Origin of the sequence: Ammoniphilus sp. CFH 90114 (genome assembly GCF_004123195.1) — a bacterium.
Lineage (GTDB): Bacteria > Bacillota > Bacilli > Aneurinibacillales > RAOX-1 > YIM-78166.
In genome coordinates this window covers 1-57,671 of record NZ_SDLI01000002.1, presented here as the reverse complement: position 1 = coordinate 57,671, position 57,671 = coordinate 1, and the positions used below count along the sequence as shown (strand labels likewise).

The 57,671-nt window shown below is 42.4% G+C and carries 57 protein-coding genes, 4 tRNA genes, 1 pseudogene and 1 other annotated feature (1 of these 63 running past the window's edge); of the genes and pseudogenes, 13 read left to right on the top strand and 49 right to left on the bottom strand.

What is annotated here, in order from left to right:
• Positions 1-543: the beginning of a tyrosine--tRNA ligase gene (gene tyrS, locus EIZ39_RS04945; protein ID WP_129198086.1), read on the bottom strand. 720 nt of this gene lie to the left of the window's left edge; the window shows 543 of its 1,263 coding nt (coding positions 1-543); the start codon lies at positions 541-543; its stop codon lies beyond the left edge, outside the window.
• Positions 544-593: 50 nt separating this feature from the next.
• Positions 594-775, bottom strand: a binding site (T-box leader).
• Positions 776-896: 121 nt separating this feature from the next.
• Here tyrS and EIZ39_RS04940 point away from each other — a divergent pair.
• Positions 897-3,818 carry a transglycosylase domain-containing protein gene (locus tag EIZ39_RS04940; protein WP_129198084.1) on the top strand — a complete coding sequence of 974 codons (2,922 nt, stop codon included), beginning with the start codon at positions 897-899 and terminating at the stop codon, positions 3,816-3,818.
• 277 nt (positions 3,819-4,095) lie between these two features.
• Here the strand turns inward: EIZ39_RS04940 and acsA are convergent, their stop codons facing one another.
• Entirely contained in the window at positions 4,096-5,811 is a 1,716-nt protein-coding gene (gene acsA / locus EIZ39_RS04935; protein WP_129198082.1) for an acetate--CoA ligase, read from the bottom strand.
• Between the two features lie 236 nt (positions 5,812-6,047).
• Here acsA and EIZ39_RS04930 point away from each other — a divergent pair, with 236 nt between their 5' ends.
• Together EIZ39_RS04930 and EIZ39_RS04925 are read left to right on the top strand one after the other, a co-directional pair.
• A complete protein-coding gene (locus tag EIZ39_RS04930; protein ID WP_129198080.1) occupies positions 6,048-6,692 on the top strand; it encodes an acetoin utilization AcuB family protein in 645 nt (214 codons plus the stop codon).
• Positions 6,689-7,846 carry an acetoin utilization protein AcuC gene (locus EIZ39_RS04925; protein ID WP_129198078.1) on the top strand — a complete coding sequence of 386 codons (1,158 nt, stop codon included), beginning with the start codon at positions 6,689-6,691 and terminating at the stop codon, positions 7,844-7,846. Before EIZ39_RS04930 ends, EIZ39_RS04925 begins: the two co-directional genes overlap by 4 nt.
• 103 nt (positions 7,847-7,949) lie before the next feature.
• Here EIZ39_RS04925 and EIZ39_RS04920 read toward each other — a convergent pair whose 3' ends face one another.
• The 8 genes from EIZ39_RS04920 to EIZ39_RS04885 form a co-directional block, all read right to left on the bottom strand.
• Complete coding sequence (locus EIZ39_RS04920; RefSeq protein WP_129198076.1) at positions 7,950-8,648, bottom strand: 5'-methylthioadenosine/adenosylhomocysteine nucleosidase; 699 nt, start codon at positions 8,646-8,648, stop codon at positions 7,950-7,952.
• A gap of 17 nt (positions 8,649-8,665) precedes the next feature.
• Positions 8,666-9,673, bottom strand: a complete 1,008-nt coding sequence (gene ccpA, locus EIZ39_RS04915; RefSeq protein WP_129198074.1) for a catabolite control protein A — start codon at positions 9,671-9,673, stop codon at positions 8,666-8,668.
• A gap of 272 nt (positions 9,674-9,945) precedes the next feature.
• Positions 9,946-10,947 (bottom strand): aldolase catalytic domain-containing protein, encoded by a 1,002-nt coding sequence (locus tag EIZ39_RS04910; protein ID WP_129198072.1) that lies wholly within the window; start codon positions 10,945-10,947, stop codon positions 9,946-9,948.
• A 135-nt stretch (positions 10,948-11,082) separates the two neighbouring features.
• Complete coding sequence (gene opp4C / locus EIZ39_RS04905; RefSeq protein ID WP_240675729.1) at positions 11,083-11,922, bottom strand: oligopeptide ABC transporter permease; 840 nt, start codon at positions 11,920-11,922, stop codon at positions 11,083-11,085.
• Positions 11,923-12,004: 82 nt separating this feature from the next.
• Positions 12,005-12,958 (bottom strand): ABC transporter permease, encoded by a 954-nt coding sequence (locus tag EIZ39_RS04900; RefSeq protein WP_129199106.1) that lies wholly within the window; start codon positions 12,956-12,958, stop codon positions 12,005-12,007.
• Positions 12,959-13,055: 97 nt separating this feature from the next.
• Complete coding sequence (locus EIZ39_RS04895) at positions 13,056-14,663, bottom strand: peptide-binding protein (RefSeq protein WP_129198068.1); 1,608 nt, start codon at positions 14,661-14,663, stop codon at positions 13,056-13,058.
• Between the two features lie 329 nt (positions 14,664-14,992).
• On the bottom strand, positions 14,993-15,364 hold the full coding sequence (locus tag EIZ39_RS04890) for a VanZ family protein (RefSeq protein ID WP_129198066.1): 372 nt from the start codon (positions 15,362-15,364) through the stop codon (positions 14,993-14,995).
• A gap of 64 nt (positions 15,365-15,428) precedes the next feature.
• A complete protein-coding gene (locus EIZ39_RS04885; protein WP_129198064.1) occupies positions 15,429-15,662 on the bottom strand; it encodes a hypothetical protein in 234 nt (77 codons plus the stop codon).
• Between the two features lie 195 nt (positions 15,663-15,857).
• Here EIZ39_RS04885 and EIZ39_RS04880 point away from each other — a divergent pair, with 195 nt between their 5' ends.
• Positions 15,858-16,970, top strand: a complete 1,113-nt coding sequence (locus EIZ39_RS04880) for an aminopeptidase (RefSeq protein ID WP_129198062.1) — start codon at positions 15,858-15,860, stop codon at positions 16,968-16,970.
• Between the two features lie 31 nt (positions 16,971-17,001).
• Here EIZ39_RS04880 and EIZ39_RS04875 read toward each other — a convergent pair whose 3' ends face one another.
• Both EIZ39_RS04875 and EIZ39_RS04870 read right to left on the bottom strand, forming a co-directional pair.
• A complete protein-coding gene (locus EIZ39_RS04875) occupies positions 17,002-17,757 on the bottom strand; it encodes an arylamine N-acetyltransferase family protein (protein WP_129198060.1) in 756 nt (251 codons plus the stop codon).
• Between the two features lie 91 nt (positions 17,758-17,848).
• Positions 17,849-18,469 (bottom strand): TetR/AcrR family transcriptional regulator, encoded by a 621-nt coding sequence (locus tag EIZ39_RS04870; RefSeq protein WP_129199104.1) that lies wholly within the window; start codon positions 18,467-18,469, stop codon positions 17,849-17,851.
• A gap of 152 nt (positions 18,470-18,621) precedes the next feature.
• Between EIZ39_RS04870 and kynU the strand changes: the two genes are divergently transcribed.
• Genes kynU through kynB form a run of 3 tightly spaced genes read left to right on the top strand, consistent with a single transcriptional unit; the run spans position 18,622 to position 21,943 of the window.
• The gene (gene kynU / locus EIZ39_RS04865) at positions 18,622-19,908 is read left to right on the top strand and encodes a kynureninase (RefSeq protein WP_129198058.1); all 1,287 of its coding nucleotides are present in this window, start codon (positions 18,622-18,624) and stop codon (positions 19,906-19,908) included.
• 12 nt (positions 19,909-19,920) lie between these two features.
• Positions 19,921-21,336, top strand: a complete 1,416-nt coding sequence (locus EIZ39_RS04860) for an amino acid permease (RefSeq protein WP_129198055.1) — start codon at positions 19,921-19,923, stop codon at positions 21,334-21,336.
• Positions 21,323-21,943, top strand: a complete 621-nt coding sequence (gene kynB, locus EIZ39_RS04855; RefSeq protein WP_129198053.1) for an arylformamidase — start codon at positions 21,323-21,325, stop codon at positions 21,941-21,943. Before EIZ39_RS04860 ends, kynB begins: the two co-directional genes overlap by 14 nt.
• Positions 21,944-21,985: 42 nt before the next feature.
• On the opposite strand, the gene EIZ39_RS04850 is transcribed toward kynB, so the two are convergent.
• Genes EIZ39_RS04850 through EIZ39_RS04835 form a run of 4 tightly spaced genes read right to left on the bottom strand, consistent with a single transcriptional unit; the run spans position 21,986 to position 25,018 of the window.
• Complete coding sequence (locus EIZ39_RS04850) at positions 21,986-22,180, bottom strand: 4-oxalocrotonate tautomerase (RefSeq protein WP_129198051.1); 195 nt, start codon at positions 22,178-22,180, stop codon at positions 21,986-21,988.
• 20 nt (positions 22,181-22,200) lie between these two features.
• On the bottom strand, positions 22,201-23,481 hold the full coding sequence (locus tag EIZ39_RS04845) for a TRAP transporter large permease (RefSeq protein ID WP_129198049.1): 1,281 nt from the start codon (positions 23,479-23,481) through the stop codon (positions 22,201-22,203).
• On the bottom strand, positions 23,478-23,957 hold the full coding sequence (locus EIZ39_RS04840) for a TRAP transporter small permease (protein ID WP_129198047.1): 480 nt from the start codon (positions 23,955-23,957) through the stop codon (positions 23,478-23,480). Before EIZ39_RS04840 ends, EIZ39_RS04845 begins: the two co-directional genes overlap by 4 nt.
• Before the next feature lie 20 nt (positions 23,958-23,977).
• Entirely contained in the window at positions 23,978-25,018 is a 1,041-nt protein-coding gene (locus EIZ39_RS04835) for a TRAP transporter substrate-binding protein (RefSeq protein ID WP_129198045.1), read from the bottom strand.
• Positions 25,019-25,282: 264 nt separating this feature from the next.
• On the opposite strand from EIZ39_RS04835, the gene EIZ39_RS04830 reads away from it, so the two are divergent.
• Positions 25,283-26,137, top strand: coding sequence for a PaaX family transcriptional regulator (locus EIZ39_RS04830; protein WP_164984900.1), 855 nt, complete (start codon positions 25,283-25,285; stop codon positions 26,135-26,137).
• 80 nt (positions 26,138-26,217) lie between these two features.
• Here the strand turns inward: EIZ39_RS04830 and EIZ39_RS04825 are convergent, their stop codons facing one another.
• The 11 genes and pseudogenes from EIZ39_RS04825 to EIZ39_RS04775 form a co-directional block, all read right to left on the bottom strand.
• Complete coding sequence (locus EIZ39_RS04825; protein WP_129199102.1) at positions 26,218-27,006, bottom strand: 2-keto-4-pentenoate hydratase; 789 nt, start codon at positions 27,004-27,006, stop codon at positions 26,218-26,220.
• A gap of 2 nt (positions 27,007-27,008) precedes the next feature.
• Positions 27,009-28,037, bottom strand: coding sequence for a 4-hydroxy-2-oxovalerate aldolase (gene dmpG / locus EIZ39_RS04820; protein ID WP_129198041.1), 1,029 nt, complete (start codon positions 28,035-28,037; stop codon positions 27,009-27,011).
• Between the two features lie 21 nt (positions 28,038-28,058).
• The gene (locus EIZ39_RS04815) at positions 28,059-28,946 is read right to left on the bottom strand and encodes an acetaldehyde dehydrogenase (acetylating) (RefSeq protein ID WP_129198039.1); all 888 of its coding nucleotides are present in this window, start codon (positions 28,944-28,946) and stop codon (positions 28,059-28,061) included.
• An 18-nt stretch (positions 28,947-28,964) separates the two neighbouring features.
• Positions 28,965-29,744 carry a 2-keto-4-pentenoate hydratase gene (locus EIZ39_RS04810; protein ID WP_129198037.1) on the bottom strand — a complete coding sequence of 260 codons (780 nt, stop codon included), beginning with the start codon at positions 29,742-29,744 and terminating at the stop codon, positions 28,965-28,967.
• An 88-nt stretch (positions 29,745-29,832) separates the two neighbouring features.
• A complete protein-coding gene (locus EIZ39_RS04805) occupies positions 29,833-31,299 on the bottom strand; it encodes an aldehyde dehydrogenase (RefSeq protein WP_129198035.1) in 1,467 nt (488 codons plus the stop codon).
• Positions 31,300-31,313: 14 nt separating this feature from the next.
• Positions 31,314-31,775, bottom strand: a complete 462-nt coding sequence (locus EIZ39_RS04800; RefSeq protein WP_129198033.1) for a RidA family protein — start codon at positions 31,773-31,775, stop codon at positions 31,314-31,316.
• Positions 31,772-32,788 (bottom strand): amidohydrolase family protein, encoded by a 1,017-nt coding sequence (locus EIZ39_RS04795; protein ID WP_205668512.1) that lies wholly within the window; start codon positions 32,786-32,788, stop codon positions 31,772-31,774. The genes EIZ39_RS04800 and EIZ39_RS04795 overlap by 4 nt, the downstream gene beginning before the upstream one ends.
• On the bottom strand, positions 32,773-33,327 hold the full coding sequence (locus tag EIZ39_RS04790) for a 3-hydroxyanthranilate 3,4-dioxygenase (protein WP_129198031.1): 555 nt from the start codon (positions 33,325-33,327) through the stop codon (positions 32,773-32,775). Before EIZ39_RS04790 ends, EIZ39_RS04795 begins: the two co-directional genes overlap by 16 nt.
• A 26-nt stretch (positions 33,328-33,353) precedes the next feature.
• Positions 33,354-33,665: pseudogene (locus tag EIZ39_RS27215) on the bottom strand (hypothetical protein).
• Positions 33,662-34,219 carry an FAD synthetase gene (locus EIZ39_RS04780; protein WP_129198029.1) on the bottom strand — a complete coding sequence of 186 codons (558 nt, stop codon included), beginning with the start codon at positions 34,217-34,219 and terminating at the stop codon, positions 33,662-33,664. The pseudogene EIZ39_RS27215 and the gene EIZ39_RS04780 overlap by 4 nt, the downstream one beginning before the upstream one ends.
• A gap of 27 nt (positions 34,220-34,246) precedes the next feature.
• Positions 34,247-35,725, bottom strand: a complete 1,479-nt coding sequence (locus EIZ39_RS04775) for a 4-hydroxyphenylacetate 3-hydroxylase family protein (protein ID WP_129198027.1) — start codon at positions 35,723-35,725, stop codon at positions 34,247-34,249.
• Positions 35,726-35,973: 248 nt separating this feature from the next.
• On the opposite strand from EIZ39_RS04775, the gene EIZ39_RS04770 reads away from it, so the two are divergent.
• On the top strand, positions 35,974-36,615 hold the full coding sequence (locus EIZ39_RS04770; protein ID WP_129198025.1) for a Crp/Fnr family transcriptional regulator: 642 nt from the start codon (positions 35,974-35,976) through the stop codon (positions 36,613-36,615).
• 46 nt (positions 36,616-36,661) lie between these two features.
• Here the strand turns inward: EIZ39_RS04770 and EIZ39_RS04765 are convergent, their stop codons facing one another.
• The 3 genes from EIZ39_RS04765 to EIZ39_RS04755 form a co-directional block, all read right to left on the bottom strand.
• On the bottom strand, positions 36,662-37,285 hold the full coding sequence (locus tag EIZ39_RS04765; RefSeq protein ID WP_129198023.1) for a Crp/Fnr family transcriptional regulator: 624 nt from the start codon (positions 37,283-37,285) through the stop codon (positions 36,662-36,664).
• A 123-nt stretch (positions 37,286-37,408) separates the two neighbouring features.
• Positions 37,409-38,689 (bottom strand): isocitrate lyase, encoded by a 1,281-nt coding sequence (gene aceA, locus EIZ39_RS04760; protein WP_129199098.1) that lies wholly within the window; start codon positions 38,687-38,689, stop codon positions 37,409-37,411.
• A 108-nt stretch (positions 38,690-38,797) separates the two neighbouring features.
• Positions 38,798-39,091, bottom strand: coding sequence for a hypothetical protein (locus tag EIZ39_RS04755; protein ID WP_129198021.1), 294 nt, complete (start codon positions 39,089-39,091; stop codon positions 38,798-38,800).
• Positions 39,092-39,375: 284 nt separating this feature from the next.
• Between EIZ39_RS04755 and EIZ39_RS04750 the strand changes: the two genes are divergently transcribed.
• Positions 39,376-40,092, top strand: a complete 717-nt coding sequence (locus tag EIZ39_RS04750; RefSeq protein WP_129198019.1) for a S1C family serine protease — start codon at positions 39,376-39,378, stop codon at positions 40,090-40,092.
• A 46-nt stretch (positions 40,093-40,138) separates the two neighbouring features.
• Here EIZ39_RS04750 and EIZ39_RS04745 read toward each other — a convergent pair whose 3' ends face one another.
• The 4 genes from EIZ39_RS04745 to EIZ39_RS26420 all read right to left on the bottom strand — a co-directional run bounded on the left by EIZ39_RS04745 (position 40,139) and on the right by EIZ39_RS26420 (position 43,448).
• On the bottom strand, positions 40,139-42,463 hold the full coding sequence (locus EIZ39_RS04745; protein ID WP_129198017.1) for an S-layer homology domain-containing protein: 2,325 nt from the start codon (positions 42,461-42,463) through the stop codon (positions 40,139-40,141).
• A 153-nt stretch (positions 42,464-42,616) separates the two neighbouring features.
• Positions 42,617-42,748 carry a hypothetical protein gene (locus EIZ39_RS27485; RefSeq protein ID WP_255433864.1) on the bottom strand — a complete coding sequence of 44 codons (132 nt, stop codon included), beginning with the start codon at positions 42,746-42,748 and terminating at the stop codon, positions 42,617-42,619.
• 127 nt (positions 42,749-42,875) lie between these two features.
• Positions 42,876-43,184: a winged helix-turn-helix transcriptional regulator gene (locus EIZ39_RS04740; protein WP_129198015.1), complete on the bottom strand. Its 309-nt coding sequence runs from the start codon at positions 43,182-43,184 to the stop codon at positions 42,876-42,878.
• A gap of 123 nt (positions 43,185-43,307) precedes the next feature.
• The gene (locus EIZ39_RS26420) at positions 43,308-43,448 is read right to left on the bottom strand and encodes a hypothetical protein (protein WP_164984899.1); all 141 of its coding nucleotides are present in this window, start codon (positions 43,446-43,448) and stop codon (positions 43,308-43,310) included.
• A 175-nt stretch (positions 43,449-43,623) separates the two neighbouring features.
• On the opposite strand from EIZ39_RS26420, the gene EIZ39_RS04735 reads away from it, so the two are divergent.
• On the top strand, positions 43,624-44,163 hold the full coding sequence (locus EIZ39_RS04735) for an IMEF encapsulin system ferritin-like cargo protein (RefSeq protein WP_129198013.1): 540 nt from the start codon (positions 43,624-43,626) through the stop codon (positions 44,161-44,163).
• Between the two features lie 15 nt (positions 44,164-44,178).
• Positions 44,179-45,024, top strand: a complete 846-nt coding sequence (locus EIZ39_RS04730; RefSeq protein ID WP_129198011.1) for a family 1 encapsulin nanocompartment shell protein — start codon at positions 44,179-44,181, stop codon at positions 45,022-45,024.
• Between the two features lie 106 nt (positions 45,025-45,130).
• Here EIZ39_RS04730 and EIZ39_RS04725 read toward each other — a convergent pair whose 3' ends face one another.
• From EIZ39_RS04725 to EIZ39_RS04680, 10 genes are all read right to left on the bottom strand, one after another.
• Positions 45,131-45,604 carry a hypothetical protein gene (locus EIZ39_RS04725; protein WP_129198009.1) on the bottom strand — a complete coding sequence of 158 codons (474 nt, stop codon included), beginning with the start codon at positions 45,602-45,604 and terminating at the stop codon, positions 45,131-45,133.
• A 225-nt stretch (positions 45,605-45,829) separates the two neighbouring features.
• Positions 45,830-46,516 (bottom strand): LutC/YkgG family protein, encoded by a 687-nt coding sequence (locus tag EIZ39_RS04720; RefSeq protein WP_129198007.1) that lies wholly within the window; start codon positions 46,514-46,516, stop codon positions 45,830-45,832.
• Entirely contained in the window at positions 46,516-47,931 is a 1,416-nt protein-coding gene (locus tag EIZ39_RS04715; RefSeq protein WP_129198005.1) for a LutB/LldF family L-lactate oxidation iron-sulfur protein, read from the bottom strand. Before EIZ39_RS04715 ends, EIZ39_RS04720 begins: the two co-directional genes overlap by 1 nt.
• Positions 47,928-48,659, bottom strand: coding sequence for a (Fe-S)-binding protein (locus EIZ39_RS04710; protein WP_129198003.1), 732 nt, complete (start codon positions 48,657-48,659; stop codon positions 47,928-47,930). The genes EIZ39_RS04715 and EIZ39_RS04710 overlap by 4 nt, the downstream gene beginning before the upstream one ends.
• A gap of 29 nt (positions 48,660-48,688) precedes the next feature.
• Entirely contained in the window at positions 48,689-49,057 is a 369-nt protein-coding gene (locus tag EIZ39_RS04705) for a molybdopterin-binding protein (RefSeq protein WP_129198001.1), read from the bottom strand.
• A gap of 26 nt (positions 49,058-49,083) precedes the next feature.
• Positions 49,084-49,569 carry a MogA/MoaB family molybdenum cofactor biosynthesis protein gene (locus EIZ39_RS04700; RefSeq protein ID WP_129197999.1) on the bottom strand — a complete coding sequence of 162 codons (486 nt, stop codon included), beginning with the start codon at positions 49,567-49,569 and terminating at the stop codon, positions 49,084-49,086.
• A gap of 17 nt (positions 49,570-49,586) precedes the next feature.
• A complete protein-coding gene (gene moaC, locus EIZ39_RS04695) occupies positions 49,587-50,063 on the bottom strand; it encodes a cyclic pyranopterin monophosphate synthase MoaC (RefSeq protein WP_129197997.1) in 477 nt (158 codons plus the stop codon).
• 108 nt (positions 50,064-50,171) lie between these two features.
• Positions 50,172-52,127, bottom strand: a complete 1,956-nt coding sequence (locus EIZ39_RS04690; RefSeq protein WP_240675709.1) for a TRAP transporter permease — start codon at positions 52,125-52,127, stop codon at positions 50,172-50,174.
• Positions 52,117-52,635 (bottom strand): DUF1850 domain-containing protein, encoded by a 519-nt coding sequence (locus tag EIZ39_RS04685; protein ID WP_129197995.1) that lies wholly within the window; start codon positions 52,633-52,635, stop codon positions 52,117-52,119. Before EIZ39_RS04685 ends, EIZ39_RS04690 begins: the two co-directional genes overlap by 11 nt.
• Positions 52,636-52,687: 52 nt before the next feature.
• A complete protein-coding gene (locus tag EIZ39_RS04680) occupies positions 52,688-53,740 on the bottom strand; it encodes a TAXI family TRAP transporter solute-binding subunit (protein ID WP_129197993.1) in 1,053 nt (350 codons plus the stop codon).
• A gap of 81 nt (positions 53,741-53,821) precedes the next feature.
• Between EIZ39_RS04680 and EIZ39_RS04675 the strand changes: the two genes are divergently transcribed.
• Entirely contained in the window at positions 53,822-54,280 is a 459-nt protein-coding gene (locus tag EIZ39_RS04675; protein WP_240675708.1) for a L,D-transpeptidase, read from the top strand.
• 3 nt (positions 54,281-54,283) lie between these two features.
• On the opposite strand, the gene EIZ39_RS04670 is transcribed toward EIZ39_RS04675, so the two are convergent.
• The 5 genes from EIZ39_RS04670 to EIZ39_RS04650 all read right to left on the bottom strand — a co-directional run bounded on the left by EIZ39_RS04670 (position 54,284) and on the right by EIZ39_RS04650 (position 57,622).
• The gene (locus EIZ39_RS04670; protein ID WP_129197989.1) at positions 54,284-56,656 is read right to left on the bottom strand and encodes a DNA translocase FtsK; all 2,373 of its coding nucleotides are present in this window, start codon (positions 56,654-56,656) and stop codon (positions 54,284-54,286) included.
• A 579-nt stretch (positions 56,657-57,235) separates the two neighbouring features.
• Positions 57,236-57,309: transfer RNA gene (locus EIZ39_RS04665), tRNA-Trp, on the bottom strand.
• A gap of 6 nt (positions 57,310-57,315) precedes the next feature.
• Positions 57,316-57,392: transfer RNA gene (locus EIZ39_RS04660), tRNA-Met, on the bottom strand.
• Between the two features lie 58 nt (positions 57,393-57,450).
• Positions 57,451-57,526, bottom strand: a tRNA-Thr gene (locus tag EIZ39_RS04655).
• 5 nt (positions 57,527-57,531) lie between these two features.
• A tRNA-Ser gene (locus EIZ39_RS04650) sits at positions 57,532-57,622 on the bottom strand.
• Positions 57,623-57,671: the final 49 nt, after the last annotated feature.

Genomic DNA, 57,671 nt, shown 5'->3' with positions numbered 1-57,671 from the left:
AATACTGATAGGCAACCCTGTCTGATAACGTTTGGAGAAATCATCTCTTTCTAACATCCGTGCGACAGTTACATTCGCTGCTAAACGAACAACATCAGCAAAATCCATCGGAGACAGCCAAGTGCTGTTATAATAGACCTCTAACTTACTTACATCCATCACTTTGGCAAACTGCTCTACGTAAGTTTGCGCATTGCGCTTTACATCTTCTTCTGTAAGCTGTTTTCGAGTTTCTGATTTTCCAGAAGGATCGCCAATTCTACCTGTAAAATCACCAATTAATAACTGAATCGTGTGACCCAATTCTTGAAATTGACGCAATTTATGGAGCACAACAGTATGACCTACGTGAAGATCAGGTGCAGTAGGATCTAGACCTAGTTTGATTTTTAGAGGAGTGCCGGTCACAATAGATTTCTCTAGTTTTTTCACCAGTTCATCCTGCGGGACGATTTCAGCTACCCCTCTTTGAATAATAGACAGCTGTCGTTCTACTTCCTTTTTTTGCTCCTCGTTTAATATCCACTTTTTCTCTTCCGTCATTTAAGCTCACCCTTTCCAAAAAATAAACATAAAAAAACACCTCATCCCCACTTAGGGACGAGATGTCTGCTCGCGGTACCACCCTAATTGAAGAACCCTGCGGTTCTTCCACTCTTCGGTTAGGTAACTCCAGGGTGTAATTCTTCTCTATCCGTGGATCGGTTCGCACCAAACACCGACTCTCTGTTGCCAGCAAAATAGAAAATACTAAAAAACCTTTCTTCGTTACCACATATAAGTTTATATTTATATGATTACCATAAAATAAAGGTAAATGCAACGCAAATTCACCTCCGTTGCATCTTGTGCTATAATAAGGACAAGCGTGGGGCTTTCATCTAGGGAGGAAATATATGAACGAACAAAATCAAACCAGGGATAAGCCAAGCACTAGAAGACGAGTGTTGCGAATCCTTTGGAGTATTACACAACTTACGATCTTACTCATATTTATGGGAGTCTTTTTTGCCGGAGGAGCAGCGGCTGGATATATTGCCTCTTTAGTGAAAGAGGATCCTGTTCGCTCTTATGAGGATGTCAGTGAACAAGTCTTCTCCAACCACTTAACGGGGTTTGCATATTTTAATGATAAAGCACTTATTGGCCAATTGCGTGCAGAAGAAGACCGCCGCTTGGTGAAAAAAGAGGAAGTTTCCCCGCATCTCATTAATGCCATTATTGCTACTGAAGATAGACATTTTTACGAACATCGCGGGGTAGATCTCAAGGCCATTGTTCGTGCTTCTTTACAGGATATTTTAGGAAGCCCTGTTCAGACAGGAGGAAGTACGCTTACGCAGCAATTAATTAAGCAGACGATTCTTACCCCCGAAGTCAGTCATGAGCGTAAAGCAAGAGAAATCTTTCTCGCCCTGCGCATTGAACGGATGTTTTCTAAGGATCAAATCTTGGAAGCTTACATGAACGAGATGTATTTCGGTTACAGTGCTAACAAATCAAACATTTACGGCGTCCAAGCAGCTGCAAAGGGTATTTTTGGCGTAGAAGCCAAAGATCTGAATATCCCGCAGTCCGCCTACATTGCTGGGATGCTTCAAGCTCCTTCAAGATATACCCCCTTCGAGGAATATAATGCGGGAGGATTAGAAGCTGGAACCAAAAGACAAAAGCTTGTACTAAACCATATGCTCGAGAATGGCTACATAACCGAACAGCAACATAAGGAAGCCCTTGCCTACGACATCAAAGCCAACCTCGCCCAACCTAGAGAACGTGCCTATAGGCAATATCCGTTCCTTATGATGGAAATTGAGGACCGGGCTGCGAAAGTGCTTGTGGATCAAGATTTAGCCAATGATCCAACTAAAAATAAGGACGACCTAACCAGACAGGAATACCGTGAACTGCTGGATAGAAAACGCGGAGAAATTCTAAGAGGCGGTTACCACATTTACACAACTATTGACAAGAATATTTTCGAGATGATGGACGCCATAGCGAAGAACCCTGATAATTTTGGCCCGAATCGCACCTATAAGGCTCGCTTCGGATCTGAGTATAAAGAGGTCAAGGACGCATTAGAAGAAGTTGGCGCTACCCTGATCGACAATAAAACAGGAGCTGTCCTAGGCTTTGCAGGTGGCCGTAACTTTGAGATCTCACAAGTCAATCATACCATGAGACCAAGACAGCCTGGTTCCGCAATGAAACCCTTGGCAGCTTATGCACCTGCCTTCGAGCTAGGCGTTTTGCAACCTGGGTCAGGAATTGATGATGCTCCCATCGCTCTGGAGAATGGTGTTGGCAATCCCCCACATTACCCAGCTAACTGGAATCATAAGTTCCACGGATTAATATCCGTTCGAGAAGCCCTAAGGCAATCCTATAATATTCCTGCAATTAAGGCTTACCTTAATGTCGGAATACCAGAATCCTTAAGCTACGTGGAAAAGATGGGGATAACGACCCTCGTCACACCGAAGGATAATCCAAGAGTAAATGACCACCAAGCCAAAACAGGTGTCATCGGTGGATTGACCCAAGGTTTGACAGTTGAAGAAATAACCAATGCTTATTCCGTATTCCCTAACCAAGGATCTTTCCTTGATGCCTATCTGATTGAAAGAATTGAGAACTCGGATGGAGAAACCATCTTTGAACATTCTATTAAGCCTCAGACCGTATTCTCGGAACAAACCGCTTACTTGAACACGGATATTATGAGAACCGTTGTTAAAAGCGGTACCGGTGCAGCTTTACAAAAATTAGTTAAGGGCAAAAGAGATTTTGCTGGAAAAACCGGAACAACAAATGATGATGTAGACTCATGGTTTGTTGGTTACACACCGGAGGTCACACTAGGTGTATGGATAGGTTATGACATTCCATACAAGCTTCCGAAGGCTTCTCCTGCCAGATCCACTGTCGTATGGGCGAAGTTTATGAACGGACTATTCGAGTTGTATCCTGATCGATATCCAACAGATTCAAAGTTCGCACAACCGCAGGGAATCGTAAGTAGAGCCGTTTGCAGTGTGTCAGGGAAACTTCCAACCGATCTTTGTCATGAGGCTGGAACCGTTGTAACTGAAGTTTTCAACCAGAAGTTTGTCCCAACTGAAACATGCGATGTCCATATTAGAGGACGAATTATACCGTATGATGATCATTTGTACTTGGCTAAGCCAGAAACGCCTGACGATATGGTAGAGAATAAGGTTGGAATCAAACCACCAGAACCTGTAAAGCTGCCGGATAATCCTGAGAAATATAAGTTCTCATTCAATACTCTAGATTGGGATAAACGACTTCCTGATCATGAAGATCCTCGTGTGGATGACGGACAAGTACCTTCTATACCTCAGGGAGCATCCTTACAGAATGGTAAGCTTACATGGACGGCTAACCCTGAAGTGGATATCGTAGGATATCGCGTGTATCGCTCTATTTTAGGTTCTCCATTCGAAAAAACAGGAGTCGTTTTACAACCAGCAGAGAAGAGTTACACCCTAAGTCAAGAGGGAGTTTATTATGTAACAGCAGTTGATGTCGCAGGAAAGGAATCAGGTCCATCACAAGCAGTAGCTCATGGTAGCTTGTTGCCAGATTCAGAATTGGCCCCTGAGGGTGATAGTCCTGCACCTGTGCCAGATTCATCTACACCATTAGATGATCTGCTACCTCTTGATCCTACTTTGCCTCCTGGAATAGGGAGTCCTGCTAACAATGGTCCAAAAACGAATACACCAACTAAACCTAAGACAGACAATGGGAATACAGAAATTCCTTTAACACCACCAATTCCAGATAATTAGAAGTTGATTTAAACAGCGTCCTCTTTCCGGGGCGCTGTTTTTTTATCTTTGGGTTTCCTCATTCTAACTTACGGAAATACTCTAGATAGAATAATAAGAAGGAGTTTACCATGGAACGAGAAAAGCCTCGTGTCTCAAATCGCTTTTATATCGGCCTACTAAACGGGATCCTGTTTAGTTTACCTCTATGGCTCATCATTTTCTGGGCAATATCACGAGCTTAAACAGTGATGAAAATGAAAAGAAGCCAGCACATTGGCTGGCTTCATTATTCATATTAATCTTCCATTGTAGATAAGTCACCAGTAGGTAGACCTAATTCCCACGCCTTCAATACTCGACGCATAATCTTACCAGAACGGGTCTTTGGAAGTTTATCCTTCACTTCGATCTCTCTTGGCGCTGCATGGGCTGCAAGACCAGTCTTAACAAAGTTACGGATATCCTCAAGCAACTCATCTGTTGGCTCGTATCCAGCACGTAAAGCAATAAACGCCTTAATAATCTCGCCGCGAATCGCGTCAGGTTTACCGATTACACCTGCTTCAGCTACAGCTGGATGTTCAACCAATTTACTCTCGACTTCGAATGGACCTACACGCTCACCCGCAGTCATAATAACATCATCCACACGGCCTTGGAACCAGAAATACCCATCTTCATCCATATAAGCGGAATCTCCAGATACATACCAACCGCTCAAACGGAAATATTCTTCGTACTTAGAAGGATTATTCCATATTCTTCTCATCATAGAAGGCCAGCTTACCTTAATAGCTAGATTCCCCATGCGATTAGCAGGAAGAACATTCCCCTCGTCATCCACGATAGCTGCTTCTACACCAGGAATCGGCTTACCCATGGATCCTGGTTTAATAGCCATAGATGGGTAGTTACAAATTAATTGTGCTCCAGTCTCTGTCATCCACCATGTATCATGGATTCTCTTATCAAAAACTCTCATTCCCCAATGAACGACTTCTGGGTTAAGAGGTTCACCTACGCTAAGTACATGACGCAGACTGGACAAGTCATAGTCCTTAACTAATTCATCTCCAGCACCCATCAACATACGGAATGCTGTTGGTGCACTATACCAAACAGTAATGCTATATTTTTCAATGGTAGAATACCAATCTTGAGGGCTAAAACGTCCACCACGGACCACGTTGGAGGCTCCGTTCAACCAAGGACCGAAAATACCATAAGATGTTCCTGTTACCCAGCCCGGGTCAGCTGTGCACCAATAGATATCTTCTTCTTGTAAATCTAGTACCCACTTCGCTGTCTGATAATGCTGAATCATAGCATTATGGACATGAAGAACTCCCTTAGGCTTTCCGGTTGATCCAGATGTATAGTGAAGAATAAGCCCGTCTTCACGGTCTACCCATTCAATTTCTAACTTATCACTTGCTGCAGCCATAGCTTGGTTATAACAAACTTGACCTTCTTCAAGCTCGCCTTCCGCTCCTACAAGAATAACATGCTTCAATGCAGGAAGTTCGGAAACTGGAACCCTTTTCAATAATTCTGGAGTTGTAATAATAGCAACAGCTTGGCTATCGTCAAGACGGTCTCTTACTGCAGCTTCCATGAATGCTTCAAACAATGGTCCAACAATCGCTCCAACCTTAAGCGTTCCTAATACGCTTACATAAAGCTCGGGAGAACGAGGCATGAAGACAAACACGCGATCGCCCTTCGCGATGCCTAGGTTTCTTAGGGTATTCCCAAACTTATTAGAAAGTTTCTTCAACTCTAAGAAGGTATACTTCTCATCACGCTTTGCATCGCTATAATACAAGGCAACTTTATTCTTTCTTGCTGTTTCGCAATGTCTGTCAATGGCTTCATATGCCATGTTTACTTTTCCTGTTTCATACCAGGAAAATTCCTTCTCTACTTCTTTCCAGTCGAAATTCTTGTAGGTCTCTTCATAACTTACTAAATTGCTCTTTACCTTAACTGGCTCTAATGTTACCGCTTGCATCTCTGTCAACTCCCCACTATATTTGTCTAAAGTTTGTCCAGATTTTCTAAGTTGTTATTTCTTATTATATCATAATATAAAATTTTCTCAATTTTAAATCCAAAAATTTATTTTTATTTCTATTTAGTGACAATATTTTTTTCCCATTCTTTTATGAAGGAAGATTATGTATAATTTAGAAAAGAGTTTATAAACGACTACTACCTGAACGGGAATTGAAGGGGGATTGGACTATAATGTTGATTGAAGACATCATGAATCGAAATGTCGTTACCGTTAAGCCTACTGATTCCATTCGTTTAGCTATGCTTGTTGCTGCCCAACAACGGATTCGACATTTGCCCGTTTTAGATGAGAACAATAAGCTAGTGGGTATTTTATCAGATCGGGATCTTCGGGATGCTTGTCCATCAAAGTTTGAATGCGAACAAAACGACGAGATTTATAATCGTCCAGTTTCTGAGATTATGCACCGCGACGTCATTACAGCCCATCCCCTCGACTTTGTCGAAGAGGCTGCTTTCTCCCTATATGATAATAAAATTGGTTGTCTTCCAGTTATTGATCAAGATGAACTGAAAGGAATTATTACAGAAACGGATATCCTTCATACACTCGTAGAGTTAATGGGAGTACAGTATCCTAGCTCTCACGTAGAAGTTGAAGTGAATGACCAGCCAGGGATGTTGGCTGATGTTGCCGCTGTTTTCAAACAAACTCGTTCTAATGTGACCAGCGTTCTCGTTTTCCCTGGAAAGCACCATGGAAAGAAAAATTTAGTATTCCGAGTCCAAACCATTGACACTAGAAAAATCAAGACTGCTTTGGAAGAGGCCGGTTATAAAGTTTGCTGGCCACAGGAGCCAGGGGGAGCAATATGAAGCCCTCTAGTCTATTTATTTACAGCAAGAATTATCAAAACTATAGATTTCATGACGATCACCCCTTCAACCAAAAACGCCTTGAATTAACCTTGGATTTACTCCAAGAGATGCAAATCATTCAAGAAGATCACATAGCAGAACCTCGCTATGCCACAGACGAAGAATTGTCTCTAGTTCATGACCTCCAATATATTAAGGCGGTTAAGGAATCAGGCTATTCAGAAGAGCTCTTACCCGTTGCTTCTAGTTACGGGCTGGGCACTGAGGATACACCGACGTTCCCCATGATGCACGAAGCGACTTCCCTTATCGTTGGGGGAACGCTTCGCGCAACAGAATTGGTCATGTCTGGGGAGTGTGATCATGCTGTAAATCTAGCAGGCGGTCTTCATCATGGTTTGCGCGGCCGAGCATCAGGTTTTTGCGTTTACAATGACTGCTCCGTTGCCATTGCCTATCTTCGTAAACACTACGATGCACGTGTTCTCTATATTGACACGGATGCCCACCATGGTGATGGCACGCAATGGTCGTTTTACGATGATCCCGATGTTTTATGTTTATCCTTACATGAAACAGGGAAGTACCTTTTTCCTGGTACAGGAAGTATTACAGAAAGAGGAGACGGACAAGGGTATGGCTATAGTGTCAATGTCCCACTCGAACCGTTTACGGAAGATGATTCCTGGTTGGAGTCTTACACTTCTGTCGTGACCCAAGTAGCAAGAGGGTTTAAACCGGATGTCATTGTCACCCAGAATGGATGTGATAGTCATTTTTTAGATCCGCTTACTCACCTTTCCTGTTCAATGGAAATCTATCGGCAGATTCCTAAGTTGGCCCACCAATTAGCCCATGAACTATGTGGCGGCAGACTTATTGCCACTGGAGGTGGAGGGTATGACATATGGAGGGTGGTTCCCCGGGCCTGGACCCTTCTCTGGGCAGAACTTTCTGACCAACCGATATTTGACAACCCAATCCTACCGTCAAGCTGGACAAGTCGCTGGCAATCAACAAGTCCGGTAGAATTGCCTGATCGCATGTTTGATCAACCAGAAAGATTTCCGTTCATTCCTAGAAGGGCAGAGATCACCAGTAAGAACAAGTCAACAGTAGAGAAAGCGCTTCTCTATTGTCCTCGGGGATAGGATATTTGCTAAATCTTACTGATTAAATGAAAAAAAAAGCCCTGCTCCACCGCGAAACCAACCAAGGTTCCACGATGGGCAGGAGCTTAAAGATGAAAGTCAATTATAGATGAGGCAGCATACTTGAGACAATTTCATATGATCTCTTGGAGGCAAGCACGGTAAACTCAGGAAAATTGATATGAGCAGAACCGTCTGCTTTGTCAGACATGGATCTCACAATAACAAAGGGAATTTGATTGGCATCGCAGACATGCGCTACAGCTGCTCCTTCCATTTCAGTGCAGTCTCCTTGCATATCTTCATGAAGTGATTTTACTAATTCACGGCTAGCAACAAATTGATCTCCTGAGAGGATTCGTCCCGTTAGAGTTTTCCCCTCCACTACCTCTTCACTTGCCTCAACCGCCATTCGTACCAATCTCTCATCTGCCTTGAAAATCGACTTAGGTGAGAAAGGAATTTCCCCTTTTTTGAAGCCTAGAGCTGTCACATCCATGTCATGATATTGGCAGTCAGTTGAAACTACGATATCTCCAATATCTAGATTCGGATTTAGCGCTCCCGCTACACCAGTAAAGATCACATCTTTTACTTGGAACTGCTGAATAAGAATTTGAGTACATATACTCGCATTGACTTTCCCTACTCCACATTTACACAATACAACTTCCTTACCATTCAGAGTCCCTGAATAATACGTAATTCCAGCGACCATGGTCTCCGTAATATCGTGCATTCCTTCCTTGTATAGTTGGATCTCTTCATCCATGGCACCAATGATTCCTATCACGCTTAAAATCCCCCTCTAATACCAGTTTAGACTATAGGTTTCGTCGACTGGCGCTCTTCAATTCGGTGCGGTAATACCACAATGTGGTCTTCCACCTTCTCGTTGTTCATGAATTTCGTTAATAATCTCATAGCTACAGCCCCTAGGTCATACATTGGCTGTACCACTGTAGTTAGTTTGGGTCTAACCATCTCCGATAATCGGATATTGTCAAACCCGATCACCTCTAAATCTTGAGGTACATTCTTCCCCATATCCTGCATGCCATGAATAACCCCTACAGCAGTCTCGTCACTCGCGGCAAAAATAGCTGTAGGCGATTCTTCAAGAGACATAAAGGCCTCAGCAGCTTCTAAACCTGCCTCATAAGAGAGCTTACCACTTATGACATATTCTTGCTTAAAGTCAATCCCTGAATCAGACAGGGCTTGTCTATACCCTTCAAAACGCTCCACGCCAGCTAACGGATCCTGGAACGGCCCTGCAACCATAGCAATGCGCTGATGGCCTCCTTGAATGAGTCGCATCGTTGCATCATAACCCGCTTGTCGATGATCAATGTTGACGGATGGATGTTCTTCCGATTTTTCCTTTGTACCGGCTAGTACAATAGGAACAGAGGAGGTATTGAAGACTTGGAGATGTTCATCTGTTATTTCCCGACCCATGAACACAATCCCATCCACTTGCTTTTCCAGCAATGTATTAATAAGATGGACTTCCTTTTCTAAGCGTTGGTCCGAATCACAAAGGATAATGTTATATTTATACATACTTGCTATATCATCAATCCCTCTTGCCAGCTCAGCAAAAAAAGCACTAGCAATGTCTGGAATTACCACCCCAACTGTGGTCGTCTTCTTGCTAGCCAATCCACGAGCGACAGCATTAGGACGATACCCAAGTCGTTCAATTGCAGACAATACCTTCTTCCTTGTGGTCGGCTTTACATTGGGATTGCCATTTACTACGCGTGAAACAGTGGCCATAGATACTCCTGCTTCTCTCGCTACATCATAAATCGTAATGGGCATTAGAAACCCTCCTTAACAACCAAAATTTGGTTTTCATATTTTCATAATTTTATTGATATCATACGACAAAATTCTCCACCATGCAATTCGTTTTCATAGCATTTTCAAGAATTCGTCATACTTCTTAGAATGTCGAAAAAAGGCTCATACGTTCAAATAAAGGATGATTATGGTTAGTCTTGGCTGTAGGACATAAAAACATTCATATTAATCCAAATAAAAAAGCGTAACCGAAGTAAAGATTACTTCGGTCACGCTCTATCGTTATTCCCTTAAGATGAAACCTTCGAATCCCCTTGAACCGTCTTCGCCATGCTCATATCTGGCAGACTCTCTACGGAAGTTAACTTATCATAGAAATCCATGTATTTATCCTTATCATCACTATTGCGTAAAGCCATCGCTACTCGCGGATGTTCATTCAACATTCCTGCGATGGTGTAAGGAATGATATAGCCCCATTCTACTTGCTCTCTTAACGGGATTAATCTTCTCTCTAATACACCCATGATAGAGCGAACGTCGTACTTCGGATTTTGTAAGTAATTAACCAATAACTCTGTTGGACAGTTTCCAGCTGCTCTACCCATCCCAAAGATCGATGCATCTAGAAAAGTCACTCCCTTAGATTCAGCCACAATCGTATTGGCAAAAGCTAATTGAAGATTATTGTGCGTGTGTACACCTAGTTCTTTCCCAGGGACGTGCTTCTGGAACTTTGTCACTAGATACTCAATATCCGTACCATAGAGGCTTCCAAAAGAGTCAACAATATAGACTACATCCACTGGGCTCTCGTTGACTAAATCTAATGCATTAGAGATGGCCACTTCTGTCGCATTCGATACCGCCATGATATTAATCGTTGTTTCATAACCCATATTATGGAACTTCTCAATAAGCTCAATGGCTTTATCTACTTCTTTTATATAACAAGCTACACGAATCATATCAATATAACTCTCACTGCGAGGAACGATATCGTTCTCATCTACTCTTCCGATATCAACAAGAGCTGAGAGTTTCGTGTGAGACTTCTCACCAATCGTATTTCTCAACAATTCCTCGTCAAGAAATCTCCATGGACCCACGTTGTCGGCTTTCAATAGCTTAGGAGAATTCTTATAGCCAATCTCCATGTAGTCTACTCCTGCTGCACTTAACGATTTATACACATCACGAACAAACTCAACGCTAAAGTCCCAATTATTAACAAGACCCCCGTCACGAATCGTACAATCTACAATCTTAGCAGCTACTCTTCTCTTGCTCACTTGTCTTCCTCCTCATCCTCTTCACCGTTCACTCTCACTTTAAAGCGTGTAAGCGCTGAAGTGTTAGTTTTGTTTCTTATTATATCGGACGATGTCAGGGATTGCAAAACTTTTCTTCTTTGAATTATATAAAAATTATGCCTTCGGATCAAATGCATCACGAAGTCCATCACCAATAAAGTTAAATGCGAGTACAGTAACCAAAATCATAAGGCCGGGGAACAAGGGATACCATGGCGCTAAGACCATAATGGACAAACTCTGTGCTCCCTGCAGCATATTCCCCCAGCTCGGTAGAGGGGGCTGGATGCCTAGACCAAGAAAACTCAAACCCGACTCCGCTAGGATCACCCCTCCCACTCCTAATGTAGCGGCTACAATGATCGGAGCTACAGCGTTGGGTAACATATGAACAAACATAATCCGCATATCAGACATCCCAAGACTTCTTGCTGCCCAAACATACTCTTCTTCCTTTAGCTTCAGAAACTCACCGCGAACGAGCCGGGCTGTCCCTGTCCAACCCAGTAGGATAAATACCGCTACAATGTTAGTTAAACTAGGCTCTAACAGCGTGACAATCGTAATCAAAAGAAAGATAGAAGGAAAAGAGTTAAACAAGTCAACCACCCTCATAAGAACATTATCCATCCAGCCTCCATAGTAACCTGCGAAAGCACCTACTAGCGTACCAATTAAAATGGCGCCGGCCACTGAACAAAATCCTACAAGCAGCGATACTCTAGCTCCATATAATAATCTTGTCAAAATATCACGACCATATTCGTCCGTCCCTAATGGATGGCTCAAGGAAGGAGCCTGAAGGCGCCCAAGAAGATCTTGCTCTGTAGGATGATACAATGTTAGAAGAGGGGCCAAAATGGCCGATGTTAAGATCACGATTAAAGCAACAGTCCCCGCTACCGCCAAGCGATTCTTCATAAATTTTCGCACGATCTGTTTCCCCATTCCCATCGATGCACGGCTTTCTTCAAGTTGGAGAAATTCTTTTAATGTAAGCTTTTGCATGATATCTTCCCTCCTTGTAAACACACTCCTACCTATAATTGATCCGTGGATTGAGGAGGGAGTAAAGTATATCTGCTAATAGATTTCCAAGAACCACTAAGATAGCTGATATCGTCGTGATGGCCATAATCACAGGATAGTCCCGCTGAAAAACGGCGTCAAGGAAAAGCAAGCCAATACCTGGGTAGGAGAAGATCTTTTCCACAATCACAGCTCCTCCAAAAAAGGCAGGAAGACTAAGACCAAATACGGTTACGATAGGGATCAATCCGTTTCGAAGACCGTGCTTATAAATGACAATCCACTCTCTTAATCCCTTGGATCTAGCCGTCGTCATATACTGCTGACTTAACACATCCAGCATGCTAGCCCTTGTATAACGAGTAAGGCCAGCCATGTCTGCGGTGCCAAGCGTTAAAGCAGGAAGAACCAAATGCCTTAGCGTATCCCATACCCCTCCTCCTCCGTCCATGAATTCATGGATACCACCTGCTGGAAGAAGATTCAAGTATACTGAAAAGCTCATAATCAATAAGATTCCTAACCAGAAGTTTGGAGTAGCTAGTCCTAGAAAGGCAAAAAAGGTAGTGGTGTAATCGATCCAGGTATTCTTGCGGCGAGCCGCCCAAATTCCTATGGGAATGGATAGAGCAGCTGCAAATAAGAAGGATGCCCCCATAAGCAGTAAGGTTTGGGGGAGGCGTTCAAAAATCAAATCAGCTACTGGTACTTTTCGGATAAACGAAGTTCCAAAGTCTCCCTGCACAAAGTTGCCTAACCACCGCATATACTGGGTCCACGCCGGTTGATCAAGTCCTAGAGCAGCCATCATCCGTTCTCTATCTTCAGGCTTAATCTTCGGATCCATAAGGAGATCCGTTGGTCCACCAGGAGCAAGATACATAAGAAAAAAGGATATCAATGTGATTCCCAGCAGCAGAGGTACCGCCTGCAGCAAGCGTTTTATGATATAGATCTGCAACTCTCTCACTACTCCCCACTTTTGACTTTCTAACTAAAACATATGTTTTAGGGGACAAGTTTAGAAGAGAAAATAAAGAGCTCTATTTCGAGAGCTCTCATCGATAACGCCATTGTTGTATATTATACAGTCCACCTGCTGGGTGGTTCACGATCCCGTCCAGATTCGTTGGAAAAGCCGTGATGCCATTCGAATAATATAAGAAGGTATAAGGTTGTTCTTCTGCAATAATTTTTTGGAATTCCTGCAGTACCTCTTTGCGCTTCCCTTTATCCACTTGCCTTGTATTCTCTTCAAGCAATTGATCTACTATTTCATTACGATAAGAAATAAAGTTTAAGCCCTTATCAATCTCCTTGCTGTGCCATATAGAAGTAGGATCGGGATCAACTCCGATTGACCAGGCAAGGATGACAGCATCAAATTTCTTTGTTTCTACATAGTCATTGATGAAAGCACTCCACTCCATCATACGAGGCTTCACTTCAATACCGATACGAGCCCACTGCTCCTGGACGATTTGCGATACCATTTCTCTGAGCTTATTGCCTTGATTGGTAAGGAGAACGAAGGAAAATTTTTCTCCATCCTTATCAAGGATGCCATCTCCATCATGATCTTTCCAACCGGCTTCAGCAAGCAATTGTTTCGCTTTTTCCGGATCATAGGAGAACCGAGGTACTTCATTCTCAAAGGCCCAGCTTAAGGGCGTTCCGTGGGTATGTGCTACCTGTCCCTGCCCTTCAAGAACAATGTCCACCAATTGCTGTCGATTCAGAGCATAGGTCAAAGCTTGTCTCACACGCACATCCTGAAAAAACGGATGCTTCTGGTTATACCCAATATAGGTATAAGCTAAGGAGGGAGTGGTATGAAGCTTTACTTTACCCTGGTTCTCAAAAAGCCTTCCGACTGCCAGATCAGTCGGCGGTATCCCCATCACATCAATCCCTCCCGATTGCAATTGGATTAATTGGGCATTCTGATCCGGGATGATTCGAAAGTAAAGCGATGTAATTTTTGGCGCACCATCAAAGTATTCTTCATTTCCCTCTAATTGAACATACTGGCCATCCTTCCAGGTTACAAAACGATATGGCCCTGTTCCAACCGGTTCTTTTGTATTAAAAGGCAGTTCGGCTAATTTTTCAACAGCCACCTTCTCAAGAAGATGAGATGGAAGTACCGCATAGACACAAGTACTAAGAAAAGGGGCATAAGGTTCCTTTAAAGTAAAATGAACAGTATAGGGGTCAAGTGCCTGAATGTCTTTTATTTTTTCAAAATCCGAAGCTCTCGGGCCGGTGTAGCCCTCACTTCTTGGAATATTATAGGAAAAAACGACATCTCTTGAAGTAACCTCCACACCATCATGGAACTTTACTCCTTTTTTCAAGTGAAAGGTCCAATGATAGCCATCCGCCGATACTTCCCAGCGTTCGCTTAAGTCTGGAACAGGATTTAAATTTGGATCATATCGAACAAGCCCGTTATAAAGCAATGCTTCCACTTGACCACTAGATCCATCTGCTGAAAAATAAGGATTGAAAATGGTTGGAGAGCCAATCGTTCCAACAATGAGATGCTGTTTTTCTTGCTGTTCTCTAGTCATACTCCCTGTTGTAACCGATGTTCCCTGTGTGCTCACTAGAAGCAAAGAAAGAAATAGGGTAAAAAGGGAAAAAAGAGGTCTAGTTTTTCTCATGGTTCACCACTCCTTTTTCCTAATTTGCCCTTTATAGACTTTTACCAAACAAAAAAACTGACCCAAGTAGGGTCAGTTTAGTTCTGGCTAGACTTTTTTCTTGCTTTTATAAATAACAAGGTAATAAGAAAAACGGGAATGGCCATTGAAGCTATTAGGCCAGCCATTGTAATCGTCTGTGCATCCATGAAACATACCTCCCCTAAAAATACTTTTCATTCCCCCTATAATTGATTAAATCATAGGAAGTGGAGGAGAGTATATACGTGTAGTGGTATTATTGTCCGGTTGTCACAAAATCGATAGAATTAAAATGGGCTAGGCTATCTCTACTTCTTGAGCACCTTATTCACATAGGTGATCCCTATCATGGCGAGAGTAGCTCCCACTACATCGTTAACGATATCCAATAGGTCGGGCATTCTTCCGGGTGTAAAGGACTGATGCCACTCATCACTTATGCCATAAAAGAAGCACAGGACAATAGCGATGAACCGAATATCCCACTTGAGTTTCATCTGAAGGGGAAGCAAAGCCCAATAAAACGTCAAGGATAAAATAAAATAAGCCACTACGTGACCGAAGTTGAAGCTCTTAAAAAATGGGAACATCCCTTGAAGCTCACTGCCTGTTCTTGCTGAAAGAAAAAAAATGACCCCCATCCATCCTAGAGCTGGCAGCCATCTCCACCAGTAATACATAGACAAAAGACCTCCTCACAAATCTCCTATCATTCTACACGAAGAGGTCTTTTTAGACTAGTATTTAATATTTTGCGTTTACACGATCACAATGAGGGCATGTTGCAATTCTTCCTAGATTTCCGTGCTCATCCTCCACTGTGTATCCTTTTAACGTTTCAGAGTCGCAATATAGGCACTCCGATCGAAAATCCATGTCATGGCTAGCTTTCCAGACATAGGGTTTAAAAGTTTGCCCAACACTTATAGAAAAAATAGGTAAGTTATCTTCATTAAAATAACGATTTGCCTGTTCCATCTTCTGTTTGCCTCCTTAGAAGGTTACTTCTAAGCTTAGTATAGCCAGGAAGTGGAAATATCAAACCGAATTTTCAAAAGATAATCGCAATAATTGCTCCTTCGAGAAGGATTGGTTTTTTCGTATAAAAAAGTTAATATAAATAATAAAAACGAAGAATGGGATATTAAAAAAAATCAAATCAGGGGGAAAATCATGAAAGATCCACGATTATCGCAACTGGCTAAAAACCTTATTCAATATTCTACACAGATTCAACCAGGGGAAAAGGTTCTCATTGAAATGCGTGGAGAGGCTACAGACTTGCTTCGTCTCGTAGTCAAGGAAGTGTATGCGGCTGGAGGATTCCCATACGTTCAGATTACCAATCCTCAAGTTGTACGGGAAATTATGCTCGGGGCATCAGATGAACAACTCACTCTTCAAGCAGACTTAGAGATCTATCGTATGAAGCAGATGGATGCCTACATCGGAATTCGTGCCGATGCCAACATCAATGAATACGCAGATGTCCCGTCTGACAAGATCAAACGTTACAACAGCTTAGTAACCCGTCCTGTGAACGATATCCGCGTCCCCCATACGAAGTGGGTTGTACTCCGTTATCCTAATTCTTCGATGGCTCAATTAGCCAATACAAGCACAGAAGCATTTGAAGACTTCTACTTCCAAGTATGCAATCTGGATTACAGCAAGATGTCAGAAGCCATGGACGGCCTCGTTAATCTTATGAACCAAACGGATGAAGTACATGTCAAAGGCGAGGGAACTGATCTTCGCTTCTCCATTAAGAACATTCCAGCTATTAAATGTGCTGGCAATCTCAACATTCCGGATGGAGAGGTATTCACCGCACCGGTACGCGATTCCGTTAATGGGGTGATTACTTACAATACTCCTTCGCCATACAATGGCTATACCTTTGAGAATGTCAGACTCGTCTTTAAGGATGGAAAAATCATAGAGGCAACAGCGAATGATACTGCACGTATTAATGAGATCTTTGATGCAGACGAAGGAGCCAGATATATTGGAGAATTCGCTATTGGAGTAAATCCTTATATACAGCATCCCATGAAAGACATCCTATTTGATGAGAAGATTGATGGCAGCTTCCACTTTACTCCCGGTAATTGCTATGACGAAGCGCCAAACGGCAATAAGTCTTCCGTCCACTGGGACTTGGTCAATATCCAACGCCCTGAATACGGCGGGGGAGAGATGTGGTTTGATGGTAGATTAATCCGTAAGGATGGTCGGTTCGTCATTCCGGAGCTCGAAGCCCTGAATCCGGAGAATTTAAAATAGTTTTTCTAACGGGGCACTCATAGAGGGCCCCTTATTTTATAAAAAATGGGAAGTACTGTTGAGCTGTCTCCACGATCTCATCTTCACGCAGTTCCGTCTTTATAATCTCGTTTTTCTCGACTAGGGTCAGACTGTTCCCTCGAAGGGTTACGCGACCTTCTTCCATCACACGAGATAAAAAATACACCTTATTGAAAAAAGATTGAGGCGATGTCTCAGTAAGGACACAAGAAGGCTGCGCACTCTCGAGGGATGGTAAGGGCTCGGATAACCGAAATCGGTATAGGACCTTCCAGTCTCCATCTATCTTTTTTTGTAGTGTAGATTGTTCTTCTGCATGCTCTACTCGATAGGAACCATCAACATCCTCCACTTCTACTCCGTTCAGAGGAACAGGCAAACGAGGACTATGACCTCCAAAGCCCACATCAACTAAATAGCGATTGTCTTCTAGATCCACGATGCTAAATAAATGTCCATTCTCCATACCCCAGCTTCCATCGCCCTGAAAAACCGTTCCCGCAAATAAAGTCGGATGGAACCCAATCTTTTTCAGAAGAAGATAAAACGATCCATTTAATTCGTAGCACACCCCCCCACGCTTATCCAGGATAAGCTTTTCATATAATCGAGCCGATTCCAATGATAAACGCTTCTTCTTCATAATATCTAGATTTTCAAAGTGAATGTTTAAAACGTGACACCTCTGCAAATGGGCAAGGTAATCGAGATCCAGAGACTTCCTCTCTTGTGCTTGTATGCGCCCAAAGTATTGCTTTATATCCATGTGTGATACACCTCACAAAACATGTAAACTATTCAGTATATTTTAGCACTAAATAGAGCTGGGTATTGTTAAACATTTAACGTCGTAAGCCTTATTTATACAACCCTCCGGTATAAATAGCGGTCAACGTTTTTGCGATTTCCTCTACAGAAGTCCGATGCTCATTGCGTACGATCTCCCATAAATTCATTTCTCCTGTAAAAAACCAGCTTCTAGCAACTAATTTATAATCGACATCCATCCGAGCTAATCCACTTTGTTGAGCGTAGTAGACGTCTTGAGAGATCCGTTCAATAAACCTCTCTCTAATTTCCTTCCACTTATGGCGGGCCTCATCAGAGTATCCAATCGCCTCTTCAAAGACTTGCAGCATGGAACGTTCAGGCTCAGCAAGCTTAAGAAATTGAAAAACCTGATCCTCAATCATCCTACGAGCGTCTTCCTTCGTGGATGGCTGGAAAGGGAACTCTGCAACATGATAAAACTTCTCCATCACGTCATCCATTAATACAATCAGCAGTTCATCTTTACCACTAAAATGTACATAAGCTGTGCCATAGCCTGTCTTTGCCCTTTTAATAATCTGGGATACTGTGGCCTTATGAAAACCTTCTTCGAGAAACACTTCCCTAGCAGCCTTCAATAATCGCTGTCTTGTTTGTTGAGAGCGGAGGTGTCGACCATCCTCCTTAACCTCCTCTTTCTTGTCCATCATTTCTTCCCCCTGCTATTCATTACATAAAAACATTTTAATTCATTATTCAAGGTAAAGCCAAAGCAAAAAATAATATTGACACTATGTCATATTGTTAGTAAGATGTTCCTGTATTTGGAATTCTAATTTTAACCGGAGGAGAGAATAAGATGCATCAAACTTCTTTTAATCCAACCCTTGAGTTCGCTCAACTATTGGATAGTCAAGATTCACTTTCCCCATTTAAAGAAGAGTTTTACTTAAATGAAGGTATGATCTACCTTGATGGAAATTCTTTGGGTTTATTATCGAAGCGAGCCGAACAATCCTTATTAGAATCCTTAAATGACTGGAAGCAACTCGCTATTGATGGCTGGATGAGCGGTACTCACCCTTGGTTTACTCTCGCAGAGAGATTAGGAGCCATGACGGCCCCTCTCATTGGTGCTCTTCCTGAAGAGACAATTGTAACCGGTTCCATCACGACTAATATCCATCAATTAGTATCCACGTTCTATAAACCGATGGGCAAACGGACCAAGATCCTAGCTGATTCATTAACCTTCCCGTCCGATATTTATGCCCTACAAAGCCAGTTAAAGCTCCACGGTTATTCTCCTGAGGAACACCTGGTATTGGTTCCTAGTCGTGACGGGCGTTTGATTGAGGAAGATGACATAATCGATGCTATGACCGATGAAGTAGCTTTAGTCTTATTGCCTTCGGTCCTTTATCGTAGTGGACAGCTTCTTGATATCAAACGGTTGGCATCTGCTGCACAAGAGAAAGGTATTATTCTAGGCATTGATGCAGCCCACTCTATCGGAGCGATCCCTCATCAGTTCCACGATTGGGGTGTGGATTTTGCGGTTTGGTGTAATTATAAATACTTAAATAGTGGACCAGGTGGAGTCGGGGGACTATTCGTGCATAACAAACATGCTGGAATCATGCCAGGTCTTGCCGGCTGGTTTAGTTCAAAGAAAGAAAAGCAATTCGATATGGAGTATACGCTAGATCCCGCTCCAACCGCTGGCGCTTTGCAAATCGGAACCCCACACATCCTAAGTATGGCCCCTCTCATTGGGTCGCTCCAAATTTTTGAGGAAGCATCCATAGAAAAGATTCGTTTGAAATCTTTGCAATTGACAGAGTACTTCATGAATTTAATCGAACTTGAACTCTCTGACTATGGCTTTACGATTGCTAATCCTAGAGAAGGTGAGCGTCGCGGTGGTCATGTTTCTCTTGAGCATGAGGAAGCCATCCGAATTTGTAAATCTCTAAAAGAGAATAAAATCATTCCTGATTTTCGGGCCCCTAATATTATTCGACTAGCTCCTATTGCCCTCTATACTTCTTTTGCCGATGTATGGGAAGCCGTACAGAGAATCAAGAAAATCATGTCTGAAAAGCAATACGAGAAATTCGAAAATAAACGGGAAACTGTCGCCTAGAGGAGGATCCGAATGTCTAAGGTAGATCATTTTCAAGAGATTGCGGAAAGAGAAAAAGGATTATCAAAAGGATTAACCACTCCTCAGTTAACCATGATTGCCATGGGTGGAGCCATCGGTACAGGGTTATTTCTGGGAAGTGGATTTGCCATTGGAATCGCAGGACCCAGCGTTTTAGTTAGTTATGCCATCGGGGCCCTTATTGCTTTGTTGTTGATGGGATGTCTTGCCGAAATGACTGTAGCCCATCCGACCTCTGGTGGATTCGGCGCCTATGCTGAGCGCTATATTAATCCTTGGGCCGGCTTCGTCGTGCGCTATTCCTATTGGGCTTGTATCGTTTGTGCCGTTGGGGTGGAAATTACAGCTGTTGCTGTGTACATGCAATATTGGTTCGCTACTGTACCCGGTTGGGTTTGGATTTTGTTATTCTCTACTGCCTTGATCTACGTTAACGCTACGAGCGTGAATCTGTTCGGATCGTTTGAATATTGGTTCTCTATGATTAAAGTTGCTGCCATTGTCATTTTCATTTTACTAGGATCCTATGTTCTTCTCGGAACAAGTCAACCGGAGATGGGACCACAAAACTACACCAACCAAGGAGGTTTTGCACCGAATGGATGGTGGGGCATGTGGGTAGCCGTGTTTATTGCACTCTTTAGTTATCTAAGCATTGAGATGATTGCCGTCACTGCTGGTGAAGCAAAAGACCCTCAAAAAGCTGTACCGAAAGCTCTAAAAGCTACTGTATTTCGTTTAGTCCTGTTTTATTTACTTACCATTGCTTTAATGCTCATGATTGTTCCATGGACCTCTGCGGGAATTGACAAGAGTCCTTTTGTTAAAGTTATGGAAATCCTCAATATTCCTGGCGCTGCCGGCATTATGAACTTTATTGTCCTAACTGCAGCTCTCTCTGCGATGAACAGCCAATTGTATATCACGACGCGTATGATGTTTTCTTTATCAAGAGCTGGCTACGCTCCTAAGAAATTTGGAGAGCTTAGCAACAAAGGTGTACCTACCAAGGCGCTTATTCTTTCTACATTAGGGATTGCCATCGCTGCCGTTGTGCAAACCATAGCACCGGAGTCCTCTTACATGATTATGATGGGCATCTCCATGTTTGGAGCCATGTTCACCTGGTTTATGATCTTCGTTACCCATCTATTCTTTAGAAAAACATGGGTTGCATTAGGGAATGCCCAACTTCCTGTTCGTATGGTTGGGTATCCATATCTTACGTTACTAGGTGCCGTCTTGATGTTGAGTATTATTGTCACCACATGGTTTAATGATTTCCGGATGACTCTTGTTGTTGGAATACCTTGGCTCATTTTTATTTCTCTAGCTTATCTAGGCTGGAAGAAATTTAACCCACAAAACCCATCGTTACAGAAAGGAAGTCACCATGAATCTGCTTGATATCTCCCAACGTTTACATTCTGACGTCCCAGTTTGGCCAGGCGATACACCTTTCACCTTTCAATTAACATGGACTAAGGAACAGAGTGGTTCCGTTAATGTAGGTCAAATCAATATGAGTACCCATACGGGGACTCATATTGATGCCCCTTTTCACTTTGATTCTCATGGTGCTAAAGTGATTGATCTTGATCTAGACTTGTATGTTGGACCTGCTAAACTCATTCATATCTCTCAGAAGGAAAGTATTGGAGCGGCAGAGCTTGCTTCATTTGACTTAGAAGGCGTAAAGCGTCTTTTAATTCGAACCGATTCTTGGGAAGATCCTACCCGCTTTCCTACAGAGTTTACCTTTCTTAGACCGGATATAGGCCCTTTCCTAGCAGAAAAGGGCATTCGTTTGATCGGTCTAGATGTTCCTTCTGTAGACCCTATGACAAGCAAAGAGCTTGGGGCACATCATGCTTTATTAAAGAACCAAATACACATCCTAGAAGGCGCTGTCCTTCGAGGAATCGATGAAGGAAATTACGAACTTATCGCTCTCCCACTCCCCCTTGAGGAAGCCGATGGTAGCCCCGTGAGAGCGGTGTTGCGGAAGATATAAGTCAAAGAGATCAAAAAAAGAGGGTTCGAACTTCGAACCCTCTTACTTTCTATCCAATGTTTCCTTCGTGACTCCACCAACACCCCAATGTGACTTCGGAACCTCGTTCACAATGACTCGAACCTGTTCTGGCTTTACCTCAAGGCTTTCCACAGCTGATATAGTAAGCTGTTGGATTAGTCTACTAATTTGCTCACTCGATCTTCCTTCTAACACTTGAACTTGAATTAAAGGCATAGTCCACCTCAATCACTTGTTTATAAACCAAGAAGTCTCGGAATAAATAGAACCGCGTCTTGCCAGTAGGTAATAATGAAGAGAATAGCAATTCCTAGTAGAAGCAACGGCATCGTAGCTCTTACCAATTTTTCAAACCGAACTTCGGCTATGGAAGATACGATAAATAATCCAGTACCTACAGGAGGCGTCAAAAGGCCAATCGTAAGATTGATACAGATAATAACTCCAAAATGGATAGGATCAATCTGGAAGTGGGTAACGAGCGGCATTAATACCGGCACTAGAATAATGAGTGCAGCAATACCATCCAATACCGTCCCAATGAGCAACAAGAAAATATTAACTAAGAATAGGAAGACAAATGGGCTCTCTGATACGGAAAGCATCGACTTGGCTATTAACTGAGGAATTTGCTCGAACGCAATCATCCAGCCAAAAATGTTGGCCATTGCGATTAAGAAAGTGACCGTAGCCGTACTGATGACCGTATTCACGAGAATAGTAGGCAGTTTCCGCCAATCAAGCTCTTTATAAAAGAACTTCCCTACAATAAAAGCGATAAAACAAGCAACTGCTGCTGATTCTGTAGCCGTGAATGCTCCCGTTAGTATCCCTACTGTGATAATAACAGGTACTAGCATAGCGGGCAGTACATTGATTGCCGATTGCCATATCACCTTAGCGCTCGCTCTCTCACTTCGAGGAAAATTGTACTTGTATCCTAAGAAGGCGATAAGGGCAGTAAATCCAATACCAAAAATGATTCCAGGAATGATCCCAGCCATAAACAAACCACCAATGGAGGTTCCAGACAGGGTTCCATAGATGATAAAGATCATGCTTGGGGGAATGATCGGAGCTACAATCGACGAAGCAAGCGTCAATGCTGCCGAGAATTCCCTTTTATAGCCTTCCTTCTCCATTTCAGGAACCATGACCTTGCTCATCATTGCAGCCTGCGCATTAGCTGAGCCAAGAATTGAAGCCAGGAACATATTGGCAATAACCGTCACGTAAGCTAGACCTCCGCGAACATGTCCCACTAGTACTCTCGCAAATATAACCAAGCGACTGGTAATTCCTCCGCCGTTCATTAGCTCTCCCGTTAGCATGAATAACGGAATGGCTAGCAAGCCGAAGTTATCTAAACCTGAAAATAATCTTTGCGGGGTTGAATCCATCAAGACAAAATTCCCGGCAGTAAAGAAGTACACGACGGTCGTCATCCCAAGAACCAAGGAAATAGGGATTCCAATTAAGAGAAAGAAAATGAATAGGAAGATAACTAGAATCGTCACTTGCTTTCACCTCCCCTTACAAGATCGAGCAGATTAGCGAAGAGATGAATGGTGGCAAACGAAAGTCCAATCGGGACAGAAGAGTATGGGATCCACATCGGGAGGAGCATCGCGCTTGATTTTTGTATAGCAACACTCGGTGAAAAGATCCATTTATAGCTATAAAATAGAAAAACGACCAGAAAGGTCAACATCAGAACATGGCCAAGGATTAATAGCCATTTTCTTACTTGCTCCGGGACAAAATCTATCACAATCGTCACAGCCGCCTGGGACTTATACTTCAGCCCAAGACTTCCCCCGAGAAACGAGATGGCAACCAATAGGAATACTGAAGTTTCACCTGCCCATACGAGCGGATCATTGAAGATATACCGGAAGATTACTGCCAACGTTACCACTACTGCCATAAAAAACATGAGGATCATAGCCAGTTTCTTTTCGAAACTGGCTACGAGATCACTAATATGTTTCACTTATTCCCCTCCTATCTATGCTACTTGCGGAATGTGCTGATAAACTCCTGAATTAGAGGGTTGGTTGGCCCGTACTTTTCATCGAATTGTTTAATTTGGCTAGCGAACACGGAAGGATCGACTTCATAGATTTTCATTCCCTTATCTGCTAGAGTCTTCTTAAATTCTTCCTCTTGTCCTGAACGCGTCGTTACCGCATATTCGGCTGCTGCATTAATCGCTTCTTCAATAATTTTTTTGTCTTCATCAGGCATCTTGTCAAATGAAGCTTTATTCATTAAAGCAACGGCTGGCCAAACCATGTGATTGGTTACTGCTCCATACTTCGTTACTTCGTGATATTTATTCGTGATGGTTGCATCAAGATCCATGTCCATACCATCAATAACACCAGTCTGGACTGCCGCATATACTTCCGGTAAAGCAAGAGACTCTGGAGATGCTCCTAAAGATTTATACCAGTCTTGTAAAGGCGGGCTTGGCGTTACGCGGAACTTTAATCCCTTCATATCTTCTGGTCCCTTAATTTCGCGATCCTTCGTTAACATGACACGGTTCCCTGCAAACAAATAGTCTAGGCCTTGTAACCCTTGGTCCTCAACCGTAGCCAAGATCTTCTTCGCTACATCTGTACTGCGTGCTGCGTTAGCACTTTCAAGATCCTTAAATGCATACGGAGCAAACCAAGCTGTAAATGCATCAGCTCTTGAACTCATATAGGCGGCTGTAATAAAACCAAAATCAACGGAACCAGCCGTGATCTGCTGAACCATATCCGCCTCACTTCCTAACTGACTGGAAGGGTAGATTTCCATCGTCATCCGACCATCAGAGCGAGCAGCCAACTCCTCTTTAAATTTTTCAGCTGCAAGATGCCACATGTGGTCAGGAGGTGTGATATGCGCAAGTTTAAAAGAATAGGTGGGCTTTGCCTCCGTCTTGCTTTCTTCAGGCTTTTGAGCTGTTGTTGTTGACTCTTGTGTCCCGCCCCCGCCACATGCGGTTGTTAAGACCAATGCAGCACTCATTAATGCCAGACTCAACTTTTTTATTTTTTTCATACCAATGTTGCCCCCTTTTCCTGTATTCGTTTTCATTACTTGCAATTCTTTATTTCCTAAATAGATTATAATATCTGTCATTTCTGGTTAGTGTTAAATAGTTAACGTTTTTTTCTAGTATTTTAATGATTAATAACGTAACTTTGTTGATTATTAAGATAAATATTACTACATTTGTTAATCAATTTACAATATTTTAATATTTAGATTGCTAAAATAGAAGAAGATAAACATTTCAAATAAAACGATATGGATGGGACGATAATGAAAATAAGATCCGCCTTTCTTACTGTATTTAGCGAATATATCTATCCAGATGACGGTAAGATTACAATGTCTGAGCTTATCGCTCTCTTAAGAACACTAAATTATACCGATGAGGCTATCAAAAGTGCGATATTCCGGCTGCGTCAGCAAAGAATGATCTTTTCCTTTAAAGCTGGGGATAAAACTTATTATTCATTCACAGAGGAAGGAATAGAAAAACTGAAGGAAGGGTATACCCCTATACCACAACAAAAAGAAGATACGATCTGGAGCGGGCAATGGCAGCTGCTCATCTATTCATTACCAGAAAAAGAGAGACCACTAAGAGACCAATTTCGTAAGGAGATTAGCTGCTTAGGCTTTGGACAACTGACTCCTGGATCATGGATATCCCCTTATGATTGTTATGATCAAGTACAAAAGCTAGTAAAAAAATATAAAATAGAAGACTATGTCCAAATTTTCAATTCCACCCACTTAGGAACGAAAAATAAAGAGTTTCTCGTTTCCCAGGTTTGGGACTTACAGGATTTAAATGTGAAATACCATTCCTTTATTCAAAAATTCACATCCAATTGTATTCCTCATACAGAAATCACGGAAGCTACAAGCTTTGCCCAACGAGTACTCTTAATAAACGAATATCGACCACTTGTACAGCTAGATCCATTTCTCCCCTGTGACCTTCTACCCAAGAGCTGGTTAGGTAAGCAAGCTTCAGCTATCTTCCACAACCATTATGAGTTACTTGCTGGAAAATCGTTTCAGTATTATCGTAATGTCCGGCTACAACTTGATTCTGTTATGAGAGCGCTACCAACTATCTCAGAGACAGCTAACATGAGATATTAGTTATCATCATGAAGAGCAAAGCTAAAAAGAGAGTAACTCAAAGATGCCAGGCACTTTTGAGTTACTCTCCTCTTTTTTTATTATTTACAACTGAAAGATACACTGCCGAGTTCCGCAAATTGAACGGCAATCGTATCTCCCGGTTCAAACATAATGGCCTCAGATATCGCCCCGCTGAGAACCACGTCACCTTTTCTTAAACCTTTTCCAATAGCACCAAGCTTATTGACCGCCCATGCCACGGAAGTCGCTGGATGGCCTAAAACAGCAGCACCAGCTCCAACAGTTGCCACTTCACCATTTTTAGACATCACCATACCTAGACCTGCCAAATCTAGTCCAATAGGAGACAACCACTTGTTACCCACGATAAAGCGGGAAGAAGAACAGTTATCCGCTATTACATCGGTTAGCGTAAACTTAAAATTAAGATAACGGCTGTCAATGATCTCAATAGCTGGTGCGACATACTGGGTCACACGCAAGACATCTGCTGCCGTAATGTTCGTTCCTTGTAGATCTTCGGCAATAAAGAAGGCAATCTCAGGTTCTGCTTTTGGATGAATGAGCTTATTAAATTCTACAGGTCTCCATTCAGGAACAAGCATGTCATCTGTCAGATAACCATAAATCGCCTCATGAACCCCCATCATTTCCTGCTTTGGTTTGCTCGTTAAACCAAGCTTTAACCCAATGCGTCTAGCTCCCTCTTGCTCTTTTCTCTGGATGAGCTTTTCTTGAATAGCATAAGCTTCTTCAAATGTAAGATTGGGATATTGATCCGTAATCTTGACGACTTCACGACATTCTTTTTCAGCAGATAATAAATAATCAACGATTTCTGTATCTACACCTTGTGTAAGATTCATCATTACACCTCCAACTTTTGAGCTTTCGCTAATTCAGCAGCAACATCAAGAATTAAATCCTCTTGTCCACCAACCGTTTTTCTCTTCCCTAGTTCGATTAGAATATCACGTGGATCTAAACCAAATCTTTTAGCCGCTCTTTCTGCATGAAGAAGGAAACTTGAATATACCCCAGCATAGCCTAAAACTAAACTTCCCTTGTTAATTTCCTGAGCCCGAGGAAGCATTGGCCCTACAATCTCCTCTGCCACATCCATCATTTTATAAAGATCAATGCCTACTTGAACTCCCATACGCTCAAGGACCGCGAGCAATACCTCTGTTTGTGTATTTCCAGCTCCAGCACCTAGGCAACGAACACTACCGTCAATACGAGTGGCTCCCTCTTCAATCGCAGCCATCGTATTCGCAACAGCAACAGAGAGATTGTTATGTCCATGGAATCCAACTTCAATATCCAAGGACTCACGTAAAGCATGGATACGTTCTCTTACTTGATCAGGTAAAAGTGCTCCTGCAGAATCTGTGACATATACCGCTTGAGCGCCATAACTCTCCATGAGCTTAGCTTGCTCTACGAGCTTCTCTACTGGAGCCATATGGGCCATCATGAGGAAGCCAAGAGTCTCCATTCCTAATTCACGAGCCATACTGATATGCTGAGCGGAAACATCAGCTTCTGTGACATGTGTAGCCACACGAACTAATCCTGCCCCTAGTTCACGTGCTTGCTTTAATTCATGAACAGTCCCAATACCTGGCAACAAAAGTACAGCGACAGTTGCTTGCTTACACTCTTCAACAGCAGCTTCTATTAATTTCATCTCGTCGACGAGTGAGCGACCATATTGTAGAGTGGAGCCCCCTAATCCATCTCCGTGGCTCACCTCAATATAGTGCATACCTGCCTCGTCTAGGGCACGGGTTACCTTTCGAACTTGCTCCTCTGTATATTGGTGTGCCATCACGTGACTTCCGTCACGCAAGCATACTTCCGTTATTTTTATAGGCTTGTCACTTTTACGCAACATCTTCTCTTCACCTCTTCTTTTCTACAGCGAATTAGATTCTAGTCTTGCTAGATGATGACGGGCAAAATCCTCAGCAACCCGTGTCGCAGCAGCAGTCATGATGTCTAGATTACCAGCATAGTTCGGGAAGTAATCTCCTGCACCTTCTACTTCTAGAAAAACAGTCACGCGGTTATCATCAAATAACGGTTCTTGTTTTAGCTTATAACCTGGAACGTATTGCTGAACTGTTGCAATCATGCTATGAATCGATTCGAGAATAGCTTCTTGATTCATATTTTTCACTTCACAATAAACTGTGTCTCTCATCAGAATAGGAGGATCTGCCGGATTGAGGATAATAATCGCCTTCCCTTGATCTGCCCCACCTACTTCTTCAATTCCACGACGGGTAGTAATTGTAAATTCATCTATATTAGCTCGAGTACCTGGGCCTGCGCTCTCGCTTGAAATTGTCGCTACAATCTCTGCATAAGAAACATTAGCAACTCGATTGACAGCATGAACAATCGGAATGGTAGCTTGGCCCCCGCAAGTAATCATATTCACATTAGGAACATCGAGATTGGTATCTAAATTTACAGCTGGACATACAAAGGGACCGCGTGCAGCAGGGGTTAAATCAATGGCTAGCTTCCCCATTTCCCCAAGAACCTTCGCATGCCTCACATGCGTTTTGGCTGAAGTTGCATCAAACACGATTTCTGCGAGATCAGGATTATCTATTAAACCTTGGATTCCGTTAGAAAATACCTGATACCCTTTTTCCTTTGCACGTTTTAAACCATCAGATTCTGGATCGATACCGATCATAGCTGTTAATTGTAAAACTTCACTTCTTTCCAGCTTATACATAAGATCTGTTCCGATATTACCGGAACCGATAATGGCTGCTTTTACTTTGCTCACCGTAACCTACCTCCGTTTTTACTCAAATGTAACTGAAACAGAACCTAGCGTACCGAACTGAGCGGTAATGCGATCCCCCTGCTTGACTGTTACTGCACCAGATAGTGCACCAGGTAGGATTAATTCACCGGCTTTAAGGGTAATTCCAAATTCAAATAATTTATTGGCTAACCAGGCAACCGCTTCAGCGGGATGACCGAGTGCAGCTGCCCCTGATCCCGTGGCTACAAGCTCTCCGTTATTGTAAAGAGCCATACCTAGACTTCTTAGGTCTACTCCATCAATTGAACTTAACTGGTTGCCCACTACAACCTTTGCGGAGGATCCATTGTCAGCGACTGTGTCTATTAATTTAATCTTCCAATCAGCAATACGGCTATCTATAATTTCAAGCGTAGGAACAACATACTTTGTAGCCATCAAGACATCAAGGTAATTTACATTCGGTCCGACCAAATCCTGTCCGAGAATAAATCCTATTTCCGCTTCAATTTTAGGACTAACCATATCGCTTATCTTCACTTTATCGCCATCAGATACTTGCATGTCATCAAGCAAATGACCATAATCCGGCTCATCTACTCCTAGCATTTTTTGCATCGCTACACTCGTCAAACCTACCTTTTTCCCTATGATCTGACGGCCTGCGGTCTGTTTTTTCTTCATGACTTCTAATTGAATCTGGTAAGCATCCGTTACTGTTAATTCAGAAAATCTTTGTGTGAGCGGTGCAACAGGATTTCTTGTTTTCTCCGCTTCTAATAATTCGTCAGCAATGACTTCTACTAATGCACTCATGGAATAAGGCTCCTCCTTTTAAGTTGAGAGATGAAACAAAAGATGCATAAAAGAGTGACGCTCAGGGTCACTCCTTTATACCTATATGTTATAACTTCATCGTTATGGTTTTTGCCTCGGTGTAGAACTCAAAGCTGTGTCGTCCGCCTTCACGGCCAATTCCACTTGCTTTTGATCCACCAAACGGAGTTCTTAAATCTCTATAGTACCAGCAGTTGATCCATAACAATCCAGAGTTAATCTTGGACGCAACACGATGGGCACGTCGAAGATCGTTCGTCCATACCACTCCTGCAAGACCATAGATGGAATCATTGGCAATTTTAATGGCTTCTTCCTCTGTTTTGAAAGGAATGACGACAAGTACTGGACCAAAGATTTCTTCTTGAGCAACCCTCATCTTATTATCAACATCATAGAGTACTGTAGGCTCATAGAAGTTTCCGTCTGGTAAATCCTCCACTCGCTTACCACCGATCGCTAGTTTCGCTCCCTCGGATAATCCGATTTGCACATAGTTATCAACCGTTTCCAAGTGACTCTTAGAAACTAAGGCCCCCATGTCGGTATCAGGATCTAGAGGGTTTCCTACTTTAATCTTCTTAACGGCAGCCACAAACTTCTCAAGGAACTTTTCATAAACGCTTTCTTGTACAAGCAAGCGTGAACCAGCTAAGCAAATTTCTCCTTGATTTCTATAAATCGCTTCGATAGAACCTGCCACGGCTTCATCTAAGTCCGCATCCTCAAAGACGATATTAGCAGATTTTCCTCCTAACTCTAGGGAAACCGGAATTAATTGAGTAGCCGCATTCTGCATGACGGTTTTACCCGTATTGGATTCCCCTACAAAGGAAATTCTCCTTACGTGCGGATGTGTTGTCATGGCGGTTCCAACAGTGCCGCCCGGACCTGTGATGATATTCAATACACCTGGAGGAAGCCCTGCTTCATTTGCAATCTCCCCCAACATAACCGCACTAAGCGGAGTATAGGAAGCAGGCTTAACCAATACCGTATTCCCTGCAGCTAAAGCTGCGGACGCTTTCCAAGTCATCTGCATGAAAGGAAGATTCCACGGAATGATTAAACTCGTGACTCCAGCTGGTGCATATTTCGAGTAAGACATGTGACGAGATTGGTCATAATGCTCATGATGAACATACTTCGCCATCTCAGCGAAGAATCGCAAATTAGAGGCAGCCCGGGGAATATCAAATCCCCTGCTCTCCTTGATGGGCTTACCAACATCAAGGGTTTCTACTAGAGCTAACTCATCCACTCTTTCCATCACAAGATCTGACATTTTGCAGAGGATCTTAGCTCTTTCTTCTACTGGCATTTCGCTCCAAACACCACTCTCAAACGTACGCTGAGCTACTTCAATTGCCTGTTGTACATCCTGTTCTCCTGCATTGGCCACAGTTGCTAGTTTTTGATTGGTTGCTGGATCAATCGTATCAAAGGTTTCTCCCGACATCGCATCGGTGTATTCCCCGTTAATAAAGAGCTTTGCATCTTTTATTTTGACTTGTTCCTTTTGAATCGAACTCATACGGCAACCTCCTGCTAGTCTTCGATTTCCACTATCATTTCTACTTCTACGGCATTGTTATGCGGAAGCTGTGCCATTCCTACAGCTGATCTTCCATGCTTGCCGATGTCTCCGAATACTTCAACAAGCAGATCGGAGGCCCCGTTCATTACCTTAGGTTGGTCTGTAAAGTCAGGAGTACTGTTGACGAAGCCAAGAATCTTTACAATTCGCTTTACCTTACTTAATTCTCCAACTTCTTGTTTAATAACGGTTAACAGGTTGAGCATACATTGTCTTGCCGCCTCATAGCCCACTTCAATGGTCACATCATCGCCAAGTTTGCCCCTATATTGATTAGTACCCTGTCCTGCAGTAAAAATAAGGTTTCCGGTGCGCACGCAACTCACATAGTTCCCAGCTGCCTGTCTCGGAGCCGGTAATTCATATCCCAATTCTGCCAATCTTTCTTCAGGTGTTAGCACTTGATTGGTCATTTTTTTATCGCCTCTTTTACAGGTATATTGAGGAAACGAAGGGCATTGCCACCTAACATCGCAAGCTTCTGGTCCTCTGTCACTCCCAAGGTATCGTCAATAACGGTGCCTGGAGGAATTTCTCTTAATAAGAACGGATAATCGGAGCCCATAATGACTCGATCATACCCAAAGTTATCCACTAGATAACGTACATTCACAGGATCATTAACTAAAGAATCAAAGTAAAATTTCTTCGCATAAAAACTTGGAGGTTGTTGAATCAAACGTAAATGTGGCCATACCTTCCATCCTTGATCCAAACGGTGAATAATGTAGGGTAATGATCCGCCGCCATGGGCAAAGCAAATCTTTAAGTTGGGGAATTTATCCATAACCCCACCCAAAATTAAGCTTGCCCCGGCTAATGCAGTCTCGCTTGGCATCCCTACGGTATACATCAAGTTATGACGCGGCATTCTCTCTTTGCCTAAAGTTTCCCAAGGGTGAATGAATAAAGGAACTTGCCATTTCTCTGCCATTTCAAAAAACTCAAGGAATGAAGGGTCATCAAGGTTGTTCCCATTCACATTCGTTCCAATCTCAATCCCTTTTAAGCCTAATTCATGTATGCATCGGTCCATCTCACGAATGGCAGCTGTTCCATCTTGCATGGGAACCGTTCCTAGACCAATAAACTTGGTTGGGTATTGTCTTACCGTTTCCGCAATGAAATCATTCTGAATTCGCGACATCAGTTCGGCTTCTTCCGCCGGTGCCCAATAAGAAAAAGTAACTGGAATAGGAGATAGAACTTGAATATCTACTCCTTCTCTCTCCATATCCTGGATCCGCTTCTCCGGACTCCAAACTTGATCGGTTACTTCACGGAATACCTTCCCAGCCACCATGATATTGGCACCGCAAGCGCAAGTACGTTGAAGAAGAGGCCATTTTTCCCCTTGGAAGTGCTTCGTAAGCTCGGAGAAGTTCTCAGGGATAATATGGGTGTGAAAATCTACTCGCATTTCCATTCACTCGCTTCCGGTGGCATTTCGTGTCCGCAATTCTTACACTTGCGCAGCTCTTCACTGCTGTTAAATCCATAGATGGCTTCTTTTACTTGGGTTTCAATATTGGTTAACTGAACGGTCACGCGATGCATCTCATGGTCACACTCATCGCAGTACCAAACAAAGCTTTCTAACTCTCCTTCTGCACGATTACGCTCAATAACAATCCCAATTGTATCGGCTACTCGATGAGGAGAATGAGGAACGTTGGCAGGCAACAAGAACATTTCCCCTTCATTTACTGTGACAACTTCTCTCTTGCCCTCTTGATTGATAATCTCAACGTAGCAGCTTCCCTTTAATTGGTAGAAGATCTCTTCCGATGGATCCACGTGAAAATCACGACGCTTATTAGGTCCGCCCAGAAGCATGACCATCATTTCTGCATCTTTCCAAATCAATTTATTATTTACTGGTGGTTTTAATTGATCTTTGTTCTCTTCGATAAACTTCCATAGATTAATAGGAGGGAGGGCAGCCTTTACCGCTTCACTTTTCATAATTACAATCCCCTTTCATGATTTCCTTATCTTAAAGCCTTCTGCATGTGAACCACTTCTTTAGCTAAATGATTAATTCTGCTAAGGACTTCCTCATCTACGATTTCATTCTGACGATTGAAATGATCATTGTGAGCATAAACATATCCAGGAGCAACATAAGCGCGGAAATAACCAGCTATTGGTTTTAATTGATTTTCAACACCATATCTATAACTTTTTTCGTATCCCCCGTGTAAGTAGAGGGATCTCGCCCATCACAAAACGCTACATCATAATCCAACATGTCAAGATGTTTTAGAGCCTGTAATGGGTCCCGAAATTCCAAGCAGTTTCACGAGCAAGCTCCTCCTTCTTTTTCTCCGACTGGCCATCCCAAGAGAGAATGAGATTGCTGCAAATCACCTTGTGCGATTAATTCACGAATTCTAGTAGAAGAGATTCTCTTACCTCCTGAACAGCAAACGGGTTCAGTCACTTGAACTTGGAAAAACTGCGAGAGGAGAGATACATCTCCTTCTCGATTCCTTCCAAATCGAAAATCTTCCCCCACCATAATCTCAAGTGGATTTAATCTTGCCAGACCTTGAATAAATCGTGATGAACTGCGTTTCGCATAAGACGTATTAAACTTAGCGACGATGGCATGTTCTACTCCTAATTCAGCCAATCTCTGCAATTTCTCATCTATCGGTGTAAGCATCTGAACACCTTGGAAATAGTTGCGAGGAGGTGGATCAAAAGTAAACACCACGCTTGGTACTTTCAGTTCCCTACTTCGATTCACAGCTTCTCGAATGACTGCTTGATGGCCTTGATGAACTCCATCAAAGGCACCGATAGCCACAATGGAAGCTGTTAGAAAGAGTGAGCCTTCTGCATGCGTTTTCATTTTCCCACCTCCTCTTCAACTGGTTGATTACTTATTGGATACTGGTTCTTTTACATTCAGTACACTTAATGCTTCATCTACCATGTTAAATGAACGTTGACGCTTGTAATTGTTGTAGAAAATCGCTCTCTTACGAATTGGATCTCCTGTATAGTAGCGCTCATATTGCAATAGTCGCTGACCAAAAGCTTCTCCACATAAATCCCAAGCTAACTTGAATACTTGAATACGTTCGTTAGCTCCAACCCCTTCTTTACCTACATAGTAGTTGTTGAGATCTTCAGCAATCTCAGGGTTATTAAAGTCTCCTTCTGTTGGGGACATGAGCAATCCGCCTGCTCCAATAATCTGCATGACTTCGATCGCACGCGGATACATCGTAGGCATTAAGCCTCTGATGGTTTCAAGCGCTATCCAATCCGGCATTGCCTCTCCCTGGGCAGTCACTTCGAAATCGTATTCTGCTGCCTTCAATAAAGCTTTAATGGTTTCAACTGCTTGGATAAGTTCTCCAAGGTCATTCTGAACGTTTAGGTAAACATCTACCCCGATGGATTCTGCAACCTTAACGGCTACTTCTGTTGCAAATTGAAGTTTAATTAATCCTCTTACACCAGACTGATGGGCCGGCTGTTGGGCAATCCCTGTCTTCGGGTAGAGTAGGTTCGCTGCTTCTACATTGTTATAAAGGAATACACGATTCCAAGGAACGGTCACATTATCAAACACCAATACAGCATCTTGTTCTTCAAATCTTGAAGCTAACGGGTGATCATACAACGGACGTTCTCCATTTTGCATTGGTTCACGGCAGATCATACGAAGTCCTGGAGTATCAATTGGTAAGGCAAATGCTAATGCATAGCGCTCGTCACCTGGCTTAAAGCCTGGGAAGGAGTAGACAATAACTTCATCCGTAATCGGGGCGAGTGTCGCTAGCATCTTAGCGCCTCTTACGACTAATCCTTCAGGTGTTTCTTCTACTGCACCTAGATGCGTAAAGGTATCTTTCTGCTCATGAGAAGTCTTGCTGCGGTCATTTTGGGGATTGATAATGGCATGAGTTAAGAACAAGTCATTATCACGAATATGGCGGTAGTAATTTTTAATATTTTCTGCCCAGTCTTTGTTGTATTTTTCAAAGAACCAAGAATTGTAAGCCATAGATGTAACAACGGTATTCAAGAAATCTGGCGTTCTTCCCATTAGGCCGAACGTAGCTTTAGCAAACTCTTCAAATACGGCTCTTCTCTTCTGGAGACCATCATAATCCTTCGGCACGAAAAAGGCATTATTGACTCTTTCTCCAGTTTCTTCACATACGTGAGTAATCTTCTCTTGGTAGGCTGGATCGTGCTGCATATCATATAATTTAGCAATCTCTAGGATTGGTTGCTTGAAAACGGGCTCATCAAACAAGTTTGTGATCTTTCGTCCAGACATATAAACATTCGGTTGTCTTGATTTTAACGCTTCAATATATTGAGCCCCCGTACGGATTCCCATATTTTATTCCTCCCTTAAATTTTTTGTTTTTATCTTACTGCCTGTTCATAATTGAATTATAATATTGAATCATCAAAACAACTGTAAGGTAGTTAACGTATTTTTTCGTTTTTCATGATGTTAATTCACTGATTCAAATCTTCCTATTACCACGATTATTGTAAAAATTGTGTAAACCATTTATAATAAATCCTGAAAGTTTATTTTCGTTACGACGGTATCAAATCCATATTTTAGGAGTGAGAGGAATGGCGACTGTATTTGAAACCGTATACAATTGGGAACCTTACTTAAAGTTTGGAACAAGACAATTTATCAAAAAGAAAACAGAGATCTATAGTCAGGGCTCCATCGGCGACGGATTCTATTATCTGCATAAAGGACTAGTAAGAATTGTGACCTCCACAGCAAAAGGCAAAGAGAGGATCCTGAACATTGTCGTTCCTGGCCAACTATTAGGCGTTCAAAGTATGGATAATCGTGCTCACTTTACAACCGCTATCACGGTAAAAGACTCCGTACTCTACTATTTCCCATGTGATCCTTTCAAGGATCTAATCAAGGAGCACCCCGCTTTGCGTAACGTCTTTACTCAAACTGTCATCCATAAGATGAAGATCCTATTGGATGGTATCAATCTTAATAGCCTTTCATCCGAACAACAGATTGCCGTCCTGCTTTTAAATATCTGTGATGATTTCAAGAACTATGAAGTTCCCTTATCGCAACAGGATCTTGCGAATTGTACCGGTCTCACTCGAATTACGGTATATAAGATTTTGAAGGACTGGAAAGATCATAAAATTATTCAAGTACAAAACCGCAGCTTCGTGATTAATCGACCTGATCTTTTACGAGCACTTGTGAAAGAAAGCGTTAACAATACCTAAATAAAAAAGAGGGAAGGAATTTTATCCTACCCTCTTTCCTGCTTATCTACTTTTCAGCGTTCATCTTTCCGATCTCTATCATTTTCTCCATGTCCAAAATTTCTACTTCCCTACCTGACATTTCAATTAGTCCTTGTTGTTTCCACTTTTGAAAAGTCTTATTGACCGTAATTCTAGAGGTTCCAATATACTGCGCAAATGAAGATTGATCAATAGCAATCCTCCCATTCTCCTGTATGAGCTTCAGAAGATAATGAGCCATCTGCTGCTCTACTGGACTATCAAGTAAGGAGATGATCTCTGCTAGTAGTCTAAATTTATAGATAATTAAATTTGTAAAAATCGTGGCTGCCTTAGGATGTTCAGAGCAAACGGTAGCTAGAGCCTCATCAGAGAAATAATACAAGATGGAAGGCACGGTCGTAACGGCACTAGTTAAATAGTTTTCCTTGTGTACACCATGTTCACCTAACGTCATACCCTCGGGGACGTAGTTTACAATCCGTTCATCTCCCTTATCTGAGAGCAGTAGAATCTTTACTCCTCCTTGACTCAGATAATAGAACCCTTTCCCACTTTCGCCTTGACGATAAATGACAGTATTCTTCTCTAGTTCAAGCTTCTGTCCATAATCTAAAAAGGGTTCCCATGTGTGGCGGAGTTCTAACATTTGATCACCTTTTCTAGTAAGTCTCTATCTTCTATTATATCATTCTTTTTAAGGATAACCAAATTAAAGGCTGCTCCTTTAAATCGGTTATTACCGACTTAAAGGAACAGCCTCTTGTAATGATTAGGAATGTTGGAATTGTTCTTCTTCCGTAGATCCTGTTAAAGCGGTAGTAGAAGATTTTCCACCAGAGATGGCGAGAGAAACTTCATCGAAGTAACCCGTACCTACTTCACGTTGGTGACGAGTTGCCGTATAGCCATGAACTTCAGCAGCGAATTCAGCTTCTTGAAGTTCGGAATAAGCAGCCATTCCGCGGTCTCTATATCCACGAGCTAATTCAAACATGCCGTAGTTGAGAGCATGGAATCCAGCCAAAGTAACGAATTGGAATTTATACCCCATTTTCCCTAATTCCGATTGGAAGTTAGCAATCGTCTCATCATCCAACTTCTTCTTCCAGTTAAAAGAAGGTGAACAATTGTATGCTAATAATTTACCTGGATACTTGGCGTGGATCGCTTCTGCAAAGCGGCGGGCTTCTTCAATATTTGGCTCAGAAGTCTCACACCAGATCATATCGCAATACGGTGCATAGGCTAAACCACGTGCAATGGCTTGATCTAAGCCAGGCTTCGTATAGTAAAATCCTTCTGTAGTCCTTTCACCTGTCAAAAATTCTTGATCATATGGGTCAGCATCACTCGTGATCAGGTTCGCTGCATTTGCATCCGTACGAGCGATAATCACGGTTGGCACCCCCATAACATCTGCTGCCAATCGAGCTGCGATGAGATTGCGTACAGCCGTTTGGGTTGGGAGCAACACTTTCCCTCCTAAGTGCCCGCACTTCTTCTCGGAAGATAATTGGTCTTCTAGGTGAACTCCACCTGCACCGGCTTCAATCATCGCCTTCGTAAGTTCAAATACATTCAAAGGACCACCGAACCCGGCTTCCATATCGGCAACAATAGGAGCAAACCAATACGTATCTCCTTTGCCTTCCGCTTGTTGAATTTGATCTGCACGTTGAAGGGCTTGATTAATTCGCTTAACTACATGAGGTACACTGTTGGCAGGGTATAGACTTTGATCCGGATACATATGACCAGAAAGATTGGCATCTGCTGCAACTTGCCAGCCGCTTAAATAAATTGCCTTAAGCCCTGCTTTCACCTGTTGCATGGCTTGATTTCCGGTAAGAGCTCCAAGAGCATTAATGTAATCCTCTGTATTCACTAGATTCCACAGACGTTCCGCTCCCATACGAGCTAGGGTTTGTTCTACTACCACAGAGCCACGAAGCTTAACGACCTCTGCTGATGAGTACGTTCTCTCCACACCCACCCAACGATTGGACTTCCAGCTTTCTTCGATTTGGCGGATTTGTTCTTCTCTATTCATTGTCATTGTTCTTCTCTCCCTCATTTTTTATGTAAATTATTGGATACCAAAATAACCAACTGTTATGCATTAATTTTATTTGATATATAACAGATTAGGCATAATAAGTTACATCTCAATATCCATACAACATTCGATAGCTGCCTTATGGCTTGGATGTTCCAATCCACAGGCTCGACAGGTATGCGACATGTCCAGATCATCTAGCTTTCGGAAAACGACTACACGTCCTTTTTGGGATTGGATGCCTATCGATTCATCCCCATTAGCTGCTAGAGTTAGAATCTCGTCTCCATATACAAACGTAGTTCCCATCATATCTTCTTTAGTTTTTCCTATTGCCTCATTTTGCAGAATCCATCTTTGTACCAGCTCTCTACCCGTTGCTTTCGCCGTTTGCATTTGCTTTCCTACACCCTCTTCCTATCTGTCTTAATCAAATAATAACACATTTTCGATAGTAATCAACTGTTATAATACACAAAGTAAAGCGCTAACATTGCTTTTTTTCTCATGAATTAACTTTATTTCTCTGTTTTTCTATATGAATCAAATTTTTTTGAGTTACCGGACACAAGCACATATTCCTTGCGCCCATGTCAGCCTTTGCCCCTGCTACATATAGTAAGGTAAAGACCTATCCATCACCATCCTTGAGACAGATAGCGGAAGGAGGATTGGCAATAATGAAGCGTAAACCCATTTATTTTTCCAATGTTAGATCACGCAACCTGGCAAGTGAACATCCCGGCAATTACTTTGTTCCGATCGTGGAACGGGCGAAACATAGTGTCATCTCGATTGAAACCCGCGACCGGTCAGCAGCAAGGCAAAGCGACTTTCTCTTTTCCTTCTTATTCCCCCAAACCGAGCAAGCCTCCAGCCGAACGAAGAGCTTCGGTACCGGTTTTATCGTACACCCCAATGGCTATATCCTCACGAGTGAACATGTCATTCATAATGCAGAGCAAATCAATGTTCGACTATATAGTGGAGAACAGAGAACCGCAAAGGTCGTGTGGAGCGATGAAAAAAGAGATTTAGCCGTATTGCAAATTCAGAGCCGCAGATCTCTTCCGCCTCTACCTATTGGATCCTCTGCTGATAGTAAAGTGGGCGAATTTGTCCTTTCTATTGGTAATCCGATGGGACTTGAGCATACCGTTACAAAAGGAATCATCAGCGCCAAGAATAGACCCGTTCGGATTTCCGATAAGCTTTATGAGGATATCATTCAAACCGATTGTGCCATTAACCCTGGTAACAGTGGTGGTCCGCTCATTAATATGAATGGTGAAGTTATCGGGATGAATGCTTTTATTATTAAGAACAATCAAGGTCTGGGATTTGCTGTTGGAATTGATGCCATAAAAGAAAGAGCCGGACGCTTCCTTGTAAGATAAGCAAAAAACAAATAGGATGACTTATTCAGTCATCCCTTTTGGCCTTTTATTTATCGCTTAAATTCACTGTTTTATCTAAAGAGTACACAGACGAGCCCGCTTTAAGATAACCTGTAATTATAGTCTCTCCATCTAGGTCATATTCCTCATCTATCCATGAGACGACACGGTTAAGATCTACCGATTGATCCGATAAAGTGGCAAGCTCTCTTAATGTCTGTAGTTCAGAGAGTGCAGCGGAGCCTTCTACAGTCCTTTTATTTCCATTTTCATTTGTGACTTCGATTTTAGCTTCATAACCTGTATTCGTTTGCTTAAAGGTGTGCTGGACCGTTCTAGAAGATGCTTCAAATTGCAGGGTCATCTCTTGAACGTCTTTTAAATTCCCCAGTATATTGTCCTCAGGGGAGAGGTTCACACTCTTGTCCACATTATACGCCGTACCATCATATACCATTCTCCCCTTCACATTGGCGTAACCGGAGAGGTCATATTCTTCATCGATCTCCATGATGGCTTCAATTAGATCTACTTCACCATTCTGAATGGCTTGCCCTGCAATGGTTTGGATTTCACCAAAGGCATCAGCCCCCGTCTTATTCGTTGTTCTACTTCCTACACGATTTTCGATAGTTGCCGTATAGGTCTGGTCGGATGCCTTCTGGAACGTTACTTTTACTGTTTCATCTTCCGTTACTACATCCAACCAAAAACTTGATACCTTGGATAGGCTACCCCAGGAGACTTCAGGAGATAGGTTCACTTCCTTGTCAATAGAGTACGTGGTCCCATTAACTGAGAGGCTCCCCTTTACCGTTGCTCTGCCGCCTAAATCATAAAGGTCATCAATCTTCGCAACAGCTTTATCTAAATCAATGGACTGGTTATCTTTTGCAGCTTTGACTATCCTTTTTATTGTTTCTAGAGCTTGGGTACCGGTTTGTTTTACTGTTCTTGAGCCTGTCTTATTCTCTACCCATGCATTGTATGTGTTCGTACCGGTCTTCTCAAAGAATACATCTACGCTTTCCTCATCCGTATCTACATCCAAAGAAAATTTAGATACGTCATCGAGACTTCCCCAAGAGATGGTTTGATCAGAGGAGGAAAGGTCAATCTTTTCTTTATATTGATAGTTCTGATCCCCAACAGAAAGCTTCAGCTCAACATCAACTTCATTCTGTAATTTATATACTCCCGAAACTTCTTCAACAAACTTTTTTAAATCAAATGAGTTTCCTGAACTTCTAACACCGGAAGCCTCTAGCAACTCTTTAATCTCAATAAATGCCGCGTAGCCTTTTGTTTCTACTTTACCTGAATGAGAAACCAGTTCAATCTTCGCGTCGTAACCATTCGATTTCTTTTCGAATTTAACTTCTAGCTTTTTGTCTCCACTTTTCATCTCTGCTTTAAATTCTTTAACAGAATCCATGATTCCCCATGAAGGCTGATCGTACTGCTGACTAGTAAAGGCATCAATGAATCCTATTTCTCCATCCGCTTGAAGAACGGCCTGGATCGTCATATTAGTCTTAAGGGATGATAGCTTAGAAACCTTCTTATCTACATATACAACGACATCGTCATCTACTGTATAGGTTACGTTTTTCCTATCTTGCATAATGGTTATTTCATCTTCGCTAATGCTCTCAATCGTGCCATTTACAGATTGTCCTACTTTTTCACCTTTCTGTTCTTTGGAATTCTTTAACCGTTCGATAAAGACAGCCATCTCAGCTCGGGTGACAGGCTTATTCGGTCTAAAGGTCTTGTCCTCATACCCTACAACCAAGGAGTTTAGAATAGCGAAAACCAGATAAGACCGTTCTTGTTGGGAGAGCTGGGCTACATCATTGAAAAATAGACTTGCCTTGTCAATGTCCACATCTGTCTTTGCACCCAAAGCGTTAGCCATCAGTTGCATAATAAACATTCTCGTTGCTGGCTTATTGGGTTGGTTTACTTGTGCTTGGGTTACAATCCCATGCTTGACCGCTGCGTCAATGCTGCCTAGAGCCCAAGCCGGTACATTAGGCATAGCTCGAACAGAAGGGTTGGTGCTAGGTTCTATTCCGAGCATCTTGACTACCATAACGATAGCCTCAGCTTGAGTAACGTTATTTTGAGGTCTAAATGTATAGTCTTCATAACCTTTGATGATTTCTAAGACACTCATTAATTCCACTGTTCTCTTTGCCCAATGGTTATCTATATCCTTTATCTTTAATTGCTTGCTTGCTTTTATTTGATTACCCAACCCTTTACCTTTCCCTCTACCATTATCCTTCGCATCGACCGCTGCACCGAAGCTAAAGGTTAATGTCCCGGCTAACAAGGCGGGTAGGATCTTATGTTTCCACGTATTCATGTCAATTCCTCCTCATAATAACACCATTTGTATTTGTTACCATATTTTTCGACTGAGGAGAGAGTTTTCTGGGTGTCGAATTAAGAAAAAAAAAGAATGCGCCTGAAAACCATCCAGGCACATTCGCTTATATTGTTCGGTATAGGTAATGTTCTAATCCCATCTTGTGTAGTATTTATGGATAGGGATACCTAAAAATTTATAAGTCGTTACAATGTAACGAGCTTCACGAGGATAATCATGAAATTTCGATTTTTTCACTTCAAACCACTTAAACTTTTTCATGAACCTAGGCCCCCTTCCACATATTGTAATAAACATTTTATCACAAGGGCCTAAATTCAATCAATTCAGACTTGTCGACATTTTTCTATAAAATACAACAAGAAAGCACAATCCTCTACAGATTGTGCTACATCCATTGCTCTCCCCAATATTGAATAGCTTGAATGACAGGTTCTAAGCTTTTCCCTTTGGGAGTGAGTTCATATTCAATTCTGACAGGAGTTTCTGGATAAACCTTTCTTGTGAGAATCTGTGCGTCCTCTAGCTCCTTCATGCGTTCTGAGAGCACCCGGTCGCTCATCTCCGGTATCTGTTCCTTTATTTCTTTAAATCTTCTTGGACCACCTAACAGCACGCGGATAATAAGACCTGTCCATTTCTTCCCTAGTAATTCCATTGCTGCTTCATATCGTGGGCACATTGACGAATAGTTCATGGGTACGCCCCCTTGATCAGTTCTTACCAATGAGTATACTTGATTTTTAAGGGATTGTAAAAAGTAAGTTAAAACAGTTTCATAGAACTTTGTGTAAGCAAAAAACAGCAAGCAATAGAATGCTCACTGTTTTTTCTTAAAAGCAATAAGATAGACATCCTGATCCTGTTCATTCAAATGATTTTCAGCATTCTGTAGGATCTGTAATTGTTCATGAGTAAGACTTGCGATGGGGACTTCATCCAGGTGATTATATTTCTCCATAAATCTACCCCCTTTCATCATCTTCGCCTATTTTGCCAAAGCTTCATCATTTTTATGATTCCTCTTCCTAACCCTTATTTATGTTATAATTTATGAATAATGGGATCAGAGTAAATACTATACCTGTTTCCTCATACATACAAGAACTACATATTCATAAAAAAGGAGGGATTATATGAACCAAGCCTTCTCACAATTGCTTACCATCTTTTCCCGGACAAAACAGGACATTGAAGTATTCAATAGTATGCTTCAACCCGTTGTTGACAATGCGAAGGATGAACATGAACGACTGTACTTCCACCACATTCTTGAGGAAGAAGAACAGCGACTAGAGCGATTGGATGTATTATTGCCTATGCTTAAGCATTCACTAGAAGAAGAGCTGAGTAATCGTCAGCTTGTCCAACTTCTTCAGGAACTCAGCCTTGAAAAATTCGGACTTCACAATTTCCGTGAACATCTAGATCTAGCGATGTTTGAGTTTAAGGATGAAGAACGACATAGCTTACTGAAGTCTATGCGAGAAAGTACCCAAACAGATTATCTGACAGTAAAAGAACTAGTCACAGAACTCAATAATAAATTTCTGGATGTTTCTCCAGTAGAAGCCTTCTCGAATGTAGGTTCTAGTTCTTCTAAATCGTCTCAACCTGAGACAACAAGTAAGCAACAGGAAAAGCGCCTGACTGTAGGCAGTCTTAGAAACAAATAAGGGGAGGTACAAGCAATGACTAAAATAAGCAGATTTCCTGATTCACCATTATCCTCTGCTGAATGGCAACAACTTGACGAAACGATTGTTAATGTCGCACGCAAACAATTAGTTGGCCGACGTTTCATCGATGTTTACGGACCCCTAGGTCAAGGGGTTCAGAGCGTTTCCAACGATATTTATACAGAGTCCCAGAGCGGTGGTATGAGTCTTCGCGGGGATACACTCTCGCTTTCTACCTCCATTAAAAGGGTTAACCTGACGATTCCCATTCTTTATAAGGATTTCATGCTTTATTGGAGAGACATTCAACAAGCTAAAACATTGGACATGCCGATTGATATGGGCCCAGCGGCTAATGCGTCCATTCAATGCGCACGACTTGAAGATGATCTCATCTTCAATGGATCAGAAGAAATGGACTTGCCAGGATTAATGAATGTAAAGGGTAGACTCACTCATATTCGCAGTGATTGGATGGAGTCTGGAAAGGCCTTTTCTGACATTGTAGAAGCCATTAATAAATTACTTCAAATGGGACACACAGGACCTTATGCTCTAGCTGTTTCGCCTCAATTATATGCTTTACTACACCGTGTCCACCCTGGCACGAATGTGCTCGAGATTGAACACATTCGGGAATTAGTCACCGACGGTGTTTATCAAACCCCAGTGATAAAGGGCAATGCTGGAGTACTCGTTGCAACAGGACAGCACAATTTAGATTTAGCCATTGCTGAGGATTTTGATTCTGCCTTCCTAGGGGATGAGCAAATGAACCACTTATTCCGTGTATATGAGTGTGTGGCCCTTAGAATCAAAAGACCAAGCGCCATTTGTACACTAGAGGACCACGAGTAATTTCGAAGGAGCGATGTTCGATCGCTCCTTTTTTATTTCAGTTGTAAACAAGAAAACCACCGATCACTCATGAGATCGGTGGTTTTGATATACTATACAGCACTTTTTAAGAAACACGCTTTTCCATCTTAACTACTTTAGTATCTTGAATGAGATCAAGATCCATATGCTTCTTAGCAGAGTCAGAACCAATATCTTCTATAATGTGCAAGACTTCCTGAAGGACAGGCTTGGTGAAGCCGTCTTCATTGAGCTGACATAACTTTGTAAGGTATTTAATTTTCTCATCCGTCTTCAATTGCTTATAGAATGAGTTGTTCAAACTCTTAATATGTTTATGAGTAGGTTGAGAAATCATACTGATATCATTAATGTGAATGATATATCGCTTTCCCTCTTCTGTAATGAAGGAGACGGAATAAATAATAGAACCAGCCATATCGATATGAGTTACGGCGACATTCGTAAATTCTTCTCCCGAACGCAGGCGAACGAACTCTGCTTCTACCGCGCCACCCATCTTTCTTTCATTTACTAAAACTGTATGAATGTCCTTTAAACCATTAACCTGGTATAGCATGTTCATCCCCCTCATTAGAAGTGAGAATTATCCTCGTTATCAATGATACCAATTCTCAGTATCATTTTACAACTAATTGCATGCTTTCGTCAACCCTTGTTGAGAATGATTTTTAAATTCTTTTGTTTCTGCCTATTTACAAGTTCTTAACCTTAGTATTGAACAAAATGTGGAATTCCATTCCGAAAAAAAAAGAGGAACTTTTAATAAGCTCCTCTTTCGTTATTAGTTATTTAACAAGATAACATGTACTTTCCCAGGTCCGTGAACGCCTAAGGCTAGATCCATTTCAATATCACCTGTTCGGCTTGGACCAGTGATAAAGTTAATACAAGCTGGCAGGCCCTCTGGAGCTTTAGCTTTAATGTGCTGGACCGCTTGGGTTAGGCGGGGGACGATAGTATCTTCTGATAAGATACAGAGAAATACAGGTGGAAGCAAGCTCACAGAACGACCTCGTCCTCCCCCATTAAATAACATAACTGTACCTGTTTCGGCAAGTCCTAGATCGGCGTAAGTAATCCCTAGATCCATAGTTGCCGCAGAGTGCCTCAACGTTTCCTCACCAGAAGACTTATTCCATGTTAAATGCTGTACCCCTTTTGAGATGAAAAAGGAAGGCAAATTCAAAGGGTCTAAGCGTTCGTCATCCCATTGAATACATGAATTGACCTCAAATTTCCTTATCACTTTTTCTAAAGCAGCAGGTACATCTTCTACCTTGATACGGTCGACTTCCGTATTTAGAGCGTTCAAATTATCAATAAACTGTTGAATTAACTCTTCCTTCGTCTTCCCCTCATAAAGACGGACCCCCGGATGCTCCCCCCACTTTGGAGGAGTCACCCCAGAACGTCGATCCCGCCCCAGCTTGCTTGCCAATTTATTTAAGAAGACCTCTTGCTTTTGCATTAATTTTCAGTCCTCCTTCCTTCTTTTTCCCACCAATCTCGGAAGGATTGTTTAGCTGGTCTCGGAAGGTCACGGACATCGGTCCAACCTTTCATCATCCCTGGTCCTTGTGTAATCACATCATCTTTACTAAAAATCCCCATCCCTTTATGAGCCATATTAACAGCTAAATCATAAACCGACGGGTGACTAGTAGCAAACCCAAAACCCTTAAATGCCAGCTTCTCAGATAGCGGAGCCATTCCTTTTTCTACTTGATCCTTTCGATGTTCAATAAGCAAGTCATGTAGAGGGATTTTCACCGGGCAGACTTCTGTACACGCTCCACATAAACTCGAAGCATGAGGTAGTTCCTTCCATCCCTCATACCCTTCCAATAGAGGGGTTAGAACTGCACCAATAGGACCGCTGTAGACTCCACCATAAGCATGTCCACCAATATGCCGATAAACAGGACATACATTAAGACACGCACTACATCGTATGCATTTAAGAACCTCTTGGTACGCGGTTCCTAGGCTGTCGGATCTCCCATTATCGAGAATGACCAAATGAAATTCTTCGGGTCCATCCAGATCCTCCAATTGTCGGGCAGAGTTAATTGCTGTAACATAAACACTAATCTTCTGTCCTGTTGCACTCCGCGTCAGCATGGAAATGACAATATCTAACTCCTCCCACGTAGGGACAAGTCTCTCCATTCCCATAATAGCAATGTGGACCTTAGGTAAAGTGGTTGTCAAGCGTGCATTCCCCTCATTACTTACCAGCACGACTGATCCTGATTCCGCAACGGCAAAGTTACAACCGGAAATCCCAATATCAGCTTGCAAAAACTCCTCTCGTAAAGTTTCACGGGCAAATTGACAGAGCTCAGTCGTTTCCTCCGAGAGCTTTCTTCCCGCTACCTCTGAAAACAACTCAGATATCTCTTTTCTCGTTTTATGAATCGCGGGTGCAATGATATGAGATGGCGTTTCGTTAGCCAATTGGATGATGTATTCCCCTAAATCAGATTCAATAACCTTAATATCCATTTCCTCTAAGTATTTGTTGAGATGAATTTCTTCCGAGACCATGGATTTGGATTTTATGATCGATTTAGCCCCTTTTTCTCGGGCAATCTGGGTTACTACTTGAATGGCATCATCGGCGGTTTCTGCAAAATGGACGTGTCCTCCATTTTTCCGGACATTCTCTGCTAGTTGTTCTAGGTAACTATCCAAGTTTTCTATAGTATGACGGCGGATCGCTGAGGCACGTTCACGCCATTCTTCTACATTTCCGAGAAGCTCAACCGCTTGGTTGCGGCCACCACGTAACCGATCTTGAGCAAATGGAACAGCTTTCTTTAGAACGGGATCATCAATGGCTTTATCCACGCGTTGATTAAAGGTTAAAGGATGAGCACTCATTTCCCTTCTCCTCCTTTCGCTAGAACTTCTGCTACATGTAAAACTGAGATGTCCTTGCCTGTACGGCGCAGTCTTCCACCGATATTCATTAGACATCCAAGATCAGAACCAATTAATACTTCGGCCCCAGTTGACTCGATATGTTTTACTTTTTCATCCACCATCTTCTCCGAAATATCGCTCATCTTAGCAGCGAATGTACCCCCGAAACCACAGCAGTCGTTACAGTAAGGCAGCTCCTCTACTTGGAGACCTTCCACTTGTTCAAGGAGAAGCTTGGGCTCTTGTACGATTCCAATACCACGGCTCATATGACAAGACTGATGGTAGGTTGCCTTGGCTGTATACTCCACATCTTTAAGCTCTACCTTTAGAACGTTAACTAAAAACTCCGAAAACTCATAAGTGTTACTTGCGAGTTTCTTGGCTTTCTTTAACCACTCTTCATCATTTTTAAATAATTCTGGATAATAGTGGCGAATCATAGCCGCACACGAACCAGATGGCGTGACAATCGTTTCACTGTTTTCAAATGCACGAATTAATTGTTTAGCTGAGTCTTTTGCGTCGGAATGGTATCCACTGTTATAAGCTGGTTGACCACAACAGGTTTGTTGATTTGGAAAATCCACTTCAACCCCATATCTTCTTAAGACTTCAATGACACTCATCCCTACCTGTGGATAAAAAACATCCGCTAGACAGGTGATGAATAAGGAAACTTTCATGATGATAACCCCCGTTGTTGTAACTTAATTTAATTCAATTCAATAAGAACGACAGACTTCACATTTAAGCAATCTGGTGCAGAAGGAACATATAATCTTGCAGGAAAACCTTTGGTAAGAAGCTCCCCTTTTTGCTTATACACAAGGAAAGAAGTCTCTAGATTCTCTCTATCTACTTGCTGAGAAAATCCATCTTCTGCTTCAACTTTTGCTTGAGTAAAGTTCTTCATGGGTATATTTAACTCTTCGAAGATCTTCTTCAAGTAAACAGCTTCTGCTTGCTTCCCTGGAACGACATCCTCTACGGGTACACTTGCATCTTTCCATCTTTCCATATCCTCCAAGGAGATAATGCGTTTCTCCTGTGATGGATCGGTAATACATAGTTTCCAGTCCATGGTTTTCCCTCTCCCTATCTATCCTTTTAGTGTTCGGTATTCCCAGTTAAAATCTGGAGTGCATGGGGTAATATGTCCTCAATGACTTCGAAGCACTCTTTAACCCCTTTCGTACTGCCTGGAAAATTAATAATGAGCGTTTTCCCACGAATCCCAGCAGTAGCTCTCGAAAGAACGGCAAATTTGGTATTAGCAAGGGTAGCTGCCCTCATTCTTTCAGGTAAACCTGGCGCTTCTCGTTGAATTACGGCTTTTGTTGCTTCTGGTGTTATATCTCGTGGTGAGAATCCAGTCCCACCCGTTGTCAACACGAGATCACATCCTAGCTCATCAGATAATGAGATGAGATGATCCTCAATGGTGCGCTGATCATCCGGAACGATGTAATAAGCAGCTACTTCACCATCTATCCTTGGGATAAGCTCTTTTAATAAAGAACCGCTCTTATCCTCTCTTTCTCCCAGACTTCCCTTATCGCTTGCTGTGAGAATTCCGACTCTCCATCTGGCCATTTTTTATTCCCTCCTCATTAAGTTCTCTTAAAATCTCCACTTTTTCCACCTAATTTAGAAAGAAGATACGTAGGTCCAATTACCATTTCTTTATCCATTGCTTTACACATATCATAAATGGTTAAAGCTACTGCACTAGCGGCTGTCAGTGCCTCCATCTCCACACCAGTAACTCCCTTTGTCTTCACCTTAGCTTCAATAAGAATCGTATCATCAGATGCATCATCAAATTGGATGTCAACACCATTGATAGGAATAGGATGACACATCGGAATGATATCAGATGTTTTCTTCGCCGCCATAATGCCAGCAACCTGTGCTACTGCCAGCACATCGCCTTTGCCTATCTTACCAGCCTTAATTCGACTCATCGTTTCGGGTTTCATTACGACACGGCTAACCGCGATCGCCTCCCGCACGCTCTCCTGCTTGTCTGAAACATCGACCATCTTTGCCCGATGCTGGTCATTAAAGTGAGTTAATTTATCATCCATAAACAATCCTCCACCGATAAATCTAAATAATTGAATAATAGCATTATACCATTGATTGCTTACGAATAAAGAAAAGCATCGTAACTTTTTACGATGCTTCGTGATAAGTTATTGAACCGCTAATTTGTCCTTACGTGACTTCATTACCTGTAAAGCAAAAATGATACCTAAAGTTCCGAAACCTAGCGTATCAGTGATGAGTCCTGGAACAATTAAAAGTAAACCAGCAGCAATGACCAGTATTCTTTCCCACACTGCCATTGTGGTCATCCAATAGCCGACCAAACCAGCGCTTACACCAACCATCCCTATTGTTGCTGACAGGATTACCAGTAGAACTTCTCCTAGATTGGTATCAATTAAAAGCAGCTCTGGAGAAAGAACAAAAATGTATGGGATAATAAACGCGGCTATGGCTAGCTTGGTAGAATTAAATCCAGTTCTCATCGGACTAGACTTCGCTATACCCGCTGCAGCAAACGCGGCAAGACAAACCGGTGGCGTAACGTCTGCAAGGATTCCAAAATAGAACGTAAACATGTGAGCAGATAACGTTGGTGCTCCAAGAGCGATAATAGCTGGTGCAGCAATGGTTGAAGTAATGATGTAATTTGCCGTAGTTGGCGTACCCATTCCAAGGATAAGCGAGGCAATCATCGTAAAGAACAAGGTAAGAAGAACGATTCCACCAGAGAAAGATAATAATCCATTGGCAAACTTTAATCCCACACCTGTCAACGTAACTACCCCAACGATAATACCCGCACAAGCCGTAGCCCCAGCAACCGCCAAGGCGGAACGGGCTCCATTTTCTAATGCTTGCAAGATATCTTTAATACCCATTCTAGTCTCTTTTCGGACTGCTCCAACGAGAATCGTTGTTAAGATTCCGTAAAGAGCTGCCCTTGTAGGAGAAATTCCTATCATAAGAAACCCGACAATAGCAACAATCGGTAATAATAGATAAGAGCGCTTTAAAACTTCTTTTTTATCCGGAAGCTCTTCTTTGGTCAATCCTCTTAAGCCGACACGCTTAGCCTCTAAGTGAACCATGACCCAAATCCCGGTAAAGTATAAAATAGCAGGAATGGCTGCCGCTTTAGCAATATCCCAATACGGAATCCCAGTGAACTCAGCCATCAAAAAGGCTGCTGCTCCCATAATAGGAGGCATGATCTGTCCCCCTGTGGAAGCTGATGCCTCTACAGCACCTGCGAATTCCTTACGATATCCTAGTCTTTTCATCATAGGGATCGTGAACGATCCAGATGTAACAACGTTAGCAACAGAACTACCGCTTATTGTTCCTTGAAGAGCACTCGAAAATACAGCAACCTTAGCAGGTCCACCTATTCTACGTCCAGCCACAACAAGTGCCAAATCATTAAAGTAAGCACCGACCCCTGTCTTCTCTAGAAATGCACCAAACAACAGGAAGAGGAAGATAAAGGTTGCTGATACACTGAGAGGTGTTCCGAGAATTCCTTCTAAAGTAAAGTACATATGACCAATTAATCTTTCAAAAGAAACCCCACGATGAGTTAGAAATCCACCTAGATGATTCCCATAGAGGGCATAAAGGAGAAATACAACGGCGATGACAACGATAGGAATCCCTACAACGCGACGTGCAGCTTCTAATACTAGTAGGATAACGATTCCACCCACAATAAAGTCTAATTGGTTAAAAGCCCCAACTCTTGTGATTAAAGCATCGAAATTAAAGAACCAATACAGACTGCTGACAATACCCAGTATAGCAAGGATACCGTCCGTTATAGGAACCTTTGTTCGAATTCCTTTGCCTGTAGCAGGGAACAGAAGAAAAATGAGACCCAAAGCAAAGGCTAAGTGTATGGATCTATGAATTTGTGCCGGTGGTGGAGGGAAAATGGATGCGTATAACTGATAGAAAGAAAAACCAATAGCCATGATGGTAACGAGCCAACCCATTATCCCTGTCAGGTTTCGATAGGATGATTCTTTATCATACTTTGAAAGCAATTCTCTTACTTGTTCATCGGACATAGCAGGGTCCGCATGAGCGTTCTTATTATTTTCCATAAGATCTTTCACCCTTCCATAACGTTACTAAAGATACCCTTTTAGCTTGAATACGGACCCAGCTTCCTGGCGGATTCATTGCTGATAATGCCAACCATTTTTCTTTTACTACGATGTGATGATCCGCTACGACTTGCCCAATAGACAGATCAAAATAGCCTAACTTACGTCGGATGTTGCCGATTGTGTAGTTGCCGTTTTCATTACTATAAGTTTGCCCTGGCTCTATGTTTGACGGATTACCGACCCCGTAAGACTCATAAATTACCTTATCTAGGACAATATCTAGATCTTCATCTATATAATATTCTTCGTAAACAGGAGTCTTATGAATCGAATGGATAAATTGCATGGCAAATCGTTCTTGAATCTTTATCCCTGTTACGTATTTAAGCTCACCGGTCTTCCCATCCGTAATAGTTAAAGCCAGGTGGTGATTTGGCAAAAGCAGAAAAAGAGCAATTCCAAAGCCAATAAACGCTGCTATCGTTCCTTTAAGATGCTTCATACGTAGATAAAAGAGGAGGGAGGTCGAATAAAATCACCTCCCTACCTTGCTTTTATTTTATGCCTTTTTCTTCGAAATACTTCGCAGCACCTGGATGAACGTCTAAACTAACTCCTTCTAGTGCTTTTTCAATGTTGATCTCAGCAGCTTTGGCATGAACAGTCTTCATTTGATCCATGTTCTCATACAAAGCCTTTGTCATGTTGTAAACAAGAGTTTCATCCAATTCAGCACGAGCAACTAATTGAGCCTTAACTGCAACCGTATTCACTTCTTCATCAAAACCAGGGTAAGTTCCAGCTGGAATGTTTTGAGAAGCATAGTATGGGTATTGTTCAATAATCTTCGCCATTTGTTCTTCTGCAATTCCGATTACACGGACACCTTTTGTTGCTGCTAATTCATTTACTGCAGCAGTAGGAGTTCCAGCAGTAACAAACGCTGCATCCAATGTACCATCTTGAATGAAGCTTGCAGATTCTCCGAATGCAAGACGATCAGCCTTACCAAGATCATCAAAAGTTAAACCGTGGATCTCAAGAATTTGTTGAGCATTAGCTTCAGTACCACTTCCAGGAGCTCCTACAGAAACACGCTTACCTTTCAAGTCTTCAACCGTCTTGATTGGGCTGTCTTTAGCTACGATAATTTGAACGGTTTCGTTATAAAGAGAAGCGATAGCTGTTAGGTTACCGATAGCTCCACCTTCTTTAAACATTACACTACCCTTAGAAGCATAATCAGCAATATCTCCTTGAGTAAATGCAAGGTCTACTTGTCCGTCTTTGATCAAACGCATATTCTCTACAGATGCACCAGTACTTTGTGCGGAAGAGTTAATTCCAGCTTTATCTGTGAAAATTTGAGCCATACCTCCACCAAGTGGATAGTACGTACCAGAAGTACCACCCGTTGCGATGATGATAGAATCAGGAGTTTCTCCTTTAGATGCTTCAGGTTGTGCTGGTTGCTCTGCTGGTTGCTCTGCTGGCTGTTCAGCTGGCTTCGGTTGTTCTGCTTGATTTCCACCGCCGCCGCAAGCAACTGCAAATAATGCGAAGACAAGTGTAAATACTAACATGGAAAGAAAGTTCTTTTTCTTCATTTGTATACCCCCTTTTTTTAACTCCGAATAGGATTTTACTATATTTTTCATATTTTATCAAACGCCTGGAGTGAATATTACTTGAAATGGCCTGTTATTCTTCTTACCTTACTGATCATATTTCTTCCTATAACTTCTTCTACTGCTGAAGAAGAAGGAGTTTACTTGCTTATTTCCAAGTCTAGGAATAAACTCATTATTGTTCTTAACGAGGAGCCTCAATATGTATTTCCGATTGCTACTGGAATCTCTGCTGAAAAAACACCTAAAGGAACCTTTCACATCATCCGGAAAGTAAAAAACCCCTGGTACATTCCTAAGAACATACCAGGAGGCGACCCAACTAACCCAATTGGTTCACGATGGCTTGGTTTGGATGTACCAGGTACTGATGGCTATAAATTTGGTATACATGGCACCAATAATCCGGAAAGCATTGGGAAGCATGTAAGCCAAGGGTGCATACGAATGAATAATCGCGATGTGGAATGGCTATTCAGACATATACCCTTAGGCACCAAGGTAATCATAACCCACTAGTCACTAGCCAAACATATTCCGATAGTCTTCTTCTGAGATCAAGACCTCCCGTGCTTTACTCCCTGATTGTCCAGCAATAAACCCTTCTGATTCCATCATATCTATTAATCGGGCGGCTCTATTATATCCAATACGAAAACGTCTTTGCAGGGAGGAAGCCGACGCTTGACCTTGTTCCACCATAAAGAGTAGCGCTTCCTCAAACAATTCATCTTCACTCTCACTACTCGCTTGTACAGCACGAGTGAGTTGTTCTTTATCAAATAAGTAATTTACCTTCTGTTGCTTCTTCACATGCTCCACAACCATCTCAATCTCTTCATCCGATACAAAGTTTCCTTGTAATCGAATCGGCTTCGCAAGACCACTTGGGTAGTAGAGCATGTCTCCCTTTCCAAGCAGTCTCTCCGCTCCCCCCATATCCAGTATGGTCCTGGAATCTGCCCCAGACGAAACGGCGAAAGCAATTCTTGTTGGGATGTTCGCTTTAATTAAACCAGTTATAACATCAACAGATGGACGCTGAGTCGCAACAAGTAAGTGAATCCCGCAAGCTCTCGCTTTTTGCGCTATACGACAAATCGCCTCTTCCACATCCCCAGGAGCCACCATCATTAAGTCTGCGAGCTCATCGATAATGATAATAATGTATGGAAGCTTCTCCATTCCCTCTTGTTGTGCTGTATGGTTGAATCTCTCTATATCGCGGACTCCCTTATCAGCAAACTTCTCATATCGAGAATCCATCTCTTCCACTGCCCAACGCAAAGCCGCGGTTGCCTGCTTGGGATCCGTCACGACAGGCGTTAGTAGATGCGGGATATGGTTATAAGGTGCTAACTCTACCACTTTTGGATCAATTAGAATCAGTCGGACATCGGAAGGCTTTGCTTTATAAAGAAGACTAACCAGTATCGAATTGATACAAACACTTTTACCCGACCCAGTAGATCCTGCAATAAGTCCGTGAGGCATCTTCTTCAAATCACCAATAATCGGAGCCCCACCAATGTCTCGTCCAAGAGCAATGGCTAATGGAGAGGGATTGGAGCGGAACTCCTGAGATTCAAGAATCGAACGTATAAACACAGGTGAAGGTTGTTCATTAGGCACTTCTATGCCAATGGCTGAACGACCTGGTATCGGAGCCTCCATCCGAATATCCTTGGCTGCTAAAGCTAATTTGATGTCATCAATGAGATTGGTAAACTTATTCACTTTCACACCAGGTGCAGGTTGCAGCTCATATCGAGTTACTGTTGGCCCTTTGACAACTCCCACTACGTCAGCATTAACATGAAAGTTTTCGAGGGCGACTGAAAGTTTTTGGATCTGCTCATCCGTATACTCATCGTCATTTCCTTGTAAAGGAGGTTCCTTCCTCAGAAGATGAATACTTGGCATATGATACATATTCACATCATGGGTGGAATTACTTTGATGAACTTTAGTAGATGAATAGAAGTTACCTAAAGCTCTTGGCAAATTCTTCTCTTCAACAGGGGTAGACGATCGAACTCCCTGAAGATACGATGGAACATATGGAGCAGGAGTCGCTCGAGTCTCTGTTAGTATAGGCTCAGTTGTTTCTAAGTCAGGATCAAAGGAGCTTGGCGAGACGGTTGTAGTGCATTCTGTGGGTTCTACCATTAGATCTGGTAGCGAGACCGTTATGGCTTGGGCTTCAATTAAGGGTTGATCATTATCATTAACGGGTGAATCTAGTAAAACGGATCGTATACGTATAGGCTCTGAGGGTTCGCTTGGTACTGTTATTTCTAAATCCAATGACTTCTCCTCGATTGGGACTACTGTTGCTTCCAGTTTTTCGCTGAGTGCTTCTTTAGTGGTTGCAATCTCCTCATTAGCTAATTCTTCTTTTACTAGAACCTGAGGTTCGTGAAGCTTGCTCTCGATGGTTTGAGACTGACTCTCTGTTTTCTGTTGTACAATTCCCGTATGCACAAAGCTATCTAGGTTTCTTGGAGAATTCCCATCCACCCTCATAGTACCGTGTATAGGTGATACGATAGTCGTTGGTTTAAAAGCTGGTTTTGCTTTTTGCTCACGTTTAACATCTGATTGGATAACCCGCTCTGGAGTCTGTGGACTGCGTGTAACGTTTGGTTTGCGGGGTGGAGTGGAGTGGCTTACATTTCCCCTAGAAGGTGGATTCCCTCTTGTACTTTCCACATCATCTGGAATCATAGGAAAACGAAAATGAGATGAACCTTGATTTTTCGGATAGACCGTCCTCGTTCTTACTTGAGCTTCAGGCTTCCATCGTTCACTTGGCTGCTCACTCTCTATTTTCGTTTCTTTATCTTCACTCTCAGAACTGAGAGCCTCGGAAATTCTTTTCCACCACTTCTTCATTCTAGACACATCCTTCTAAATTACACTTAAACCAAATTCTTCATTTTTTTATCTTAACATGAGTGAACATCTGTTTGAAGTGGAAATAAGATTAATATCATCCATAGTATTATAAGACTATTAGTGACTGAGTCTGAAAACGAGAAATAAAAAATAACCGGACACTTCCTGCTCTTCATCTCAAGGCATGCAAAACGGCCAACAAAACGGAAATTCTCCACCTGTTGGCTTTACAGAATCCATAAATGAGAGTTTCGGAACGAGGGAAATCTACTGTTATTTTTCTATCGGCAGTTGGGGGGCTACTGTCTGCTGTCGGAACATATAACCGGAGTTTATTCCGCTATTTCGTTAATCGGTTCAAAAATGGCCATAATAAACGGAAAATTTTCCGTTAAACATGACAAAACTCCACATTTGACGGAATTTGGGGCGAATAGACGGAATTGATTCCGCTATTTCCCCCTCAAAGCCCATCAAATCAAAAATAACCGGAAATGCTCCGCTTATTAGACCTCATTCCTTCGGAGCAACAAAACAAAAAAACCACCAGTCTGGTGGTTTGAACTTTATGTATTCTGGCAGGGGCAGTAGGAATCGAACCCACACTGGAGGTTTTGGAGACCTCTGTTCTACCGTTAAACTATGCCCCTCAAATATGGTAGCGGCGGAGGGGATCGAACCCCCGACCTTACGGGTATGAACCGTACGCTCTAGCCAGCTGAGCTACACCGCCCTATTCAATTCTANCGCTCTAGCCAGCTGAGCTACACCGCCATATTATGAAACTTCTCTGGTGCTCCCGACAGGAATCGAACCTGCGACCTCATCCTTACCATGGATGCGCTCTACCGACTGAGCTACAGGAGCCTAACTGGCGGAGAGTGAGGGATTCGAACCCTCGCGGCAGTTGCCCACCCTAACGGTTTAGCAAACCGTCCCCTTCGGCCTCTTGGGTAACTCTCCAAAGTAATATAGATGTAGATGGCAGAGAGGAAGGGATTCGAACCCTCGA

Coding starts and splice junctions, on each gene's coding strand:
- EIZ39_RS04940 (WP_129198084.1), top strand. CDS start 897: ATGAACGAACAAAATCAAACCAGGGATAAGCCAAGCACTAGAAGACGA.
- acsA (WP_129198082.1), bottom strand. CDS start 5,811: ATGCAAGCGGTAACATTAGAGCCAGTTAAGGTAAAGAGCAATTTAGTA.
- EIZ39_RS04930 (WP_129198080.1), top strand. CDS start 6,048: ATGTTGATTGAAGACATCATGAATCGAAATGTCGTTACCGTTAAGCCT.
- EIZ39_RS04925 (WP_129198078.1), top strand. CDS start 6,689: ATGAAGCCCTCTAGTCTATTTATTTACAGCAAGAATTATCAAAACTAT.
- ccpA (WP_129198074.1), bottom strand. CDS start 9,673: ATGCCCATTACGATTTATGATGTAGCGAGAGAAGCAGGAGTATCTATG.
- opp4C (WP_240675729.1), bottom strand. CDS start 11,922: ATGGGAATGGGGAAACAGATCGTGCGAAAATTTATGAAGAATCGCTTG.
- EIZ39_RS04895 (WP_129198068.1), bottom strand. CDS start 14,663: ATGAGAAAAACTAGACCTCTTTTTTCCCTTTTTACCCTATTTCTTTCT.
- EIZ39_RS04890 (WP_129198066.1), bottom strand. CDS start 15,364: ATGTATTACTGGTGGAGATGGCTGCCAGCTCTAGGATGGATGGGGGTC.
- EIZ39_RS04885 (WP_129198064.1), bottom strand. CDS start 15,662: ATGGAACAGGCAAATCGTTATTTTAATGAAGATAACTTACCTATTTTT.
- EIZ39_RS04880 (WP_129198062.1), top strand. CDS start 15,858: ATGAAAGATCCACGATTATCGCAACTGGCTAAAAACCTTATTCAATAT.
- EIZ39_RS04875 (WP_129198060.1), bottom strand. CDS start 17,757: ATGGATATAAAGCAATACTTTGGGCGCATACAAGCACAAGAGAGGAAG.
- EIZ39_RS04870 (WP_129199104.1), bottom strand. CDS start 18,469: ATGGACAAGAAAGAGGAGGTTAAGGAGGATGGTCGACACCTCCGCTCT.
- kynU (WP_129198058.1), top strand. CDS start 18,622: ATGCATCAAACTTCTTTTAATCCAACCCTTGAGTTCGCTCAACTATTG.
- EIZ39_RS04860 (WP_129198055.1), top strand. CDS start 19,921: ATGTCTAAGGTAGATCATTTTCAAGAGATTGCGGAAAGAGAAAAAGGA.
- kynB (WP_129198053.1), top strand. CDS start 21,323: ATGAATCTGCTTGATATCTCCCAACGTTTACATTCTGACGTCCCAGTT.
- EIZ39_RS04850 (WP_129198051.1), bottom strand. CDS start 22,180: ATGCCTTTAATTCAAGTTCAAGTGTTAGAAGGAAGATCGAGTGAGCAA.
- EIZ39_RS04835 (WP_129198045.1), bottom strand. CDS start 25,018: ATGAAAAAAATAAAAAAGTTGAGTCTGGCATTAATGAGTGCTGCATTG.
- EIZ39_RS04830 (WP_164984900.1), top strand. CDS start 25,283: ATGAAAATAAGATCCGCCTTTCTTACTGTATTTAGCGAATATATCTAT.
- EIZ39_RS04825 (WP_129199102.1), bottom strand. CDS start 27,006: ATGAATCTTACACAAGGTGTAGATACAGAAATCGTTGATTATTTATTA.
- dmpG (WP_129198041.1), bottom strand. CDS start 28,037: ATGTTGCGTAAAAGTGACAAGCCTATAAAAATAACGGAAGTATGCTTG.
- EIZ39_RS04810 (WP_129198037.1), bottom strand. CDS start 29,744: ATGAGTGCATTAGTAGAAGTCATTGCTGACGAATTATTAGAAGCGGAG.
- EIZ39_RS04805 (WP_129198035.1), bottom strand. CDS start 31,299: ATGAGTTCGATTCAAAAGGAACAAGTCAAAATAAAAGATGCAAAGCTC.
- EIZ39_RS04800 (WP_129198033.1), bottom strand. CDS start 31,775: ATGACCAATCAAGTGCTAACACCTGAAGAAAGATTGGCAGAATTGGGA.
- EIZ39_RS04795 (WP_205668512.1), bottom strand. CDS start 32,788: ATGGAAATGCGAGTAGATTTTCACACCCATATTATCCCTGAGAACTTC.
- EIZ39_RS04790 (WP_129198031.1), bottom strand. CDS start 33,327: ATGAAAAGTGAAGCGGTAAAGGCTGCCCTCCCTCCTATTAATCTATGG.
- EIZ39_RS04780 (WP_129198029.1), bottom strand. CDS start 34,219: ATGAAAACGCATGCAGAAGGCTCACTCTTTCTAACAGCTTCCATTGTG.
- EIZ39_RS04775 (WP_129198027.1), bottom strand. CDS start 35,725: ATGGGAATCCGTACGGGGGCTCAATATATTGAAGCGTTAAAATCAAGA.
- EIZ39_RS04770 (WP_129198025.1), top strand. CDS start 35,974: ATGGCGACTGTATTTGAAACCGTATACAATTGGGAACCTTACTTAAAG.
- EIZ39_RS04765 (WP_129198023.1), bottom strand. CDS start 37,285: ATGTTAGAACTCCGCCACACATGGGAACCCTTTTTAGATTATGGACAG.
- aceA (WP_129199098.1), bottom strand. CDS start 38,689: ATGAATAGAGAAGAACAAATCCGCCAAATCGAAGAAAGCTGGAAGTCC.
- EIZ39_RS04755 (WP_129198021.1), bottom strand. CDS start 39,091: ATGCAAACGGCGAAAGCAACGGGTAGAGAGCTGGTACAAAGATGGATT.
- EIZ39_RS04750 (WP_129198019.1), top strand. CDS start 39,376: ATGAAGCGTAAACCCATTTATTTTTCCAATGTTAGATCACGCAACCTG.
- EIZ39_RS04745 (WP_129198017.1), bottom strand. CDS start 42,463: ATGAATACGTGGAAACATAAGATCCTACCCGCCTTGTTAGCCGGGACA.
- EIZ39_RS27485 (WP_255433864.1), bottom strand. CDS start 42,748: ATGAAAAAGTTTAAGTGGTTTGAAGTGAAAAAATCGAAATTTCATGAT.
- EIZ39_RS04740 (WP_129198015.1), bottom strand. CDS start 43,184: ATGAACTATTCGTCAATGTGCCCACGATATGAAGCAGCAATGGAATTA.
- EIZ39_RS26420 (WP_164984899.1), bottom strand. CDS start 43,448: ATGGAGAAATATAATCACCTGGATGAAGTCCCCATCGCAAGTCTTACT.
- EIZ39_RS04735 (WP_129198013.1), top strand. CDS start 43,624: ATGAACCAAGCCTTCTCACAATTGCTTACCATCTTTTCCCGGACAAAA.
- EIZ39_RS04730 (WP_129198011.1), top strand. CDS start 44,179: ATGACTAAAATAAGCAGATTTCCTGATTCACCATTATCCTCTGCTGAA.
- EIZ39_RS04725 (WP_129198009.1), bottom strand. CDS start 45,604: ATGCTATACCAGGTTAATGGTTTAAAGGACATTCATACAGTTTTAGTA.
- EIZ39_RS04720 (WP_129198007.1), bottom strand. CDS start 46,516: ATGCAAAAGCAAGAGGTCTTCTTAAATAAATTGGCAAGCAAGCTGGGG.
- EIZ39_RS04715 (WP_129198005.1), bottom strand. CDS start 47,931: ATGAGTGCTCATCCTTTAACCTTTAATCAACGCGTGGATAAAGCCATT.
- EIZ39_RS04710 (WP_129198003.1), bottom strand. CDS start 48,659: ATGAAAGTTTCCTTATTCATCACCTGTCTAGCGGATGTTTTTTATCCA.
- EIZ39_RS04705 (WP_129198001.1), bottom strand. CDS start 49,057: ATGGACTGGAAACTATGTATTACCGATCCATCACAGGAGAAACGCATT.
- EIZ39_RS04700 (WP_129197999.1), bottom strand. CDS start 49,569: ATGGCCAGATGGAGAGTCGGAATTCTCACAGCAAGCGATAAGGGAAGT.
- moaC (WP_129197997.1), bottom strand. CDS start 50,063: ATGGATGATAAATTAACTCACTTTAATGACCAGCATCGGGCAAAGATG.
- EIZ39_RS04690 (WP_240675709.1), bottom strand. CDS start 52,127: ATGGAAAATAATAAGAACGCTCATGCGGACCCTGCTATGTCCGATGAA.
- EIZ39_RS04685 (WP_129197995.1), bottom strand. CDS start 52,635: ATGAAGCATCTTAAAGGAACGATAGCAGCGTTTATTGGCTTTGGAATT.
- EIZ39_RS04680 (WP_129197993.1), bottom strand. CDS start 53,740: ATGAAGAAAAAGAACTTTCTTTCCATGTTAGTATTTACACTTGTCTTC.
- EIZ39_RS04670 (WP_129197989.1), bottom strand. CDS start 56,656: ATGAAGAAGTGGTGGAAAAGAATTTCCGAGGCTCTCAGTTCTGAGAGT.